Source organism: Paenibacillus urinalis (assembly GCF_028747985.1).
Classification (GTDB): Bacteria; Bacillota; Bacilli; order Paenibacillales; family Paenibacillaceae; genus Paenibacillus; species Paenibacillus urinalis.
This window is the reverse complement of record NZ_CP118108.1, coordinates 4,090,115-4,147,785: the sequence shown is the minus strand read 5'-3', so window position 1 is coordinate 4,147,785 and position 57,671 is coordinate 4,090,115. Positions and strand designations below refer to the sequence as shown.

The window sequence follows — 57,671 nt, the reverse complement described above, 5'->3', positions numbered from 1 at the left end:
GAAATAGGTTGCCTTTTACTGCATATCTATGTAAATTAATAATGTATTCGCTTTAATTTCCAAATTAAGGGGGAGGGGAATGATAAAATATCCGAGCTCCAAAGGAAAGTATTATCGTAAAACGCTGCTTGTCATTCTGTTCGCTGCAAGTATTCCCGGTCTCCTCGCGAGTCTCGGTATTTACGGGTTTGCGGTAGGGGCTATCAAGAACGACATGACAGAGCTGCACCGCAAGCAAATGGAGGAGCGGGCAGCCAGCATGGATGATCTGCTGGGATATTTGGAGCAGAGCGTAGCTAATTGGACCTTGGAATCAAGCTTTGGCGAAGATCTCAAGAAGGTGGATTTTTCTCTTCCCGCAAACAGTAATGAGCTGCGGAATATAAGTCAGGTGCTTCATATCATCCACGGATCACATCCTTTAATTTCGCAAGTTCAATTATATATTCAGCAAGAGAATGAGCCCTATTTGTTTAATCCACAGCTTACATACCTGCATGAGCCTAAACTGCAGCAAGAATATGAGAACTTATTAGCCCGCCCTGAGCGATTTGTGTGGAGCACACAGCCTACCATATTTCGGGGGGCATCTCAGGAGGGGCCTGCCAAGAAGGAGCCGGTCATTATGCTGTCGCACAAAATAAGTGGGACAGACGGTGCATCATTTGGCGTGCTCATGGTGTCACTTGTACCAGAGAAGCTGCTTGATCAACTGATGGCACTGACTCCATACAATGAGGGCAGCGTATTTCTGCTGGATGAGAATATGAAGCCGATGGTGTCCAGCAATGAGGGAGTTGAGGCAGAGGTATTCGAACGCAGTCTGCGAGAGGATATTTTAAAGACAGGACAGCCGAGTGGGAGCAGTATAAAGGAGTGGAGAGGCGTCACCTATTCAGTGTCCTATAATACGTTTGATCGTCTAGGGGAGCAGTGGACCTATGTTGCTGCAGCGCCAATGTCAGTGATTACATCTTCAGTGGAGCTCATTTCCACCATTATTTTTACAATCAGCCTGCTGATGCTGCTCACAGCTCTGTTTCTCTCCTGGATTGCTTCACGCCATATATACTCTCCTGTCGAACAATTTGTCACACTGCTCAGAGGTAATAAGCAGCTTGAGCACCATGCTTATGATATGGATGAATTCAAGCTGTTTGAGCAGGAATGGCAGGAAATTTCGCTCGAGAGCAAAGCACTTCAGCTTCGACTGGAGGAGGAGCTGCCCAGAATTAAGGAGAGCTTCTTGCTTCAGCTCGTACAAGGGCATTTGCAAGCCTATTCTGAGAAGGATATTCGCGAGCGGATGAAGCATTACGGATGGAATGTGTCTGACCGCAAATTCACTTTCATTATCATGCAGCTGACCGGTCAGGCAGGCACCCCTTCTCGATTTGATATCGGCGAAGAAGGGCTGGCTGCCTTTGCTGCAGCAAACATTATTGAAGATACCGCTAGAGATCACTTGCCTCAGTATAGTGTTCTAAGTTTCCATAATCTGATGATTGGTGTGCTCGTTATTCAACCTTTAGAGGAGGTTCAACAAAACGACCTTCAGAGCTTTGCCGAAGCGCTGACAGCTGCAGTGAGTGGAACTCTTAGACTTGCAGTTACTGTGACGATCAGTCAACCGACAACGCTTGTGCGATCACTTCCGAATCTATTCATTGAGGTGAATCAGGCCGCTTCTTTACGGCTGTTCAGAGATGAGAATCAGATTATTGACATGAACCAGGAGTATGTTCATTGGGATGAACATACCGAATCAGGGAAGAGCACCAATTATCCATTTGCACTGGACCGTGAAATGAGCGAGGCGATGCGTATGGGTGAACAAGAGAAGATGGAGCTCTTGGTTGATGAGTTTTTGGGAGAAGTATCGGCAGGACATGAGAAGGAATATTGGGTACAGCAATGTGTTCTTCAGCTGTATGGCAGCATGCAGTATGTCATCCTGCAGACAGGAATCCAGCCTCACCAATTGTTCAAAGGAAAGAACATGTATGAGCAGCTGTCCATGATTCGGGAGCCCCGCATACTCTCGCAGTGGTTGAAGGAGTCCGTCATCCATCCGTATATGGAGCACCTCAAGAAACGGACCAATATTCAGATGAAACGAATGGTCGAAGAGACGATCCGATATGTTCATCTGCATTATATGCATGATTTATCACTGGACAGCTGTGCCCATAACGTGGGAACCACGCCCTACACGCTAAGCCGTTTGTTTAAGCAGGTCACTGGCGTCAATTTTGTTGATTATTTAACCGATTATCGCGTTGTCCAGGCTAAAAAGCTGCTGCGAACAACAGATTTAAAAATTAATGAAATCGCAGAGGGGGTCGGCTATAAGCACAGCTACTTCAATCGCATCTTCAAGAAATATGAAGGGATGACACCAAGTGAATACCGGGATGAGTGGAGAGCAGGCTGAGCCCGTTGAACCCGCTGAACCCGCTAGAACTCACGAAACGGCCGATCGCCTTCAAATAATTTCTTGAATTCCTTGGGTGCCATTCGAGTGACTTGTTTGAATTTACGATTGAAATGCGACACACTCGCGAAGCCGACCTGCTCTGATATATATATAATCTTGTGATTGGACTCGCGCAGCAGCTTCTCGGCTTCACGAATGCGGAGTGTATTGATGTATTCCTTGAATGTGAATCCCGTCGTTCGCTTAAACAGCCGGCTCAAATAAAATGTGCTGATGTGAAATTGCCCTGCAAGCTGCTCAAGTCCCAACTCCTCACGAAAATGCTTGTTGCAATACGCTATAATTTCGGCCATCCTTGCGTTCATGGAATCCTCCGGAACAGCGGGCTGGTCTGTTTGTGTTTTACGAGTGGAGAAGAGCAGGAACTGAACGAGCAGAGATTCTAAATACAGCTCTTGACCGAAGGAGTCCTGCTGATTAAATTCGTGATGCATTTGAAACATCAGCCGTTCAATATAGCTCTGGTCCCTGATACTGAATTGGACCTTGCGGTTATCCCGGTCGAACGGGGACAGCAGAATTTCCAGCTGATCATTAGAGAAGCGGCGTAAGAACCGGCTGCTGAAATAGAGCACCAGTCGTTCATGATCTGGTGACTGATGATCAGAATCAACGGTTTTATGAATTTCATTTTTACCTATGAATAGAAGACTTCCTTTATCAATTGAATAACGTTTGTTCTCAATGTAATAGTAGCGATGCCCCGACAGAAGATAATACACTTCGTAATAGTCATGATAATGATATTTTGGCATCATATAGCTTCCTTTGCGCTTGGCCGGATAAATAGCGAAATCCTTCACGTATCTCACCTCCAGATGTAAGCATTTTGAAGATGGTTATAGTATAGCGCTCCTTGTTCGAGATAGATAGAAATAAATCCATAAAATAAGAGCAAAAAAGATCAAGGTGATGAAACTTAAGGCAAGAAAAGGTTAGAACGGTACCGCGAGCCATGGTAAAACTGAGATAAGATCAAGAACGAATTGAAAGAACAGTGAACTGATGGATGAAGCTCCACACACGAATGGTCTGAATCGCAAAATGTAAACGCATTCTTCGATGCGAACTACCTTAGGAAGGAGACCTTGTACGTGATGACTGCAGAGATGAAGGACGGTAATAGAAGCAGTAAAAGCATGCTGGTCACGAGATATCCTTCTTCGTGGTGGAAGAGCAAATGGAGGGAAGCCCTGCCTTCCGGAAACGGGGTCATCGGGGCATCCGTGTATGGAGGTGTGCAGGATGAAACGATCCTGATCAACCACCTCGGTCTATGGCACGGCGGACAGATCGGCCTTCTTCCCGACGTCAGTCATACGCTTAAGGATACACGAAGACTGATGGATGAGGGACGGTTCCAGGAGGCCAGCTGGGTTCTTACCCGCGCGCTTAAGGAAAAAGGGTATAACAGTACACTGTCTGCTCCTCTTCCACTTGCGGATTTAAGACTCTCGATGACAGGTCAGGAGGCATTTCGGCATTATCGGCGCAGCTTGAATATGGAGACGGGAGAAGTGGCCGTATCCTGGCTGGATGGGGAGGTGGCATATGATAGGAGCTTGTTTGTGTCGCGTGCGGATCACATGATCGTATACAGGCTCAAATCTAGTGTTTCCAGCATAGATGCGTCCCTTACGTTCGATATCCATCCAAGTGATAATCCCTCTAGGGCTGAGCAACTGGAAGCTTTGAAAGAGACGACAGATTTGGCAGCACAGGGGGAGTTTATGTCTTTTGCCGCGAGGCATGAGAATGGAACGGATTACGGTGCAGTTCTGAGGGTACAGACAGACAGCGGCGGAGAGGTAAGGCAAGAGGGAGGAGGGCTGTGGGTCACGAATGCTCATGAGGTCCTTATTTTCGTAAAGGTATTTACAGAGGAAGCAAGGAGCAAGGCGTGGTCTCGTCTGAGAAAAGAATTGGCAGAAGTGAGTTCCTCTTACACAGAACTGCTCGAAGCGCATGTATTGCTTCACAAAGCCCTGTTTTCTTCCGCTTCCGTTGAGCTGATCAGCTCAGAAGAGTCTGAGAATTACGAGAACAGATCTACGGAAGAATTGCTTCTAACCGCTTATGACGGTAAGGCCTCTGTCTCTCTGCTTGAGAAATTGTGGGCTTACGGGAGGTATCTCTATATTTCTTCCACTGAAGAGAATGGTATGCCGATGCCTTTATATGGGTTATGGGGCGGAGATTACAGACTGATGTGGTGTCATTACATGGCTAATGAGAATGTGCAGATGATGAATTGGCATGCACCTGTTGGAGGTCTATCCTCTCTGATGAAGCCGTTGTTTCGTCATTATGATTCTCTACTCGAGATCTTTAAGGAGAATGCCCGTAAGCTATACGGTGCCAGAGGCATCTTCATTCCGGCAGGAACGACGCCGGGGATCGGAAGTCCGACCCAGATCGTTCCGGTCATCTTGAATTGGACCGGTGCAGCCGGGTGGCTGTCGAGGCATTATTATGAATATTACCTGTACACAGGAGATGAGCAGTTCCTGAGAGACGAGGCGCTGCCCTTCATGACGGAGGCTGCCTTATTCTATGAGGACTTTCTAACAGAAGACGAGGAAGGGCTGCTCCATATATATCCTTCGGTCTCACCCGAGAATACGCCGGGCAATTACATGCCTGATGCGGGAGAGTCACTGGATCATCCGATGCCGACGGCAATCAATGCTACCATGGACATTGCTATCATTAAAGAGCTGTTCACGAATCTTATCGAAGGCAGCCGAAGAACGGGAGGCAGTGAGGAGGATATTGTTCGCTGGGAGCAGATTCTGAAGCGTCTTCCTGTCTACAAACTGAATGAGGATGGAGCCCTGAAGGAATGGATTCATCCCGAATTTCATGACAGATACAATCACCGGCATCTGTCCCATATCTATCCTGTATTTCCGGGTCAGGAATTTGCGCGCGAGGAAAGTCCGGAACTGTTTCAAGGATTGGAGCAGGCTGTTCATATGCGAGTTCTTGGAGCACAGACCGGCTGGTCGCTGGCACATATGTCTGCGATCTATGCCAGGCTGGGAGACGGTGAGAAGGCGATAGATTCACTGGATATCTTGACCCGCTCTTGTCTCCTTACGAATCTCTTTACGGTTCATAATGACTGGAGAGATATGGGAGTTAGTATGAATAAAGCTCAGGCGCCGATTCAGCTCGATGCGAGCCTCGGGATTACGAATGCTATTCAAGAGATGCTGCTGTATGTATCCCCACGGATGGTGAAGCTGCTGCCGGCACTTTCTGACCGGCTGGAAGCTGGCTCTGTTCGAGGATTTCGATGTTGTACCGGAAGCATTTCAATGACTTGGAACAAAAGGACAAGGAGCTTTGCAGCAGAGCTTAAGGCAGAGCGGGCCACGGATATTACGATTGTTCTTCCAGACATCGCATCTAAATATCGACTAACCGGTGTAGACCTCAATATCCATGCCTCAACGATCTATTCCCACACTTATGACATTCAGATGGAGCCAGGCCAAGTGCTGTATATTGCAAATGAGGAGGGCTAATGGATGATTAGTCTATGGAAACGCCAAGTTTCAATGACATTGCTGACGGCTATGCTGGCAGTTATCGCAGTCCCCTATCAAGCATACGCACAGGATGAACCTCCGTCTGCTGTTCAAATAGCGGCAGACAGCGAAGCTCTCCCGGCTTTTCCGGGAGCTGAAGGAGGAGGCATGTACACTACCGGAGGACGAGGCGGCGATGTCGTGTATGTGACGAATCTGAATGACAGCGGTCCCGGTTCGTTAAGAGAAGCGGTCAGCCAGGGGAACCGGACGGTTGTATTCAAAGTGTCAGGAAATATAACGCTTGACTCTCCGCTTCGTATCCGAGGCGACAACATCACTATAGCAGGGCAGACCGCACCCGGTGACGGCATCAGTGTCAACAACCATTCGACTTATATCGAGGCAGATCATGTGATCATACGTTATATGCGCTTTAGAATGGGGGATCACACCGAATCAACCGGCGATGGCATGTCGGCCAGAAGGTATAGCAATATCATGATTGATCACTGCTCTGTCACATGGGGTGTTGACGAAGTGCTGTCTCCTTACGAGAACCAGAACACCACCGTGCAGTGGTCCATTATAGGTGAAGCTCTTCATATGTCCAGTCATTCGAAGGGAAGACATGGCTTCGGTGGTTTGTGGGGAGCGGGCATGCAAGCTATCATCATAACATTTTGCTCCATAACTCAAGCCGTAACCCTAGAGTAAAAGGAACGCTGGAAGACAATCAAAATTTCGATTTCAGCAACAACATCGTGTACAACTGGAATTACCTGAGCGGTTATGGCGGAGATCAAGCAGATATTAACATAGTGAACAACTACTACAAGTATGGACCGGATACGTTATTGGACAAACGGAGCATCATCCTCAGTCAGACCGGGGCGAATGGCAAGCTTCATGTATCAGGCAATGTGATTGACGGAGATCCGGCAGCGACTGAAGACAACTGGATTGCCGTGAATCCGGATACGGGCAAGGAGCTGGTATATGAACCTCTTCAAGTTACACCGGTTACTCTGCAATCTGCAGCAGAGGCTTATGAGCTGGTGCTGAATCAGGCCGGGGCAATTCTGCCGAAACGGGATTCTATCGATGCCAGACTTGTTAATGATGTGCGTAACCGGACAGGAAGACAAATCAACCATCCAGAGGAAGTGGGTGGATGGACTGAGCTTGCCAGCAAGGCGGCACCTGATGATACAGATCTGGACGGAATGCCGGATACGTGGGAGCTTGAGCAGGGCCTCAATCCGAATGATGCTGCGGACCGGAATGGCGACATCAATGATGATGGATATACCAATCTGGAGAACTATTTGAACAACATAGTGGGAAGCGGTTCCATCAATCCGGAGGTTGAGATCGTTTCACCGGAGATGAATGCCTTGAAGGGCCAGCCAGGGAAGATCATGATTAACGCCGAGGCATCTGATCCAGATGGAAGTATCGCCAAAGTCGAGTTTTATGCAAGCGGTGTTAAGCTTGGAGAAGATACATCCGCTCCTTATCAATGGAAATGGGATGACCTGCCGGAAGGCAGCTACTATATTACAGCTCGAGCGGTAGATAACAGCGGTACAAAGACGGACTCTGCTGCAGTCGTCGTCCATATTAATGCTAACGGTGAGCTTGGGGCTTGGAGCTCTGCCGATATCGGTGAGCCGGGCATAGCCGGTCATGCTGACTTGAGAAATGGTGTATTTACAGTGAAAGGAGGAGGGAATATTGATCCGCTCTTCGCCGGTAACAGCGGGAAGACGAATGAAGATCAGTCCTTTCAATACGTATATCAGCAGCTCGAAGGCGATGCAGAGTTCATTGCAAGACTGGATCAGTTGTCTGAGACGGCTCCTCATAATCGTTCAGGACTAATGATCCGCAGCAGCCTAAGTCCGGCAGCCAAAGAAGCGATGATCGGATTTTCGGTTAGAGGCGACCAGTATTGCTCCGTGTTCTACAGCAGACAAGACGAAGGGGGACAGATGGTACAGACCCCACCGATTCCATCGCTGAGCACTCCTTACTGGTTCAAGCTGGTTAAGGAAGGGAATACCATCACCGGCTATCACTCCGCTGACGGTGTAGCCTGGACGGAAGTGTCGTCTGTCACGATGGCAGGGCTGGATACCTTTTATATTGGTATGGCCGTTGACGCGGGAGATGAGAATAATCCGGTAGAGAATTATAATACTTCTCTGTTTTCCGAAGTGCAGCTGTTACAGCAGTAAGATTTAGGTTTCTCTTGATTCTAACATTTGAAGGGGGATCATTATGAACAGTCGCAAATTTTACTCCGTGATGTTGACGCTATGCTTAAGCTTGGTATGGATACTTAGTGCTTGCAGCTCGGGTGGAACCGGAAGTGCAGGCAATACAGGCGGAGGGGAAGAGCCTGGAGGAGCGGCGGCAACTCCTGTTGTGGATAACAAAGATGGAAAAGATACATTGTATGTGTATTCCAACAGCGGAGACTCTGTAGAGAGCTGGAACGAGCGCTTTGGAGATCTGCTGAAGGAGAAGTTTCCGGATTATACGATCGAATACATTCCGAAGACCAATGAGGTTGGTCTGAAGGAATTGATTACAGCGGGTCAGCGTATTGATATTTACTGGGAATCCATCGGCGGATTCTCGACATATCTAACGGACTTCGATCTTCAGTACGATATGACGGAGCTGATTGAACAGCATGAGATCGATATGAACCAATTTGAACCCACCATTGTCGATGCGATTAAGCAGATCTCCGGAGATCAAATATGGGGCGTACCTGTCTTTAACAACACGATGGTGCTGTACTACAACAAGGACTTGTTCGATAAATTTGGAGTCGATTATCCGGTTGACGGAATGACATGGGACGAAGCAGCGGAGCTGTCCAAGAAGCTGACACGTACCGAAGGGGATAAGTCCTATGTCGGCTTATCTTCCTCAGAGACCCATCTTCTTCTGATGAATCATTTATCCATCCCTTATGTCGACCCGGAAACGAAAAAGTCTACACTCGATCAGGATGAGCGTTGGAAAAACTTCTATGAGACCGTATTCGTTAAACCAGCGGATGTGCCCGGCTACCGCGAGTATATGCAGGCCCATGAGAACAAGCTGCCTTATCGTAAGGAATTCCTTGAAGCTCAGGAGCTTGCGATGTTCGGCTGGCTGTCTTCGATCACATCAGTATTTCCTGACGAGTTCTCAAAAATGAACTGGGATATGGTCGCGATGCCGACTTTTGCGGATGCACCTGGAATTGGTACACAGGCCTACCCTACCTACTTCAGTTTAACGAAGATGACGGAGAATAAAGATGCGGCAATGGAAGTCATTAAATATCTCGTCTCGGAAGAAGTACAGACGAAGCTCTCCAGAAACGGAATAATGCCGGTTCTGAATAATGACAGCATTATCGAGCAGTATGGAGCGGACAGCGTATACCAAGGCAAGAACTACGGTGCGGCGTTCTTCAATGAATTTGCGGAAATTCCTTATAAATCGGATCACGATCGCACGATTAATACACCATATGCCAAGGCAGCACCGAGAGTGGTGCTCGAAGGCGACTTCAATACGATCTTCAGAGAATACGCGGAGGAATCTAACCAGAAGATGACAGATGCCGGGGCAGAGTAGTTTATAAAGACTATGTATACCCTTGATTGAAGCAGCTAAAGGTATTATGAAATTGATTCAAAACGCCGCATCCGATAAGGATGCGGCTTCTTTATTGGTGGGTATGCATAACACGTGCTAGGCTTCTTCAATCTTGGGATGAAGACGTTCCTCCTAGCAGCATGAAATATCTAAAATTGGAGTGAACTAACTAGTGAATACGCTCTATCCTCTTACTTTTGTATAACTAAAGCAAGTGCTGCTATGTTATGGACGCTATGCAAAGGAATAGAAGCAGACGCATCGACACCTAATAGGGAACGCTTTCAATTAAGCTCTGGAAGGGAACTTTAATAAGTTCTCAATCTGAACAGCCTGCCCGGTTCTCATCGAAACGTTGCCCGCTATACCAGTGAGAATGGACATGGCTCCGTCCAGATGGGATGCGGAACGGTGGAATGGATCCTCCGGTGGTGTGCCGAACAAGTCTTCCAGCAGAATGGGGTCCGCTCCGCCATGACCACCGGCTTTATTTTCCAGCTGAACCTCATAAGCATCCTCCCACATCGGCTGAACGAGAATCTGTCTGAGCCTTGTTGCTCCTTCATCGGTCTGTTTGCCGCCGGAATTAACATATGATTTTTCACCAATCCGCATCTGAATGCGTCCTTTGGTTCCATTGAAGGATACCATATGGCCTTCCCATGGGGCATAAGCATGAAGGGAGTAATTGAGCATCGCGTTATTTTTGTATCTGACAAGCACGTTCATCGTGTCTTCAATCGAAATACCCTCCCCAAACACACTTTGATCCCGTTGGTAGCCGTCCTCGTGCTCAGCGTCCAGGTACAGTCCTTTTAATGAAGGAGATTTCTCAAGGTCCAGAGCAAAAGGATCCTCCTTGGCTGCCGGATTGCCGTATGCACGCTGATAGAAGGAGTTTACGCCTCTCTTTTCGGCATTTTCCTTTCCATAGAATAATAGATCTCCCATGGCAAAGACCGTCTTCGGTTCGGAGTTCAACCAGAAGTTAACCAGATCGAAGTGGTGTGTCGATTTGTGCACGAGCAGCCCGCCGCTGTTGCGTTTATCCCGGTGCCAGCGCCGGAAATAGTCCGCTCCGTGTCTCGTATCCAGCAGCCACTCAAAATTGACGTGCAGCACATCGCCGATGACCCCATCCCGAATCAATTCCCTTACCTTGGTCGCATGAGGAGAATAGCGGTAGTTAAAGGTCACGCGTACCTTCTGTCCGGTCCGTTCAACGGTGTCGATGATCTGCTGGCATTTATCCTCGTCCACGGTCATCGGTTTCTCGGTAATGACGTCACAGCCGAGCTCCATTGCCCGAATAATATAATGATGATGAGTACGGTCAATGGTCGTTACGATGACCACATCCGGTTTCTCCGTGCGAATCATTTCATCAAAATCAGCGGCTTTGTAGGTAGGAATGGGGCGATAATGCGGGAACTTCTCAGCGAGCCGGTTGTTCGCATAATTCATGCGGGTCTGATTCGAATCGCAAAAGGCGACCAGCTCAGCGCTGTCCTGATAACTGCCCACGATCGCTTCATAGAAGAAGGATGCCCGTCCTCCTGTACCGACATGTGCATAACGTTTTTTAACTGCCAATATCATCAGCCTCCTCTATAAACTACTGTCAGAATAGTACAAAAAAAGGTAAGCTTTCTACACAGTTGTTGCTAAATTGACCTATTCTTGATCAAATTTGTCCGACGATGATAAAAAGTTAATACCGGGTGCCAAACGAAAAAGCGATGTTTAAAAACATGGATGCGGTTCGTTCGTACAGGCACGAATGGGTGCATGCCTACATACATTAGTTAGACGACAAAGAATGTAGACTCTGAAGAATGTAGGAGGTGTCACCCGTGCCTGGTATTTTTACGGCCATTGCCCTATTTATTAAGGAATTGACACTGCTTGTCTCTTATGTGAAGAACAATGCATTTCCTCAGCCGTTATCAGAGGCAGACGAAGCCAAACATTTGAAGCTGATGGCAGAAGGCGATGCAAGATCGCGTAATCTTCTGATCGAACATAATCTGAGGCTGGTTGCCCATATTGTGAAGAAGTTCGATAACACCGGCGAGGATTTGGAGGATCTTATCTCCATCGGGACGATCGGGCTGATTAAAGCAATCGAAAGCTTTCAGCAGGGAAAAGGGACCAAGCTCGCAACATTTGCGGCCCGTTGTATAGAAAATGAAATACTGATGCATTTGAGGTCATTAAAAAAGACCCGTAAGGACGTATCACTCCACGATCCGATCGGAATGGATAAGGAGGGTAACGAAATTACGCTTATCGATATCCTCGGCACGGAAGCGGATGAGGTCATGGATAAGGTCCAGCTCAAGATTGAGAAGAGTAAAATCTATCAGAACCTCGACATTCTCGATGAACGGGAGAAGGAAGTTGTGGTCGGACGTTTCGGACTTGAAGCTGGCGGAGAAGAACGCACACAGCGTGAAATCGCGAAGGAGCTCGGCATCAGCCGGAGCTATGTATCCCGAATTGAGAAGCGCGCACTAATGAAGCTGTACCATGAGTTTTACAAGGCAAAGCAATGACAAACTTATCTATAAAGGCTACTCATTGGAGTAGTCTTTTTTGTGGAATCCAACTGCTATAATTGCCATTATTTTATATACTTTTGGTGCATGTAACGATTGGAGGTTGAAGGTTATATGAACAGTATTAAAGACTTAAGTAAGTTCATTAAACTAACCGGTGAAAGAGCAAAGTTGGATGCTAAAGCGAATAGCACTTATATCGTCTATAAAACGAGAGAAGGACATTTTGTCAAAGAGTATAGTAATGGCCAGATCGAACAATTGAAGGAACAGGATCTTCACCATGAGTGAATCTACTGCTACCATGTTTGTATTTGCAGGAAATAACGGCAGCGGGAAAAGTACGATCCGGAATCTAATGCGGTTCTGCTGGTGAAGTCATACTGGAGGCCGATTATGCAACAATAAAACAATACATATCACCCTTGCCGAAGTGGGTAGAAAATATTCTTCGCCTGCAAGAGAGGCATAGCGTACAAGAATAAACCAGATCTGATAGAGGCGACTCTTATGAGTTGCCTTTTTTCTATATAATATCTTAACAAACATACGGGGTGACCTATGATAGATCGCTTCAAAAGATTTATTTATACTTAATAGTTATAGCAAGTCATCCCATGCTAGAATATATGCTTGCAATTTTAGTATGTTATAATTTTCTGTACATCAAATATTAGGGAGAGACATCTATGATACCATTTCATCATGATCATGTAGGAAGTCTGTTGCGTCCTGCGAATTTAACAGAAGCTCGTGAACAGTATAAATCTGGCGCAATTACACTCGAACAGCTGTCAAAAGTAGAGAACGAAGAGATCATTCGGGTTATTGACAAGCAGAAGCAGAACGGTGTCCTGGGCGTTACAGACGGAGAATTCCGTAGAAGCTGGTGGCACTTTGATTTCTTGGGTGGGCTTGATGGTGTGGAGTATTATGAGAAAGATACGGGACTTAATTTTCATAAGATGGAGACGCGCAAGGAGGGTATTCGGGTCACTGGTAACATTGATTTTTCATCGCATCCGTTTATTGCGCATTTTCAATTCCTTAATGAGCATGCGGGGGAAGCGGTAGCGAAACAGACGATACCAAGTCCTAATATGCTGGTTTATCGTGTAGACCAGAATGAAGAGATTTATCCGGATCGCGAAGCTTTCCTCCAGGATACGATTGCCGCTTATCAAAAAGCGATTCAAGCGTTCTACGATGCTGGCTGCCGTTACTTACAATTAGATGATACTGCTTGGGCGGATCTCTTCTCGGAGGAAGGTCACGATAAGCTTCGTGCCAAGGGCCTCGATCCAGCTGAAGAGATGAAGATTATGCAGCGAATGATCAATGAATCCATTGCAAATAAACCTGAAGATCTAGTCATTACCATGCATATTTGCCGGGGTAACTATAAATCCAATTTCTTTGCAAGCGGCGGATACGATTATGCTTCGGAGACCATTTTTGGGGGCCTCAATGTAGACGGGTTATTCTTGGAGTTTGACGATGAGCGTTCCGGAGGTTTTGAACCTCTGAAATATGTAAATCGCCCAGGTTTAAAAATTGTACTGGGGCTAATTACGTCCAAATCAGGCGAACTGGAGGATAAAGAGAAGATCAAAGCACGTATCGCAGAAGCAGCAGCCTATGTGCCGCTCGAACAGCTCTGCTTGAGTCCGCAATGCGGCTTCTCTTCGACAGAGGAAGGAAATATTCTATCGGAAGAAGAGCAGTGGGCCAAGCTTCGCTTTGTTAAAGAAATTGCGGATGAGATTTGGACATAAATCTATTTATATACGGCTTGGATCGTGAGAGGGAGCGAATTTTGCTCCCTTTATTTTTGTGATAACAGCTGACGGTTTGATGAGATTGGACTCAGGAGTGTTAAATTACATAATCAATATTTAAATGAGGATAATATTGGGTGTACGTATGCGAACGTATGTGCTATAATGATTTCCATATTTCCCTTATGTAAGTTGCTCCTTCTTGTTCACACCTGGGGATATATCACAACTACAGATTGGGCAGAGAAAGGAAGTACAGGAATTATGATGGGTAGAACCCATATTATCGTCGGGACAGGTGTCTCGCTCTCACTCTTGCATATGGGAGGAATCAGTCTGTCCATCCCTGCGGCGGTCGTTGCGCTGATCAGTTCGGTGCTGCCTGACATTGATGAACCGAATTCACTGCTGGTGACTCGGGTCCTTCCGAACTGGCTTCTTCGGATCGTACAGGTCACTCTTATTGCTGCGGCAGCAGTCATGGGCATTTACGGGATGGAGAATTATCCGTGGAATTTAATTCTTGCAGCATTAATCGCGATTGTATCCTTTATGCCATCTCGATCACTCAGACAGTGGGTTATGTTTTTTATCGGACTAGGGCTCATTGTTTACGGAGGGAGCTTTCATCCATGGAATTTGCTCGTTGGAAGTCTGCTCATACTGATTACGTTTTTACCTCATCGCGGATTAACTCATACGCTATATGGCGTAGGCGTCTGGACGTTTCTTCTCTATGGATCGACGCAAGCTTACGGCGATGCGGTTTGGATGGCCGGCGGCCTGTCCTATTTGCTTCATTTGATTGCAGATAGTTTAACGAATCGTGGCATCAAGCCGCTTCCTCCATTCAAGTGGAAGATTAAGTTTAAATTGATGAGTACAGGAACGAAGCAGGGGGCTTGGGTCGAAATTTTCTTCATCGGTGTTACATTTATTCTTGCTTGGATCGCATTCTCTCCCCTGTTCATTTAATGTCTCCACAAGAATCATCAATATGCACGATCTTTTACATAAAAAGAGGTGTCTTATCCGGCAGCTTGCAGCCCGGTCAGGACACCTCTTTTCTATGCTTGCTCCATCCTATTCATCCGAATTGGATTCACAATCAGGAATTCTCGATAATCGTATTCAGTGTTGTACGGTCAAGACCTTTCACCAGCTTGATGAGCAGCTCCTTGGCAGCATCATAATCATCCGTGTGAAGAATGGAAGATGAGGTGTGGATATATCTTGCACACACACCAATCACGGTCGATGGTACCCCGATACCACTCAAGTGCACCTGACCTGCATCCGTTCCCCCTGGTGAAATAAAATACTGATATTTAATCTTATGCGTCTCGGCTGTATCCTGTACGTATTCTACAACGCCGCGATGTGTAAGCATGCCGGGATCGAGGATACGGAGCAAGGCCCCATGGCCAATGTGTCCAAAAGCATTCTTATCTCCGGTCATATCATTGGCAGCACTGCAATCAAGAGCAAAGAAAATATCCGGCTGAATCAAATTCGCCGAAGTGCGTGCACCACGCAGTCCGAGCTCCTCCTGAACGGTTGCGCCAGAATACAAGATATTCGGCAGCTTCTCCTTATGCAGTGCTTCCAGCAGCTCGATTGCAAGTCCTACACCATACCGGTTATCCCAGGCTTTAGCCATAATTTTCTTGGGATTCTTGAGTGGTGTAAACTCGCAGATCGGTACAATTTGCATACCTGGCTTGATGCCCCATGATTCGGCCTCCGCACGGTTGTCTGCACCGATATCGAGATACATGGAGTCCAGCTCTACAGGCTTAGCACGATCAGCTGGAGACAGCAGATGGGTCGGGGTTGAGCCTACAACACCTGTGATCGGGCCGTCTGGAGTAATAATTTGCAGACGCTGTGATAGAACAGCCTGGCTCCACCAGCCGCCAATCGGGCGGAATTTAACCATACCTGCTTCTGTGATGCCAGAAGTCATAAATCCGACCTCGTCAAAATGACCAGCCACCATGACCCGCGGGCCCTGCTCGTCGCCGCGAAGTACACCAAACAAGCTGCCAAGCCGATCCTGTACGAATTCTTCCGTGTATTGGGACATCAGGCCTTTGGCATATGCACGAAGCTCTCTCTCAAATCCTGGAGCCGAAGGGAATTCGGTGAGCGTCTTAAACAATTCTTTGGTTTTATTCTCCATCTTCATCTCTCCTTCTGATTGTAAGTACTTCTTTATGTACCACTGTTCAATTACTCTATTATGAACGGACTATCTTCGGTTGTCTATCCAATAAGAATGAGGATTTATGAAGCGGACTCACATGACAAGTGCCTAGTGCATATACTGAAGTGCATAGCTTTGTGAAACCATAAAATTCAGCCGACTTATGAAGGGAGTATGCGATCGATATGGACCCTCATGTACGTAAAGGATTAATTATGCTCGGCGTTTTGTTTATTTTAACTGTCTTTTTGCTTTTTTATAAATAATGCCTGATCGACCCTTTTTACAACAAAATAAATTCAATCCCCCATGCTCTATTGCACATAAAGCCTGCAAGAAAGGATGATTTACCATTCATAACATTTGCGGGCTTTAACCATAATTAAATTATCCTCGGTAAACAGTGTGAAAGACCCGAGTGAAATTTAAGACGGTAAGAGGGGGTGTCAACGATTCCAGATCAATCGCAGTCTCCATCGCAAGATACTAGCTCAAATACGCCATCGCTATCCCTTGATACGAAGGAATATAAGAAAATTGCCAAAAAACATGAACCGCCGAGAGCAGTACTTAAGAATTGTATCAAGGCTTTTTTTGTAGGCGGGTTCATCTGCTTCATAGGTCAGTGTGTTCAGCAGGCTTTTGTTGCCGGATTCGATATGAGCTCGAAAGAAGCATCGAGCCCGACCGTGGCGGTTATGATTCTAATCTCCATTATTTTAACCTGCCTCGGTGTATACGATAAGATCGCGCAATTTGCTGGAGCGGGTACCGCGGTCCCTGTTACAGGCTTTGCGAACTCCATGTGTTCGGCTGCACTGGAGCATCGGGCTGAAGGTCTTGTGCTCGGGGTAGGCGCCAACATGTTCAAGCTCGCTGGCTCAGTCATCGTGTTTGGTGTCGTTGCTGCATTTATTATTGGTATAATCTACGCTTGCCTTGGATTCGGAGGATACCATCTATGAGAAGAGTCGGAGGACAAACCTGGGAATTTGAGAACAAGCCGCGCATCATCGGTACATCCAGCGTGGTGGGACCTGAAGAAGGGGAAGGACCGCTGGCCGAGGATTTTGATTACATCTATGACAACCTGCAGATTGGCGAAAAAACATGGGAAAAAGCGGAGCGTCGGCTGTTTGAGCAGGCTGCTCAAATTGCGATCGCTAACGCAAACATATCGAAAAACGAACTGCAATATTTTGTGGGTGGTGATTTGATGAACCAAATCATCAGCAGTTCATTTTCTGCGCGGCAACTGGGTGTTCCATACTTAGGCTTATTCGGCGCTTGCTCAACGTCCATGGAAAGCCTTGCGCTGGCTTCCTTAATTGTCGATTCGGGAGGCGGAGATTACGTTCTGGCTGGCACTTCAAGCCACAATTGTACGGTTGAGAAGCAGTTCCGTTTTCCAACGGAATATGGGGCTCAGAAGCCGCCTACAGCGCAAAATACAGTAACAGGCTCCGGCTGCGCCATTATAAGCAAGACGGGCAGCGGACCTGTCGTTCGCCGTGCAACCATTGGACGAGTTATGGATCTGGGCATCAAGGACCCTTATAACATGGGAGCAGCGATGGCGCCTGCAGCAGCCGACACGCTCATATCTCATTTTCGGGATACGGGACTGGAGCCTGGATATTATGACTTGATCGTGACGGGAGACCTCGCCTCGGTTGGACTGCCTATAGCTAAGCAGCTGCTTCAAAAGGAAGGAATACCGATGGAGCAGACAGAGTTCAACGACTGCGGACTCATGATTTATGATATCAACACTCAGAAGTATGTATTTGCCGGAGGCAGCGGCTGCGGCTGTTCTGCAACAGTAACGTACGGACATTTAATCAAAAGAATTAAAAAAGGGGAATTAAATAAAGTATTGGTTGTAGCAACAGGCGCTTTATTATCTCCTTTGTCTTATCAGCAGGGCGAAACGATCCCTTGTATCGCTCATGCCGTAGCTATTGAGAGAGAGGAGGAATAAGACATGCAGTTTCTATGGGCTTTTCTTATTGGCGGACTGATCTGTGTGATCGGACAACTCATGTTCGATGTACTCAAGCTGACTCCAGCACACACGATGAGCACACTGGTCGTAACAGGCGCAGTTATGGATGCGGTGGGCTGGTATGATCCTTTAGTGAAGTTCGCCGGCGCCGGCGCTTCGATACCGATTACGAGCTTTGGCAACTCGCTTGTTCATGGAGCGCTGACCGAGCTGGAGCGGGATGGATGGCTTGGTGTCATCACAGGGGTGTTCAATCTTACCAGTGCAGGTATATCATCGGCTATTATATTCTCCTTTCTGGCTGCCTTGTTTTTTAAGCCGAAGGGCTGAGGTTAATAAAATGGGTTTCGTTATAAAGCTAAGATGAGGCAGAGAAAGAATGCCTCATCTTTTTTTGTTGCTTAACAAGGATGAGTAAGTTACACTATCGAAGCTCGAGAGTCGTGTTTAAACCCCATAGTTTCAAATCTAGCAATTTCAATATGAAAAAAGGTAGAGCAAACATTGTACTTTGCCTACTCACTTCATGTACAATAAAAGGAAAATATACTGCCTATTAGGAGGTACATACGTACATGCCCGTAAGTAAGGAATCGATGCAGATCATATCCGAAGTAAAATCGAATCTCGAATCTACTATATTAGGCAAATCTTTTGAAATACAATTACTGCTCACAGCACTGCTGGCTGGAGGGCATGTTCTTATAGAAGACGTTCCCGGGACGGGGAAAACTCAGCTGATCAAGGCGTTAGCCCGCTCCATGCAGGGAGAATACCGCAGAATTCAATGTAATCCTGACATCCTGCCGAGTGATATTACAGGTGTATCCGTGTTCCATCCGAGGGATGAGCGTTTTTATTTCAGACCTGGTCCGGTCATGACCAATATTCTGCTCGCCGATGAGATTAACCGTGCCACCACAAAGACGCAATCCGCCCTGCTTGAAGTCATGGAGGAGCGAAGCGTCACGGTCGATGGAGACACGTATGAGCTTCCTAAACCGTTTATGATGTGCGCAACACAGAACCCAATTGATTTTGAAGGAACTTATATGCTCCCAGAGGCTCAGCTGGACCGGTTTATGCTCAAGATCAGCCTTGGCTATCCTGATGCCGCAACAGAGAAGCATTTATTGAGACAGCATCAGCAAGGACAACCGGCAGATAAGCTTAGACCCGTTACCCACATGGATCAAATTGCCGAAGTCCAGCAAGAAATTCGAAATGTTTATATGGACGAGGCTGTAACCGATTATCTGCTTGGAATTGTGCGCAGCACAAGAGAGCATGCTTCCGTTCTGCTCGGGGCTAGTCCTCGTGCTTCCATTGCATTCATGAATGCGGTCAAAGCGTATGCCTTCTTGAACGGCAGAGACTACGTCATTCCAGATGACGTTAAAGTTCTTGCTCCGTACGTCATCTCGCACCGGGTTGTGCTGAAGCCTGAAGCAAGACTGGATCGAATGAGCCAGGAAGAAATTCTTGCCCAAATTATTGAACAGAAGCATGTTCCTGTATCGTTGGAGCGCTGAATATTATGCTGAAGTCAGTTCGCTATCGCACAGGTCGATATACGAAATCTAAAGCGTGGATTGTGCTCTTCGTCTGGATCATATGTTTATTTTATGTATTGTTTCAAGGAGGCAAGACCTCCATTATGCTGTTTAGCATGGTCACCTTGCTTAGCATCTACTTGCTGATTGGCCAATTCGGAGGCGCCAGAAGAGCTGTGGGAACACGGCAATTAACCTCGAGCGGAGAACATACAGAGCTGCTGCATGCAGGAGATCAGGTGCACGTTCAGCTTGGCCTTCAAATTCCAGGGCTGCTGCCGTTACCTTACGTTATCGTGAGGGAAGTGCTCAAGCGTCATAACGGAGAATCCTGGTCATTTGAAGAAAGTCTTGTTCCGAATATGCGGGGCAGCGGGAAATTGGTCTTTCTTACCCCTCCGCTTGAGCGGGGCAAATACAAGTTTATGGAGACAGAATGTATTAGCGAAGATATTTTCGGTCTTATTGAGCATAAAGGGACATTTAACGCCTACGGAAGCTTCAGAGTACTTCCAAGAACCGTATTTATTCCGTATTGGCAGCTCTACGATCAAAATTCTCGGCTGTCAGGTCCACAGGCTGCTCTCACACGGTCCCGCAGAGAAACCACGCAAATTAATGGAGTTCGAGACTATGTCTATGGAGACCGGTTATCTCGCATACACTGGAATGCGACAGCCAAGACGGGACAATGGAAATCCAAAGAGTTTGAGCATGAGTCGCTGCCGAAGACGATTCTGGTCTTGGATGCGACTGAGGAGGGCTACAAGAGCTCGGAGCAATTTGAACTTGCCGTCTCTACTGCTGCCTCGCTCCTTGAATATGGCAATCGTGAGCGTCTGAGCATGGGGCTGTGTACCATCAGCGAGGAGACCAAGCTGTTCCTGCCTACGGACAGTCAGAATGAGCGCCAGAAGATGGTTCAGCATCTTGTTGATCTGGATTATACAGGCACAAGTGATCTTCTCTCCAGCATTCAGGATTCCATTCGCTCCTTTCCGCAAGGCGCGTTTTTTGTACTCATCTCGCCACTGGATAATGCAAATGTTCTGGAATCACTTCGATATGCCGGTACACGCGGAATGACTGCATCTCATATTCGTATCGAGCAGCGTGCGAGCCAGGGGCATAAGAGTGAATGGCTGACACTTCTTCGTGGACGCGGGATCAAAGGATATGCGGTGTCTGATCTGCAAGAGCTGCCTTCAGCGATGGGAGGTGGAGGTCTATGAGAACATGGGCTGGCAAAGTTGTAGGGTCTTGGTACAATGCATTCGCCCTGTTGTGGATCGTCATGATCGGAATGCAATGGGTAGCTTATACGGAGCCGATCTGGTTTCAAGAAACGACCAGCTTGGTCGCTTTGACGCTGATTGGCATTAGTCTGGTAGAAATTATTTTTCCAATCAAGCAGGCGTACCGTTTTGTCATTAAAGCAATCGTTCTGTTATTCATTTTATATTATGTGCTCTCATCCTACTCCATTTTTAGCCCTGACGAAGAGTCGAGCTGGCTTATTGAATTTGTGCTTGCGACCAATCCTTATATCTGGTTTTCTGTAAGCACTTGGGTGATGCTGGAATGTATTATTCGGTTAGCAGTGAATGCCAAGCGAATTCTTGTATTTGTAGGACTTAACATTCTTGCAATGGGTATCCTGGATTCTTTTACAGTCGCTGTTCTGTGGGAAGAGGTGGCATGGATCGTGTTTGCCGCCATGGGCTGGCTTGTATGCCTTCATCTGCGCAGGTTCCAGCTTAAGTTTCCACAGGGATGGAAAAGGCTCAGACGGAATCCGCTCAAAGTCATCGCTAACGTGGTCGTCATCTTTGCACTGATTATTGTAGCGGGAGTAAATATGCCTGAAGTTCCGCCAGTTCTAACGGATCCTTATACAGCGTGGGTGAACTACCGAGGGGATGTTATTCCTGCGAGCAGCACGCCTGGAGGAGAAGGCGGACTCAATTCTGCCTCAGAATCCGGATACAGCAGGCAGGATAACAGCCTGGGCGGGGGCTTCAATTATGATTACTCTCCTGTAATGACAATTACTACGACAGAGCGAAGCTACTGGCGCGGAGAGACTCGGGATGAGTACTCGGGTACGGGATGGGAAGAGCCATCGACTTCAAGAAGACAGTTTGATGAAGTAGAATCGGGTAATGATTTAGAGAACGGAGATAGGGGCTCTATACAGACCAGGGAGGTAACCCAGACCGTCAGTATGCTGAATGATGATGTCTATCCCGTGCTTTTTGGAGCTTATGCCATTCGTCAGGTTCAGGCAATTAATGGTGAGACGGAATTTAATCAGCTGGATTGGAAGAGCGGCCAAGCTGAGCTTCACTGGGATTCTAATCCTAGAGAATTAAGCTACCCTTCGACTTATACCATTGTATCGGAGGTTCCTCTCGTTCCTGTTGAAAGACTGATTGGAGAGACTCACGAAGATCTGTACAGCAGCTCTGTGAACGATAACTACCTGCAGGTTCCGAATAACTTCCCTGACCGGGTAGTGAATCTCGCTGAGGAAATTACGGCTGAAGCCGAAACTCCGTATGAAAAAGTCGGTTTACTGCAAGAATATTTAACAACGAATTTCTCATACACAAACAATCCCAATTTATCGCTGAAACAAAGTACAGATTTTGTTGACAGCTTTCTGTTCGAAATACAGGAAGGCTACTGCGATTACTTCTCAACAGCTCTCGTAATGATGGCACGCTCTCTGGACATTCCGGCAAGATGGGTAAAAGGCTATGCTCCGGGTCAAGCAGCCTTTGGAGAGGACATGGCGTTGTCGCAGGCAACAGGCAACACACCAACCCTGTCTTATACCGTGACCAATGCGGATGCCCATTCCTGGGCAGAAGTGTACTTCGGAGAGGAATATGGCTGGATTCCGGTTGAAGCCACTCCGGGGTTCAATATGCCGCTGCTGACGGAACAGTCAGAGCCGGATCTTGCAGAGACACCGGAGGTTGAAGAAGAAGAGCAGGAGGAAGAACTCGCAGAGCCTGTGCAGAATACAGAAAGCTCTGACTTTACGGTAAGTCCGATTGTGATTTGGGCGGCCGGAGCAGTACTTGCCGCTTGGGCTGGTTACATGCTATGGCGCAATCGTTTTTCTCTCCATTTCTATTTACTAAGGCTACGAATAGGCAAACCGCTGACTCCAGACCAGAAGGTAGTCATTGAGACTGAACGATGGATACGTTCATTTAGGCGCAAGGGATTCAAGCGGTCCGAGCATGAGACGCTGAGAGAATCGGTACAAAGATGGGAGTCTGAAGCCCCGCAAGTCGCAGGTGAGCTTCATTCCTTATTGAAGCAATTCGAGATGGCAAGGTACAGCCCAAGCCATGTTGAAGAGAATGAATGGCAGGACGTCCAGCGGATTGCCGGACAAATGAAAAAAAGGCTGAGAACGGCACGGGCGTAAGCGCCCCGTGCCCGTTTGCCTTTTTACTAACCGTAAAGATTATGTTATAGTTTGTCGTATGAAAAAACGAGGTGAACATGTTGTTTGAAATGTTGATGCCCAAGCTGCGGGTTGACACGGTATTTGATATTGATTTGGCTGCGCTCTATGAGCAGGGCTACAGAGGGATTATAACGGATCTCGACAACACACTTGTCGGAGCAAAGGCTCCTGAAGCAACGCCTGAGCTGATCGCTTGGTTTGAGAAGGTCAGAGATGCCGGCTTCAAGCTGGTCATCGTGTCGAATAACAAACTGACCCGTGTATCCACTTTTGCAACACCCCATAAGATTGAATACGTTCACGAGGCCAGAAAGCCTTCCAATATACCTTTTCGCAAAGCAATGAAAATGATGAATTTGGCTGAGGATCAAACGGTCGTTGTCGGTGACCAAATGCTGACGGACGTGTTCGGTGGAAATCGTCTGGGACTGTATACTGTCCTCGTGCTTCCGATCGCAATAGCGGATGAAGGATGGATGACGAAATTTAATAGACGGGTTGAGCGGATTGCACTGTCTCGCCTGCGCAGGAAAGGTTTATGGCTTGAGGAGGAAAAGAAAAAATGAATCATACGCATGACGGCCTGGGGAGATGCAGTGGATGTGGAATCGCACTGCAAACTGAACACCCTGAATTGCCGGGATATACTCCAATGAAAGCGCTGGATCGTGATCCTGTAATCTGCCAGCGTTGTTTTCGTATAAAAAATTACAGCGAAGCTTCTTCCGTGACCGTTGATCAGGATGAATTTTTGAAGCTTCTCAGCAAGATCGGCGACAAGGATGCGCTCGTCATTCATATTGTAGATTTGTTCGATTTTGAAGGAAGCTTGATCTCGGCATTACAGCGTTTTGTAGGGAATAATCCTGTGCTTCTCGCGGTGAACAAAACAGATTTGCTGCCCAAAGTGACCAATTGGAACAAGGTACGCAACTGGGTGCAGCAGCAAGCCAAGGCTCAAGGGCTTCGTACCGTGGATGTCGTACTCTGCAGTGCGAAACAGAATCAGGGGTTTGATTACTTGCTAGAAGCAGTGAATATGCATCGTGCAGATCGGGATGTATATGTTGTGGGAGCGACGAATGTAGGGAAGTCGACACTGATCAATCGATTGATTCGTGATTACAGTGATCTAGAGCAGGAGCTTACAACATCCAGATACCCTGGCACGACACTTGATATGGTGCATATTCCACTCGATGATGGGGCTTCCATTATTGACACGCCGGGAATCGTATATCCTTGGCGCTACAGTGAGCTTGTATCCCGTAAAGATCTGCAGGCGATCATGCCGGACAAACCGCTTAAACCGAGTGTATACCAATTGAACAGCGGCCAGTCCCTGTTTATTGGTGGACTTGCAAGGTTTGATTTTATTGAAGGAGAGCATCAATCCTTCACTCTGTACACGAATAATACACTTAAGATTCATCGGACGAAGCTTGAAAAAGCGGACGAGCTGTTTGAGAATCATGCAGGTGAATTGTTATCACCTCCAACACGTGAAGGTCTTGAGGAATTGCCGGAGTGGACGAGACATGACATCCGTATTTCCAAAGGCAGCCGCAGTGATGTGTTCATCTCTGGTCTCGGCTGGATTAAAGTGAATGGGCAGACGGGTGCACTTGTCGCCGTTCATGCGCCTCGCGGAGTTCGTGTAATGGTTCGGCCATCCTTGATCTAATCGAGCTGCAGCCTGGAGCTGTGTGCCTTAAGAGTTTCATGGGAGGAAGGAATAAACTATGAACTTGACGACAGAGCTTGCCCGCCCCGTCAGCGGGTATTATCTTCTCGGTGTAATCGGAAACCCCATTGCTCATAGCAAATCTCCTGTGATGCATAACACTGCACTACAGGAAGCTGGGGTGCAGGGGGCCTATGTTCCTTTGCATGTGGAGCCTGAGCATCTTCAGGCCGCTGTAATGGGAATGAAGGCGATGAATTTCCGCGGATTCAATGTGACGATTCCGCATAAAGTGGATATCCTATCCTATATGGACGAACTGGATGAGAGTGCCCGGTTCATCGGTGCTGTAAACACAGTGGTAATCGAGCAGGGGCGGCTCATCGGGTATAATACAGACGGTGTCGGCTATGTGCGTTCCTTGAAGGAGGAAGCAGTTTCTACGATTGAAGGCAAGCATGTGGTTGTCATTGGGGCTGGCGGAGCCGCACGCGGAATCGTTTATGCTCTTCTATTGGAACGGCCTCAGTCTCTGACCATTCTCAATCGCACAGCGGAGAAGGCGGAAGAGCTGGCCAAGGATTTTAAGGTGCTCGGCAATGTTAATGGGTATAGTATAGATAGCGCGGAACAGGTATTGGCACAGGCCGATATCTTAATCAACACAACATCAGTAGGTATGCATCCTCATACGGATCAAACGCCGGTCAGCATCCAGCATATCCCTGAAGGGATCGTCGTCAGTGATCTCATCTATAACCCGCTGGAAACCAAACTGCTGACAGACAGCAAGCACAAAAACTGCATTACTCACGGTGGTCTCGGTATGTTTGTATATCAAGGTGCTATTGCGTTTGAGCACTGGCTGCACGTTCAGGCACCTGTAGAAGCGATGCGCAGGGCAGTTCTCGCCAGCTTTACCTCGTGAGTTGATGATAACGAAATGAAAGTTTAAGGAGCAAATATAATGACGTTAACTGGAAAACAAAAAAGATATCTTCGTTCACAGGCCCACCACTTGGATCCTGTTTTTCAAATCGGCAAAGGCGGTACCAATGAGCATCTGTTCCGTCATATTGAAGAAGCGATTGAGAAGCGCGAGCTGATGAAGATCTCCATTCTTAATAACAATCTGGATGACAAGCACGAAATTGCAGAAGAGCTGGCAGAACGTACGGGCAGCGAAATTGTGCAGATTATCGGTAACACGATTACACTGTACAAAGAATCGCGTGATAACAAGCAAATCGTACTTCCGTAACGCATACGAAGACAGTGAGTACAGTACAAAAAGGAGTTCACTGCATGAAAGTTGGAATTATGGGCGGAACATTTGATCCGATTCATATGGGACATTTGATGGCAGCGGAGGCGGTCAAGGATGCGTATAAGCTGGATGAAATCTGGTTCATGCCATCTCATATTCCGCCGCATAAGCATGCCGCAGGTGCTACCGGAGAGCAGAGACTCGAGATGACGAATCTTGCGACTGAAGAGTACGAGGATTATCGAGTGCTTGATGTCGAAATCGAACGCGGGGGCGTATCCTATACCATAGATACCATGGAGATCATTCGAAGACAGCATCCTGACATCGAACTGTATTTTATTATTGGAGCGGATATGGTCAATTATTTGTCACGATGGGAACGAATCGAAGATCTGACGAGGCTGGTCACATTTATAGGAGTAGGCCGCCCGGGCTTTGAGCTGCATCTCGATGATTTGCCTGATTTCTTACAGGAGCATGTGCTTCATGCCGACATGCCGCAGGTCGAAATTTCATCAACAGGGATTAGACGCAGGCTGGCGAAGGGAAGATCGGTTCGGTTTATGGTACCCAAAGCGGTGCTTGATTATATTACAAGGAGCGGATTGTATGCAGCAGAGCCGAGATGATCTGATTAAGGCCGTATCTGAGCAAATGCCGCCACAGCGCTGGAAACATACACAAGGAGTCATGGAAACAGCGGTAATATTGGCAGAACGCTTTGGTGCTGATCCCCGTAAAGCCGATCTGGCTGCCATTCTGCACGATGTTGCAAAGTACTGGCCGGTTAATGAAATGGAGAAGGTTATTCGGGACAATGGACTGAATCAGGACCTTCTTCTGCACGACAAACAGCTGTGGCACTCTGAGGTCGGAGCTTTTGTTGCCGAGCGGGACTATGGGGTGACGGATTCAGAGGTGCTGAATGCGATCAAATGGCATACCTCTGGAAGAGTCAACATGTCTCTCTTGGATAAGGTGGTGTGTCTGGCGGATTATATAGAGCCTGGGCGTGATTTTCCGGGGGTGCATAATATTCGCGAATTGGCGGAGCATAGCCTTGAGGAAGCACTTCTCGCTGGCTTTGACGGCACCATAACACATCTGATTTCATTAAAAAAAGTGATTTACCCTTTAACCTTATTTACGCGTAATGATCTTATTGCTCAATTAAAAGTATCACAAAATTTTACGAATCCAATTGGAGGTTGATCCATGACAGTATCATCTAACGAATTGCTTCAAATGGCGATGGATGCGGCAGACGATAAGAAAGCAATGAACATTGTTGCTCTGGACCTTAGAGGTATTTCTTTGGTCGCTGATTACTTTGTCATTTGTCACGGTAACTCAGATACCCAGGTTCAGGCGATCGCGACAGAAGTTCGTAAACGTGCGCAAGAAAAGAACGTAAAAATTAACGGAATCGAAGGCATGAACTCCGCCCGCTGGGTTTTGATGGACCTTGGGGATGTCGTTGTTCATGTATTCCATCGCGATGAACGCGAGTATTATAATATTGAAAGACTTTGGTCTGATGCCAAAGTGGTGAATACGGTATGAGTTTAATTGCAGGCACGGTCGTTACCCTCCCGGTCGCTCGGGAAGTGTCGCCGTATGGGTATTTTTTGACAACGGGCAGCGAGGATGTACTGCTGCATTATACAGAGCTGACACGCGAGATTAAGGTAGATGAGCAGCTGGAAGTATTTATTTTTTACGATACAGAGGATCGCCTGGCGGCTACGATGAAGAAGCCTTTCCTAACCTTAGGTGAGATGGCAAAGCTGGTGGTGGCAGACGTTCATCCAAGACTAGGATGTTTTCTCGAAATGGGGCTGGGCCGCCAATTGCTGCTGCCGATCCGCGAATTGCCGGAAATGAAAGAACTTCATCCTCAGGTTGGCGATGAGGTTTTTGTTATGATGGAGCATGACAAGCAGGGCCGGCTTCGGGCCAAATTGGCCGGGGAGCGCGAGCTTGCACCACTGGCCTTTCATGCGCCGACGAGCTGGATGAATGAGTGGGTTGAAGCTACAGTGTACAAGCCGCTGCAGATGGGTACCTTTGTCCTGGTGCATGGCGGTGTGCTTGGCTTCGGCGCAATCGGGATGATTCATTCTTCTGAGCGAAGCCGTCTATTGAGACTGGGTGAAACGGTGAGAGCACGGGTTACGCTGGTGCGAGAGGATGGCCGGGTGAACCTGGGAATGGCTCCGCGTAAAGAGATTGGAAGAACCGAGGATTCGGACCGAATTCTAGCCTTTCTGAAGGAGCGCCCAAATGGAGCGATGCCTTATTCCGATCAGACTCCACCGGACATCATTAAGACCAAATTCGGCATCAGCAAGTCTGCATTTAAGCGTGCGATTGGGAAGCTGATGAAGGACGGACTCGTGACGCAAAAAGAGAACTGGACTTACCTTGCAGGTCACGAGGATAAGCCAGCTGAATAAACGGTGTTCCTGCCTGAGTAGCATTGATAGGTTTGTCTGTTCAGTTTCATGCACTTGATTTTGCATGATTCGAGTGAAGCGAAGCTTTCACACTAAATCATGTACGGGTGTTTATGGGTGCTCCTGCTTTTATGTTTAGAGGCAGGAGCACCCACCCTTTTTGCCCCGTCTTGGGTGCAAAAAGGTTTTTTAATAAGCGAGCCTGATTTCGGCAGATGCGGAATAAGGGAGTTTAATTCCTCTGTGAACAAGCAAACGACTATTTGAAAAAATGAGTTCACGTGGTAGTGAGCTTTTTGGATGAAGAACGACTTTTGACGAAGTCAACCGGAGAGATTCAGCCAAAAAGCGAACGCAGCGCGACCTTATCATCTTTCAAATTTTTTCTTGCTCCACTTACAGAATTAATGTCCCTCATAAGTAATCAGCTGAGCTCATCTCGATTATTAACCTTAACTTTTTACACTAAGTTTTCATATGAAAGTGGTGTCAAACATGTCCTATCGGAAATTTGCCTATGTATACGACGAACTTATGGAAGATATGCCCTATCCGGATTGGCTGCGGTTTGCTAGAACAGCTTGGGAGAAGCATGGCATACCAAAAAGCATTGTCGAGCTCGGCTGCGGCACCGGTTCGATTACGATCCCGCTCGTTAAATCGGGCTTTGAAGTGACAGGCATCGATCTATCTGCAGATATGCTGTCTGTTGCCCGGCAGAAGCTGGACGAGTCACCGCAAGGGAACCGCTTTTTCCGAGAAGGTACCATTCGCTGGGTTCAGCAGGATATGCGGGATTGGGAGCTGCCGGAGCAGGCAGACACGGTCCTCTCTTTTTGTGACAGTATAAATTATTTGCTCAAAGAAGAAGATATCGTAAGGACCTTCCAAAAAACCTATGCCGGCCTTAAGCCGGGCGGAGTATTCCTGTTTGATGTACACCATCCGAATACGTTTGTTCGTTATGATGAGGAGCAGCCCTTTGTGCTTGATGAAAAATCAATTTCTTACATATGGACCTGTGACTTCCATCGTCCCACGTATGAGATTGAGCACCATCTCAGCATTTTTACACGAGCCGAAGAGAGTGGACGGGATATGTACCGTCGATTCGAGGAGATTCATAATCAAAGGGCGTATGATCCGGTGTGGATGCAGCTGGAGCTGCACAAGGCAGGCTTCTCAGATGTACAGATTTATGCTGATTTTGAATGGAAGCCTGCAGGGGAAGACGCTTCGCGGTTATTTTTCGTTGCAGTTAAGCCTCTATGATAAATTCGGAGTACTAGATGATTGAGCGAGGGTTCCTTCAATAGGAGCCCTCGTATTTTTGTCTTAAGCTGCCTTGATGTGCTAGGAAACGGAGGGAGTACCTTGTTTGAACTGCTGATTACAATGACGGAGCGTATTGGTATCATCGTAACGATTGCGTTTATCGTATCCCGGCTGCGTTTTTTTCGGACCATGCTGAGCTTGGACAAGCTGACTTCCGTTCAACAGGTGCAAGCGGTGCTGGTGTTTGGTGTACTGGGTATCATCGGAACCTATACCGGACTTACCGTACATCCTGATTCATTGGCCCTCAACAAATGGATGCTTGAGGTATCTCAGGAGGAAGCCATCGCTAATTCCAGAGTCGTTGGCATCGTGATGGCTGGTCTCTTTGGTGGATGGAAGATTGGGCTAGGTGCCGGTTTGGTTGCCGGCCTGCACCGTTTTACCTTGGGAGGCTTTACTGGCCTTGCGTGCGGGCTTGCCACGATATTGGCTGGAATACTGGCAGGGGTATTTCGTAAGACAGGAGGACAGATCCGGTTCTCGAAAGCACTCATCCTAGGAGCGGTCGCTGAATCCCTGCAAATGCTAATTATTCTGCTGCTGGCAAGACCTTTTGAGCAGGCACTCAGCCTAGTAGGGTATATCGGTCTTCCGATGATCGTTGCGAATGGAATCGGGTGTGCCCTCTTTTTACTTATTATCCGCTCTGTCGTTAACGAGGAGCAGAAGGCAGCTGCTCAGCAGGCACAGACTTCACTCCGTATTGCCCGTCAGACGCTCGGATATATGCGGCAGGGAATGAAGCTCAGATCAGCTGAAGCGGTATGCCGAATTCTGTTCAGTGAGGTTAAGGCCAGTGCTATCGCTATGACCGATCAGCATGTTATTCTGGCCCATATTGGAATCGGAGACGATCATCATGTGGCAGGACGGCCGCTGCAGACGGAGGTGACCCGGCATGTGATTGAGCAGGGAGAAATGCTCATTGTAGACAACGAGGAGATTCATTGTCAGAAGCAGGGCTGTCCGCTCGGTGCAGCAGTCATAGGTCCGTTAAAACAGGGGGGCCAGACAGTGGGAACCCTGAAATTTTATTTTCGCAGCAAAAAGGATATAACCCATGTAACAACGGAGCTCATGTCTGGACTCACCATGCTGCTAAGCTACCAGCTGGAAGCTGCCCAGCTGGCTGAAGCCAAAGAGCTCGCACGGGAGGCTGAAATTAAGACACTGCAGGCACAGATTCATCCTCATTTCCTGTTCAACACGATGAACACGATTTTGTCATTAACGAGAATAGACGTGGACAAGGCTCGCAAGCTGCTTCGTAGCTTATCAGATTATATCCGCAAGAATCTGACAGCAGCCACCGCGGAACAATCGACGCTACTAGAAGAACTTCAGCATCTTCGCTCCTATTTAAATATCGAAGAAATAAGGTTTGAGGATAAGCTTACAGTTCATTATGATGTCAAGGAGTCCGCCCTGCAGGCCATGGTTCCGCCACTTACTTTGCAGCCGCTTGTGGAAAATTGTATCCGCCACGGCTTCCGTAACAGGACAGCACAGTGTGTTATCCACATCGAAATCACCGATGATCCCGTGACGGGTGTATCGGTGCTGATCAGAGATAATGGAGAAGGAATGAGAGAGGAACGGCTTAGTCAGCTTGGCACACAGAAGATAGAATCCTCAACAGGTACCGGGCTTGCAGTATATAACGTATCCCGTCGATTGACTCTGATGTATGGTATCGGAGCTTCGCTAGAGATTAAGAGCAGTGAGCAAGCAGGCACGGAAGTGAAGTTCCTCATTCCACCAGCATCTGCAAGCGGGAGATCAGACCAATGAAAGGCAGGGATCTTACCTAATGACAGAGAGAATCAGAACTTTAATTGTGGACGATGAACGGTATAGCCGGGAAGAGCTTGCGTATCTATTGGCGCAATATTCCTCAGTTGAGCTAGTAGGAGAAGCAGAGTCGGGGGAGCAGGCGGTCATGAAGGCAATTCAACTGCAGCCTGATGTGGTATTTCTAGATGTTGAAATGCCCATTATGAACGGACTGCAGGCCGCGGAAGCCATGATGAAGATGAAGAGCCCGCCAAAGATGGTGTTCGCAACGGCTTATCCTCAGTTCGGAGTGGATGCATTTCAAGTCGAAGCGCTCGATTATCTGCTCAAGCCGATTGACGAAGAACGCATGGCTGAGACCGTCAAGAGATTGGAGAGAGCAATTCTTAGTCCACATCAGGAGTCATCATCTCCTGCGCAAATGAAGTCTAGTGGGAAGCTGTCCATCGAGGAAGAAGGAGAGATTCACTTTATTGACCCGGATGACATCATTTATCTATCTCGTGAAGAGCCTTATACAAAGATTGTTACTGTCCATCAAGTGCATCAAGTTAAAACGCCGCTGAAGCACTTGGAGGCAAAGCTCAGGCTCTACCCGTTCTTTCGTATTCACAAGAGCTATATGGTTCACATGAAATATGTAAAAAGGCTGGTTCCGTGGTTCAATGGGGCATATCAGCTTGAACTGAAAGGAAGCAGTGAGCTGCTTGCCGTAAGCCGAAATTATGCAAAATCGTTCCGCGAAGCGATGGAATTATAACAGAGCCGGGATCTTCATTCATTGCATTTCATCACATGTCTGATGCACTTCATAGCAGATTTAATGCGTCTTGTCTCAAGATTACGACATGTTAATCGTAAATTGCCCCTTCGCTTGCTCATTTAATTATAATGAATGTAAGCGATTTCATAAGGAGGCGGTAATTTTGATTACATTTATCATATCAATCTTGCTGTTGGTACTCGGTTACTTCACGTATGGAAAATATATTGAAAAGATGTTCGGGGTTAAAGATTCACGTTCGACCCCTGCTTATGTAAATCAGGACGGTGTAGACTATCTGCCGATGAGCACAAGCAAGAACTCGTTGATTCAGCTGCTCAATATTGCAGGTGTCGGCCCGATTTTTGGCCCGATTATGGGAGCGTTATACGGACCAGTTGCTTTTTTATGGATCGTATTCGGCTGTATTTTTGCCGGAGCGGTACATGACTATTTAACGGGTATGATCTCCATTCGCAACCGCGGAGCCCACCTGCCTGAGCTTGCGGGTAAGTTCCTTGGAAAAGTAATGAAGCATGTTGTAAACGCATTCGCTATTTTGCTGCTGATCTTGGTAGGAACGGTGTTCGTCACTTCTCCAGCGAGCCTGATTCATAACCTGATAGAAGGACGAATCAGCATGGGAATTATACTCATCGCTATTTTCGTTTACTACATTCTGGCTACATTGCTGCCGATTGATAAGATTATCGGTCGTTTCTATCCAATCTTTGGTGCACTGCTCTTGATATCTTCAGTGGGTGTCGGAGCTATGCTGATCTTTAAGCAAGCCCCAATTCCTGAGCTGACGCTGACGAACCTCCACCCGGATAATCTGCCGATCTTCCCACTGTTATTCCTGACGATTACATGTGGTGCCTTGTCAGGCTTTCATGCGACGCAGACACCGATTATCTCACGGACAACACAGCGTGAAGGGCAAGGGCGCAAAATTTTCTATGGTATGATGATCGCAGAGGGGATTATTGCCATGGTATGGGCTGCAGCAGCGATGAGCCTGTTCCAAGGTCCGGTTGGCTTAAATGAGCTGCTTGCAGAAGGAGGCACCGGGTTAGTTGTAAGTGAGGTAGCGAAGGTGACCCTTGGTGCATATGTGGGTACGCTTGCTGTGCTTGGTGTTATTGTCCTGCCGATTACTTCAGGCGATACAGCGTTCCGAAGTGCACGAATGATCATTGCAGACTATATCAAGCTGCCGCAGCTGAGCATTAAGAGACGTCTGATCATTGCTGTTCCGCTCTTCGTTATTTCGATCGTACTGACTCAGATTGACTTTAACATCCTGTGGAGATATTTCTCTTGGGCGAATCAAGCAACGGGTGTCATTGCCTTGTTTGTCGGAGCGATGTATCTGTATGTCGCACGGAAAAACTTCTGGGTAGCCCTCATTCCGGGAGCTCTAATGCTGTACACAACCATGGTTTATATCCTGAATGCAGAGATTGGCTTCCGTATGAGCATGGATGCTTCGTATATAGCAGGAGGAGTCATTAGTGTTGTATTGGTTGTTGTCTTTTTCAGAGCTGCACAAAAAGCACGCGCCAATGAGCTTCCTCTGGACGTCGACGTATCAGATTACAACCGGGCAGCCTGAGCTTGAATGAGCAGGTAGATTATATGTTCTAATAAGAGGCACCGCTGCAGTGCGGATCATCTTGAGATGACGGGCTGCGGGGGTGCTCTTTATATTTCACATCTTTTTTAACCACATATCAATTAAATTCATTTACTCCATAGAACTGGACAACTAATTGGGATATAATGGGTAGGAAATCAAGAGAGGGCAGGTGTAACGTCGATGAAATTTAGTGAATATCGTTATGAAAGACCGGATGTAGCTCAGTTTGAACAAGAGTTTGGCAGTCTGCTTACCGTATTTCGCGAGGCGAAGAATGCGGACGATCAGGCCAAAGCGATGAATGAGCTTAACAAGCTCAGAGGAGCCGTCGCCACACAGCTTACACTTGTCTCTATTCGTCATTCCGTGGATACCAACGATGAGTTCTACAAGGCTGAGAAAGATTTCTCCGATGAGACAACACCACTGTTCCAGAAATACATAACTGAGTACTATGATGCCCTAGCCCATTCCGAATTTCGTCCAGAGCTCGAAGCCCGTTTCGGGAAGCAGCTGTTCCAGCTCGCCGAGCTCGAGATCAAGACGTTCAGCCCTGACATCATTAGCGATCTGCAGCTTGAGAATAAGCTGACAACGGAATACTCCAAGCTGATTGCATCAGCCAAGATTGAGTTTGAAGGTGAGGAGCGTACACTATCCCAGCTCATCCCATTTGGCGAATCAACGGATCGCTCCATGCGCAAACGGGCGGAGGAAGCACGTACTGCCTTTATGAGCGAGCATGAGGAAACACTGGACCGCATCTATGATGATCTGGTTAAGGTAAGAACAAGCATGGCGATCAAGCTGGGCTTTAACAATTTTGTAGAGATGGGCTATGCCCGCATGAGTCGTATTGGCTATAACGCCGAAATGGTTGAGAAATTCCGCGCTCAGGTGCTGGAGCATATCGTACCGGTAGCCTCCAAGCTCAAGGAGCGTCAGCGTAATCGGATTGGCGTAGACGAGCTCTACTACTACGACGAGAATGTAGTCTTCCCTACTGGGAATGCAACGCCTAAGGGGGACCCGGAATGGATTGTCCAGAACGGGAAGAAGATGTACGATGAGCTGTCACCAGAGATGAGTGAGTTCTTCAACTTTATGCTTGATAATGAGCTGATGGATCTGGTCAGCAAAAAAGGAAAGCGCAGCGGTGGATACTGCACGTTCATCTCAGACTACAAAGCTCCGTTTATCTTCTCGAACTTTAACGGAACATCCGGAGATATTGACGTACTGACCCACGAGGCAGGCCACGCTTTTCAAGTGTATCAGAGCCGTGACCTTGGCGTTCCTGAGTATATGTTCCCGACACATGAAGCTGCCGAGATTCATTCGATGAGCATGGAATTTTTCACTTGGCCGTGGATGGAGCTATTCTTCGAGCATGAAGTGGATAAATACCGTTTCGAGCATCTCGCAAGCGGTCTTATCTTTATTCCTTACGGCGTATCGGTAGATGAATTCCAGCATTTTGTCTATGCGAATCCAGAAGCGACTCCAGCAGAACGGAAGCAGGCATGGCGTGAGATCGAACGGAAGTATCTGCCGCACCGCAATTACGAGAACAACAGTTATCTGGAGCAAGGCGGCTTCTGGCATAAGCAGGGCCACATATTCGGCTCTCCGTTTTACTATATTGATTACACCCTTGCTCAAATCTGTGCATTCCAGTTCTGGAAGCGTTCGAGAGAAGATTATGCTGCGGCATGGGCCGATTATTTGAATCTCTGTCGTCAGGGAGGAAGCAAATCCTTTACGGAGCTGGTGGCCATCGCGGGCCTGATCTCTCCATTTGAAGAAGGCTGTGTCACCTCGGTGATCGGAACGATTGAAGAATGGCTCGACAGCGTGGATGATACGGCACTGTAAGTCGGACAATGATACTGACCATTAAAAGCGAGATTGAAATCAAGCTCCAAAACGTCAATATTTGACTTTATCCTTGTCAATCTTGTATAATGATCCCGATTATTACTGAATTTTCGATGAAGAGGAATAGTAATAGCGCCTGTGTATTTCAGAGAGCCAGCGGATGGTGCAAGCTGGTTGCCGGAGCACTATGAACTCGCCTTGGAGATATGAGGTTAAGCTATTTGTACAGCATTTGGTAAGCCTCATCGGTTCACCGCCGTTACAGGGTGCTTAAGGGAGTGGACGACGAAGCACGTTTGTCCGCTAACTAGGGTGGTACCACGGGAATTACAACCTCTCGTCCCTAGCGATGACACGCTATGGGATGCGGAGGTTTTTTTTGATTATAGAATTCATTTCGTTGCAAGCCGCATGGCTGGCTGAACCATTCTGTAATCGCGAGGAAGAGTCTGTCAGGACCATAACGATTGACGCTCTTCTTATTGGTTATGATGACGAGGAGGATGTACATTGAGTCAGAAAGAACAGCCGAAGCACGGCTATAATCCCCAGGCAATTGAGCCGAAATGGCAGCAATACTGGGATCAGAACAAGACATTTAAGACAGAGGAAAATCCGGACAAACCGAAGTTCTATGCCCTGGATATGTTCCCTTATCCTTCAGGTGCAGGACTGCACGTAGGACATCCAGAGGGCTATACGGCAACTGATATCGTGTCCCGATACAAGAGAATGCGCGGCTACAACGTGCTTCATCCTATGGGCTGGGATGCCTTTGGACTTCCTGCAGAGCAGCATGCCATTGATACAGGACAGCATCCACGGGATATTACCGTGAAGAATGTTAATAACTTCCGTCGTCAGATCAAATCACTCGGCTTCTCTTATGACTGGGATCGTGAGATCAGCACGACCGATCCTGATTACTACAAATGGACGCAGTGGATCTTCATCCAGCTGTACAATCGAGGTCTGGCCTATGTATCCGAAGTGCCGGTAAACTGGTGTGAAGAGCTGGGAACGGTGCTTGCTAACGAAGAAGTCATCGACGGCAAGAGTGAGCGCGGCGGATTCCCGGTTGTGCGCAAGCCGATGCGTCAATGGGTGCTGAAAATTACGGAATATGCCGATCGTTTGCTTGATGACCTCGACGAACTGGACTGGGCAGAGAGCATTAAGGATATGCAGCGGAACTGGATCGGAAGATCCAAAGGTGCGGAGGTGACCTTCCCTCTCGAAGGTCATAATGCAGGGGTTACGGTATTTACAACCCGCCCAGACACCCTGTTCGGTGCAAGCTATGCGGTACTTGCTCCAGAGCATGAACTGGTAGCAGACATCACAACAGCTGAACAGCGTGAAGCCGTTGAAGCATACATTGAGAAGGCTTCACGGAAGAGTGATCTCGAGCGTACCGATCTTGCGAAGGAGAAGACAGGTGTGTTCACAGGGGCTTATGTCATCAATCCTGTAAACGGGGCGAAGCTGCCTGTATGGATTGCAGACTATGTACTGGCTGGTTATGGTACAGGTGCGATTATGGCCGTTCCGGGTCATGACAGCCGTGACTGGGAATTCGCCAAGGAATTCGGCCTTGATATTATCGAGGTGGTATCCGGCGGTGATGTAACACAAGAAGCGTACACAGGTGACGGAGCCCACGTGAATTCCGGCTTCCTCGATGGTCTGCATAACGAAGAAGCGATCGCAGCTGCGATCTCATGGCTTGAAGAGAACGGCAAGGGTCAAGGCAAAGTGACCTACCGTCTGCGGGACTGGCTGTTCAGCCGTCAGCGTTATTGGGGAGAGCCGATTCCGATTCTGCATCTGGAAGACGGAACGATGAAGACTGTGCCTGAGGATCAGCTGCCGCTGGTACTGCCTGATGTAGAGCAAATCAAGCCTTCCGGCACAGGTGAATCTCCGCTTGCTAACGTAACGGAGTGGATTAATACTGTTGATCCGGAGACGGGCATGAAGGCTCGCCGTGAGACGAATACGATGCCGCAATGGGCGGGAAGCTGCTGGTATTACCTGCGCTTTATTGATCCTCACAATGACAAGGAGCTTGTCTCGAAGGAGAAGCAGCGCGAATGGCTGCCGGTAGACTTGTATATCGGTGGAGCGGAGCATGCAGTGCTTCACCTTCTGTACGCTCGTTTCTGGCACAAAGTGCTGTATGATCTGGGCGTAGTGGAGACGAAGGAACCATTCCACAAGCTGGTGAACCAGGGTATGATTCTTGGAACCAATAACGAGAAGATGAGTAAATCCCGCGGTAATGTCATTAATCCAGATGATATCGTTGATAACTTTGGTGCGGATACACTGCGTATTTATGAGATGTTTATGGGACCGCTCGAAGCGACCAAGCCTTGGAACGAGAATGGCGTTGAAGGCGCACACCGCTTCCTGGCTCGCGTATGGCGCCTGTTTATCAACGAGGATGGCACTCTGAACGAGAAGATCAGCGATCAAGGCACCGAGGAATTCAAGCGTACATGGCATAAGACGATTAAGAAAGTAACCGACGATCTGGAGCACCTGCGCTTCAATACTGCGATCAGTCAGCTTATGATCTTCATCAATGAAGCATACAAGGCAGAGCGTCTTCCGCGCGAAGCAATGGAGAACTTTGTTCAGCTCTTGTCACCGCTTGCTCCGCACATTGCAGAAGAGCTGTGGTCCCGCCTTGGTCATGAAGAGAGCGTGACTTATGTTGCTTGGCCGGGCTACGATGAATCACTCACAGTAGATAAGGAAGTCGAGATCGTTATTCAGATCAATGGTAAGATTGTACAGCGTGCACACGTGGCAGCTGACCTCGATGCCAAAGGACTTGAAGCCCATAGTTTAGAGCTGCCTGCCATTAAAGAAGCACTTTCTGGCAAAACAATCCGTAAAGTGATTGCTGTACCAGGCAAGCTTGTTAATATTGTTGCCGGTTAATTTCACCCGCTCCGAATTCGGCATCCAGCTGTTCCAGGTCTTCTTCGTATTTTGCATGCGTCACCTGGATCAATTGGTCGAATACGCCAGCTAGGTTGGAATCCAGTAAATTTAGTGCCTTGGCGGTAATACCGCCAGGGACGGCAACACGTTTTTGGAGCTGTGACGGTGTCATGGCTCCTTCTGTTAACAGCTTACCTGTTCCAAGGAGCATTTCACTGGCCAGGCAAGTGGCTTCCTCATGATCAATTCCGGTATGCTGCACGGCTGCCTGGATCCATTGCTCCAGAAAAAAAGCGATGAATGCGGGTCCGCAGCTGGTAAGATCAGAGCTGATCCGGGTAAAAGTTTCTTCTACCTGGACCGGTCTGCTGATATAGGAGAACAGCTGCTCGACCCGTTTTTTATCTTCATCCTTCATTCGATTTCCATGAATACATAGAGATGCCCCGCTTCCTCTCAAATGAGTGATGCTAGGGATGATTTTCGTAATTTTACAAGGCAGTACGGACTCCAAATGCCGGATTTGAACCGGGCTCGTAATCGAAATAAGAATATGCTCCGGTTTGATGAAGGGCTTGATATCCTGAGCAACTTCTTTAAATTCATGCGGCTTTACGCATAAGAAAATGAAGTTTGCTTTCATGACGGTTTCCTGATTGGTTTCAGCGGCTTTCAGACCCGGATAGATGGATGAAAGCTTTAGAACTTTGGCATGTGTCCGATTGCTTGCCACGATTTGTCTAGCGTCAAGTGCTCCGGAAGCAAGGAAGGCGTTAATGAGTAAACTTCCCATGCTGCCGGTTCCGATAAATCCAACCTTCAACATCTTGAGGTTCCCCCTTTCTTGCTTTACGGTACTTACGCAGGCTTACGTTCTTCTTAGTGTATGCACCAGGTCTTGGACTACATGACGACAAATTTTACATCAATGTCACAATAGTTTAGGAGGTTTTATGAGGTGAAGAGAGGAACCATTGCCATAGCCTTGACAGCTCTGTCTGCAAGCGCGCTCATATTGTTTGGAGGATCTGGTGATTCGGGCACGGAAGAATGGACCGAAATCAGTGACAGAGTTGCCCTATCTGTAAATGAAGGGAATGCAAATACGGAGGATAGAGCTGGGTCAGCTGAGGGCAAGGAGACGAAGGCTGATGGGAGTACGGAGACAGAAGCTTCATTGGGTATTGGTGAGCAAACTGTAGATGGGCAGTCTGTAAGTGAAAGTACTCCTTCTGCCAAGGCACACGTAACTTCAAGCGAGGTGGAAGAGGCAGTCAGTGATAAGGCAGTGGATCCCTTACCAGAGATGATGGAGGCTGACCGTGTTGCAGGGGAGGATCTAAGCTCTTCACAAGCGGTACAAAATACAGAGCCGGCCGCTGACACTATAGCGTCAGCAGAGTCAGCAGGGGTAAATTCTGCTGCTGAAGGCAAGGTAGCTGTTAACACAGCTGCGCTGGCAGAGCTGATGGAGCTTCCTGGTATAGGTGAGAAGAAAGCACAGGCGATCATCGATTATCGTGCTGAGCATGGCCCTTTTCAGAAACTGAGTGATTTGACGAATGTGAAAGGAATCGGCATGAAGATGCTGGAGAAAATGTCTCCCTATCTATATATTAATTAATATAATCAATTTCATAATACCTTTGGCTGCTATTTGGCTGCTTTAATCAAGAGTATATATAGATCAAAATGGTTTTACTTGTCTATATATAGTTCCAAATTCACCTTTTTTATGTTTATGAAATTGATTCAGTAACAGCGTAATCAATGTCTAAGGAGTAGTGAGGAACGATGTGTGCAGACATAAGAAAAGACTGGGATACTTACTTCATGGATATCGCTTATATGGTATCTACCCGTTCAAGATGCCCCCGCCGACATGTAGGAGCCGTACTCGTACAGGGAAAAAAGCTGCTCGGTACAGCTTATAATGGAGCACCCATGGGTGTACCGGATTGTTCAGAGGCTGGGTGTATGATCTCCGAGGAATACGAACTTACGAACCAGGATGGCAAGGAGGTTATGGTGAAGAAGCAGCGCTGTGTCCGCACCATTCATGCCGAGCAGAATCTGCTCTTGTTCACGGACCGAGCCGATCGGGAGGGCTCCTCTGTATATGTGACGGATGAGCCCTGCTGGACTTGTGCAAATATGCTGGCCAACAGCGGGATTACAGAAATTGTATTTCATAGACCTTATCCGAAGGATACGAGCAAGGTTCGCCAGATGATGGAGCATAAAGGGATTACATTCCGTTCGCTCAGCGGGTATGAGCCACCAAGAGAAACACTGATGACCGTATCGGATTAATGGCTCGAAAGTGAGCCTTAACAATTATAATGAAGAGGAAGAACCTCGAAGGCAGCCAGGGGAATGTGGCTTGTATTCGGGGTTCTTTTTTTGTGCTGCAGGAAGGAGGGTCCATTGAAGGGGAGACCGCTGGCCTTATTTTGTGCTTGCTGGATTGTAGGAAGCAGTGCAGCTCATCTATATGATGGGCTAAGACTATATGCCATTGTACTTGGTGTTATCCTGTTTCTCGGTATTTTGTTCTACTTCACAGAAATTAGAGGAATGCTGCTTACAGTTTTAATGACGAGCATCGTGCTGTCCTGTACTTATTATGAATGGAATGATCTGAAGAACGTAACTGAGCTTCCCGCCTACATGGAACAGGCTGAGGGTGAGGTACCTGGAATGACGGTTGAGCTTCAAGGTACAATTGCATCCAAAGTCGAGGTGGATGGAGACAGAGTGCAGTTTGTGCTGCTTGCGCATAAGGCAAGAGAGATTGGAGCTCTAGATCCGAATTTGCAAAGCTCTGCCGAGACGGGCACAGATGAGGGAGCAGAAGTAATAACGGATGGGGAAGGAGCATATGGAGGAAGGAATAAAGGATCAGTTAAAAAAGAAAATGATGTGCCCACAGAAGCTGCTCCTATACTAAATGAGAAAATTCAGGTGCAGATCAGGCTGCTTGAAGAGCAGGAGCAAACCATCGCAGACGCATGGCAGCGAGGAGATACACTCACAATGACCGGCACGCTGGAAGCTCCAGGAGAGGCCCGTAATTATGGCAGCTTTGATTACAGAACGTATCTGCATACGCAACAAATTCACTGGCTTGTGAAAGCCAAAGGAATAGACAGTATAGAGCATGACCTGCTGGACACTCTCTTTGATAGACATGTCATATTACGATGGAGCGACGCAGCGCGAGAAGAACTTGGAGGCAGGATGGAGGCGATGTTCGAGGAGCCGCATGCCGGTTATATGAAAGGGCTTGTTATCGGGATTGGGGATGAAATAGACCCGGATACCTACGGTGAATTCTCGCAGCTGGGACTTACGCACATTCTCGCCATCTCAGGAATGCATGTCGCCATTTATGTCTCTGCACTGCTGTTTGTACTGTCCAAATGCAGACTTAGTAAGGAGACAGCACTGACGATCACCTTATTTTTAGTGCCTGTCTATGTGCTTATATCCGGTTCTTCACCTTCTGTCGTCCGGGCCGGAATCATGTCGATGATTGGATTGTATATGGCAAGAAGAGGTCTCATGAAGGATGGTCTGAACATTCTCTGTCTAACCGCTCTTATTATGCTGCTGGTGGAGCCTTACATGCTGGTGAATGTGAGCTTCCAGCTGTCGTTTCTGGTAACAGCAGGTCTCATGATCTTCGTTCCACTGCTTACTCCGCATTTTGCCAAGTGGCCGAAGATCTTGTCCGGCACGGCGGTTGTAACCATCGCTGCACAGCTGCTGTCTTTTCCAATGACAGTCTATTATTTTAATCAGTTTTCGTTATTATCGTTTGGAGCTAATTTTCTGCTCGTAGGGTTTATCAGCTTCCTTGTACTGCCGTTAGGCACTCTTGCTCTGGCTCTCGTCTACTTGTGGGAGCCCGCGACGAAGCCGATTGTATGGATTACGGAATGGCTGAATAGTCTGACCTTCGATTTTGTCGCATGGCTGAACACCTTTGAGCAATTTGTTCTCATATGGGCAACCCCTCATTTTATGGCGGTAGCAGCTTATTACTTGGTACTATATATTATTTTCTTATTACTTAAAAAATGGAGAATCAGCAGACAGCCGTTAACGCCACGTGATGAGGATACAATTCCGCTAACGGCAGATCACATGATTCATTCAAGAGGGCAGCAGGCTGTTGGCATCATGCCAAGAAAACCAGGTGCATTCTTCCTTCGCGGCGAAACCCGGCTTCAAGGAGCGATTGATGCGCTGCAAATTTCATCAGCCTGGCCCGAGCTGGAGAGCGTGTTTGGACCACAAGGGGCAGGGTATTATGCTCGTGCTCCCTTTCATTTTTTTCACAAGGTGCTGTTGGCAGGTCTGTGTGTAATATTGTCTGCTGGGCTGTTCATTTCTTACCAAGGACCTTACCGAGCCTCCGAGGGGATTGTAGCTGTTCTTGACGTTGGGCAGGGAGACAGTATTCTCATCTCAACGCCGGCGGGCAAGCATATATTGGTGGATGGTGGAGGAACAATCCAGTTTGGAGAGCAGGAGGACTGGAAGCAGCGCCGAGATCCCTATGAGGTGGGGGAGTCACTGCTTGTACCGCTGCTGAAAAAAAGAGGGATCCAGCAGCTGGATGCAGTGATCCTAAGCCATGGCGACCATGATCATGCAGGGGGACTACAGGCCGTGCTAGAGGATATTCCCGTTTCAACATTTATGTTCAATGGACGGATGACAGATAAAGACGCCTTTCATGAGCTGCTGCAGACAGCACTAGATAAAGGAGTTCGTCTATATGAAGCATATGATGGAATGGTATACGAGCCGGACAAGGATACGAGGCTTACCTTTATGGCTCCAGAAGCTCCCCCTGAGGAGATACATTCTGAGACAGATGACAAGAAGCCTTTGCCTGTATCAGAGGAACAGAATCATGATTCGGTTGTATTCAAGCTGGATATGGAGCATCGCTCCTTCCTATTTACTGGAGATATTGATGCAGCGGCAGAGCTGGACATATTGGATCGGCTGCGAAGACAGAGTGAACCTGGCAGTCATGAGGATACGGCTCACAAGAGGGATGCCGGAGAACATTCTATTGCTTCGTCAGAAGGTGATATGGAGGCAAAGGCACAAACGAAGCAGCAACCGCCGCCGCCGCCGCAGCTTGTGAGTCAGGTGGACGTGCTGAAAGTAGCACATCATGGGAGCAAGACCTCCACGACTGAGGAATGGCTTGCCTATTGGCAGCCGCAGCTATCTGTCATTTCTGCCGGAGTCAACAATACGTATGGGCATCCACATCCTACGGTTACAGACAGACTGGATCAATACGGCTCAGAAATTTACCGCACAGATACGATGGGAGAGGTTCAGATCCGGGTAAGAGATGGAGTGATGGAAATACGGAGTAAGCTTGGGGAAGATTGAGCCCGAGAACGTGTCATCGTGTGAAGTAATCAGTCTGAATATAATCAAAAAACGGTAATGTAATATTAGGCAAACCGTCTGCTCTTTTCAAAAATGGTCTATTTTGCTAACATAAAATAAAAAAAGCAAAGGAATTGTGAGGAAATGTCTTCCCCTACACTAGAAACAAGAGCATATCAGGAATTGCGCCGCCGAATCATATTTGCAGAGTATATGCCAGGAACCCTGCTCTCCGAGAACGACCTTGCGGAACAGCTGAGTATGAGCCGAACGCCTATTAGAGCTGCGATTTCATTATTGGTCACAGAAGGCTTTGTCGAATCTTACCGCGGACGCGGCGTGTTGGTTAAGGAAATCAGCTTCCGCGAGTATACCGAGATTCTGGAAGTCCTGATCTCTCTGCAGCTGTATGTCATTAACGCGGTAGAAAGACGTAATTTGAAATTCGATCTTCAGGAGCTGCAGAAGCACTTGGAACGGCAGCAGCAGGCTAAGGATTCTAGTGATATCCCAGGCTACTATGTGAGCTACCTGGATTTTGTGGAAACGATGATTTACACAATCCGTAATCAGCATATGCTGGGTGTTCTCGAACAAACCAAAGGGAAATTTTTATACCGAATGATCTCCTATCGCAAGCAGTTTCCTCATCATCAGCCTTACAAATCTCTGGAATCGAATCAAAAGGCGTATGAAGCCCTTGTAAAAGGTGATTTAGATGCAGCAAGATCCGAAATTACGGGGATCTATACAGCCACGTACGAAACGTTAATAATGAATGGAATTATATAATCGTCCACAGCGAGCCCATAAGCAGGCTCGTTTTTTTATCGCTATTTTTTAACAATAGTGGTGTATTACGTTAACACACAACTTACATACAACCTGCATACTTATGTTGAGTCGAAATATGAGAGGAGAGAATCAATAATGATTACTCAAGTGAACAGCAAGCGTAATGAAGTGTTTGTGGATGAGAGCCGAATAGAGACAAGCAAGCGCCCTTGGTTTGGACAGCTGCCGGAAGCTCTGCCAGCCCAGTATTCTTTTGCAGTGATGGGCGACCGCTGCGGGATGATGACCCCGGGTGTATTCGAGCAAGGACTTGAGCTTCTCAAAGATCTAAATCCGGAGTTTGTCTTGTTTGTGGGTGACCTGGTCGAGGGCTACTGGAAGGACGCGGACAAGGCGCGCGAGGAATGGGAATACATAGATGCCCAGATCGAGGCAACCGGCTTACCCTTCTTCCAAACGATCGGAAATCATGATTTCGGCACGCAGGCTATGGTTGATGTATGGCGTGAACGTAAGGGGCATGAATACTATGCTTTCCGTGCAGGGGACCAGCTGTTTCTTACCTTGAATACCGAAGATCCGTTTGAAGAAATGCCGGACGAAATGATTGAGCTTATCAAGCGTTCAACGGAAAAAGTGCATGCGGACCCTGAGCATACGATGGAATATATGAAGGAATTTTACGAGGAGATCACAAAAGAACTTACGCCTGAGCAGCTGCAGAGCATGGGTAAGGTAGGCATTGGCATTAGTGCTGAGCAGCTCGCCTTTTTCGAAAAGGTATTAGAGGACAACAAGGACGTGAAGCATACCTTCGTCAGCATGCATAAGCCAGGCTGGAAAGCAGACAGCGCAGAATTTGCACGTCTTGAAGCGATACTGCAAGACCGGGAATACACGGTGTTTGCCGGACATTTTCACACACTGGAGTATACCGCTGATGCGAACCGCACGTATATTCAGCTGGGACGCACCGGAGCAGGTGCCCATGGAATCGGACGGGCTGACGACAATCTTATACTGTGGGTTACAGTGAACGAGGACCGCGTTTCATATAGAGTCATCCATTTGGATGGTGTTACCGATGTCATGGCGTACCCGCCTCAGCTGCATCATCAGGATTAATCACGAGTTCATCTATAAACCTTAGAGGGAGTGGAGAAAGTTCCATGCTGCAGAAAAAAATGTGGACAGCGGGGCTGTTGTCGTTAACGATTCTGGCAACGGCTGCGTGCGGAAATTCAGCTTCGAGCGGAGATTCGGCGGGAGCTGCAACTGGAGCGGACAGCGCACAGGGTGCAAGGGAAAAAACGAAGATTACATTTTACAGCTACAACTTGGCAACCGCATCACAAAAGGATGGAACCCAGAAGCTGATCGACGAATTTGAAGCAGCCAATCCGGATATTGATGTAGAAGGCATTCCTGTACCTTCGCCAGACATTAATGCCAAGGTCCAGGCCGATATTGCAGCCGGTTCTTCCCCGGACATAGCCCAGCTTACTTTTGACGGTCTTGATTATTTTGCAAACAATTTCGGAGTAAAGCCGCTTGAGGACATTGTTCCGGCGGACGAGCTTGAGGAGACATTCGAAGGATTCTCGCCTAATGGTCTGAAGCTCGGACAGCTGGACGGCAAGACCTACGGTCTTCCTTTTACATTTAGTACTCCTGTTTTATTCTATAATGCCAAATTGTTTGAAGAGGCAGGACTTGATCCGGAGCAGCCGCCGGCTACATGGGCGGAAGTGAAGGAATATGCAGCCAAAATTGCCGAAGCTACAGACGCATCCGGTGTCCATATCGGTGGATCGATCGGGAACGATTGGATCGTGCAGGCCTTGATTGGAAGCAACGGTGGAAAAGTACTCTCCGATGACCGTACCACTCTGCACTTTGATAGTCCGGAAGCGATTGGCGCCGTTGAAATGTGGCAGGACATAACTACGAGCGGCGCCGGCAGCAAGCTGAACGACAGTGAGGTCATGGAGGCATTCAGCCAGGGACAGGTCGGTATGTTACTGTTCACGAGTGCACTGCAGAGTGCATTTCTCTCGGCAGCGGAAGCTGGAGGCTGGGAGCTCAAGGCGGCAGCTATGCCTTCCTTCGAGAACAAGCCGACGACTCCGGTCAATTCGGGCAGTGCATTATTTATATTATCTGACGATGAAGCCAAGCAGCAGGCTGCCTGGAAATTCCTCAAATTTGTGACTAGTGAGCGCGGCTATACCATTATTACTTCCGAGATCGGCTATCTGCCTCTTCGTCCGTCCATTGTTGAGGATGAGGAGTACTTAAAAGGCTGGGTGGAAGAGAATCCGCTCATCAAGCCTAATTTGGAGCAGCTGGATCGCCTTGCACCATGGGTGTCTTATCCAGGAGCGAATTGGTATCAGATCGAGACGATCCTGCTGGAGGCTGTGCAGAAATCTATCCAATCCAGTGATGACGTCACCACCATAATGAAAGAAGCGCAGACGCGGGCTCAATCGCTTATGCCATAAATTCTGATGCAGAAGACAGAAGGAGTTCGCTCCTTCTGTCTTCAACAAAATCAGGGTCACTCGAAAGGAGAACCAGCATTGTGAATTATGATACGACGACTTCATCCGAACTGCCGGGTATAAACTCAGTGCCCAAACCGCGGGACAAGCAGCGCAAGAAGCTCGCCATCCGCTTAAGAGGAATTAAGCCTTATCTGTATCTGCTGCCGGTCCTTCTGTCCCTGGGCTTTTGGATATATAGGCCGCTCATCGAGACCTTCCAGCTCAGCTTCTATCAGTGGAATCTGCTCCCTACCTCACCAAAGGAGTATGTGGGCTGGGACAATTTCAAAAATCTTTTTACACTGCCGGAAATGGGAGCGGCGCTGACCAACACGCTCATCTATACCATTGGTGTTGTACCGTTTTCCTTGATTGTACCTTTGTTTATCGCGATTTTTACCGAAAATATCAGCAAGCGCTCGCGTAACGTGTACCGGGCTCTCATCTTCCTACCCATGATTATGGCTCCTGTTGCCGTATCCTCTATTTGGCGATGGATTATGCATCCGACCAATGGCATCCTGAACCGCACGCTGCAGTATTTTGGACTCGAAGAACCGATCCACTTTTTCACCGATGAGCGGTGGGCTATCTATTCTATCATTTTTATTACTGGCTGGAAGCTTATCGGGTTCAGCACGCTTATCTTCTCTGCTGCCTTAACCGGCATTAATAAGGAATATTATGAAGCTGCCAAAATAGATCGTGCCAGCCGCTGGCAGATGATTCGTCATATTACGCTGCCACTTCTATCACCCTCCATTCTGTTCATGGGCATGCTCAGCATCTTGTTTGCCTCCGAGTGGAGCTTCTCTTATGTCAATGTGCTCACCCAAGGCGGGCCGCTTGACTCTACGACGAATATCTATTATTTACTGTGGCAATACGGCTTCCAGACATTTGCGGTAGGCTGGAGCTCTGCAGCCGCTGTCGTGCTCTTCATCGGTTTCGGGCTGATTGCACTCGGATTCATGAAGCTGAGTAAGAAGCTGACGTTCTTTGACGACTAGGAGGGAAATCATGAGTCTGAAAAAATGGACCTTTACCGCTTTTTTTAAGCATGCACTTCTCATCGCGCTCTGTTTCTTATCCGTATTTCCTTTGTACTGGATGATCAATACATCACTCAAGCCCGAAGGAGAAGTGTTCTCTTCCGCACTATGGCCGACCCATTGGACACTGGACAATTATGTACAGGCTTGGAGCTCCATTCCGATGATGCGGATGATCAGTAATTCCCTGCTGGTAGCGATCGCGCAGACGGTGGCTCAGGTGTTTACCAGCATTCTTGCTGCTTATGCGTTTACCCGATGGAGTTTTCGCGGGAGTAATCTGATATACGGGTTGATCGCACTGACCTGGCTTGTTCCGTTTCAAGTCATTATGATTCCAAACTATGTGGTCATCAGTGAGATGGGCTGGAGAGATACATTGATGGGACTCATTGTACCGAATGTCGCTTCCGCTTTTGCGGTGATGCAGCTCTACAATGCCTTCAAAGCATTCCCCAAAACGCTGATAGAAGCCGCTCGTCTCGACGGAGCATCGGATTGGTCTGTGCTATGGAGAACGATATTCCCGAATTTAAAAGCCTCCATTGCTTCGATCAGCATCCTGCTGTTTATTACCGCATGGAATGATTATTTCTGGCCGCTGCTGGTGACAAACAAAATGGAAAACTCAACGATGCAGAAGGGGCTGCAGATGTTCATGTCTTCTGATGCAAACATGTGGGGGCCGCTGATGGCGGCAACGACGATTGCGAGCCTGCCGGTGCTTATCATTTATCTGGTGCTGCAAAGACAGATTATTGATTCGTTTGTAAAGGGCGGGTTGAGATAGAGGAGCTAGTCGTTAGTCTCGTAAATGCTGAGGGCGGGAGAAGTCCAAGCATTTTGCCGGCTGCTTATATAATATAGAAGAGAGGGAGTGACTTTCACAAGAAAAAAGGGTGAGTGGACCTTGAGCGTACAGGATCTGAAAAAGAATTATGATCTTATCGTAAGTTTAGGTATTTCCTGTGCCCCTGCGATTCAGTTGAGACGGCACAATCTAAGGAGAATATCCTTGCCGCTCGACTGGATGATATCCACGAGGCTGTCCGATGTGAACAGACTATTGCAGCATCGATATCAAGGCTTTATGGAGATGAATAATCTGCAAGTGCTGGAAGATACCCATATTATGCTGGAGGACGGAAATCCGGTATTCCATGATCGGGGAGGGCTCGTGGAGTCCTACATGATCAAGGATACTTTGTACAACATCATTTCAGTTCATGATTTTCCCCTTGTTCCTGGTCAACATTGGTCAGTGCTCTATCCGGAATATAAAGAGAAGCTGCAAAGGCGAATTCAGCGCTTCTATGATAAACTGGCAGGCAGCTCCTCCACTTTGTTTATCCGATGGTCCGCGAGCTATGAGGAGACTTTTCATTTACGTGCGATTTTGTCCCAGCTGACCTTAAGTGAGTTTCGCATATTGGTGTTGAATCCGGTAGAGGGACAGTATGGCATAAGTGATGCCGGTTGGAATTTGGATCGGGTCTGTTCCCTGAACGTTCCTCCCGACATGAATGCCCTGGCGACCTGGGATGAACTTCTTGCAGGAATGACGATTAGTGAAGGCTAAAGGGGAGAACATAACAGGTTGCCGGAACCGATTTTTTGCCAATCAGTACATTAGATTTTGGTATAATTTGAATAGCTTTATTTTCACGACGAATGGATGACGTTTGTTTTCTGTTCGTTTTTTTATGGGGAGAACGAGCTGTCTATTAGACGGAGTAAAGGAGAGTTACATATCGCAGCAATCAGAGACTGTATAGAAGCGGGAACACGAGTGGAATTTACTATAAAAAGGCGGATACCAGGTGAGCTGGAGGGATCGCAGCTTCACTTTAAGTATTTTCGGGAGCATCAGCTTAAATATGAGCTTGATCGACTCGGTTGGACTAATATGACCATACGAAATTATATCGAAGTAACCTCTGGGTTTCCTTTAGAGATTTTAAATGGTTTACGATTAAACCAAATGTATGCATCGTTCGAGAGGGATCTCTATCAGCTGAGCTGGCAGGAAACCCCTTCTGAAGGAGTTTACTTGTTAAATTTCTATGGTGCGAAGCAGTACTTCTGTATTCATGCAACTGCAGATGAGATCAGGAGCTTTGGGTATGATCTTCAGCTGGAGTGGGAAGAAGCCCCATTAGCATAGGTTATAACAATTTCAAGAAGACAACATGATTTTAGAAAAAAAAGCTGGTCTCTTATGAGACCAGCCTATGAATTAGTATCGAGTTTGAGCTCCGCTTTTTTTCATCCCGATCAGCCATCCGACAATACCCAGCACTAAAATGCCAGCAAGCACTACGATTTGCTGTGATGGGCTGAAGTTAAAATACGAGGTGAGTGTGTTCTGGACTGCGCGTCCCCCGATGATGGTCAGGTAGGTCACAAGCCAGCCGCAAGCGGCGCCCAAGAGTGTCCAGTTCAGAACACGATCCGACAAGGTTGATTGGATCAAAATATACCCCGCTATGATCGCAATAACAGGCAGGTAATTGAATACTTGCGATGGAGAAAGTGTCATCAGCAGCGAGTAGAGCCATAAGCCGGCTGCACCTCCAAACCATATTCCACGTATATTTATCTTGTTATAAATGATCACAAACAAAATAAAGATAACAAGCGTAACTGCCGGAAATAAATAAATACCGGCAAGTACTGCCGATAGACCTGGGAAGCTGCCAGGACCTGCATCAGGCAACGAGCTGTAATAGAATACGTCCATTAATTGATATACACATAAATAGAGTGCGAGAGCAGTAACAATACTTCCAAGTAACGAGTAAATAACCTTCATGCTGAATATCCTCCGCAATTTCCTTTTATACATTTTAGTTAGACGCGCTTATCTTAAATAGGTTTCTTTCTCCTATCCATTGAATTCAAGCAATAGATATATTATATGTATCCCGTTCTGACCTGCATAAACATATTTTTCCTCATGAATAGGTAAATAAAGGAGCTGACAATCTCCTCCATGTCTTTAGACGCTCTTTCATGAGCAGGATGTTCACGAATGCTTGGGAATGAAGGTTCTTCATTTTCTTCGTGAAGTGTAAATATACCCAGCATGATCCCGAACCTTGGAACTAACGGCTTCAGCAAACAGTCTAAATGAATGAACTAGTTAAATTTGGATGACGATGTTCCAGAATTTTGATATTGTAGAGGAAGCTTTTACTTTAAAAACCTAGTATTTTCTATATAAGGATTAGCATGACTTACCCTTATGAGTCCGTAATTTGGGGTTTATGCAGCTTTCTCTATATACATAAATTCCGTATCAGCCCATTAAATGAGCATTAATCACGCATGTATGCAACAAATGGAGCATAACTTGCGTCTGTAAAGATACAAGGAGAGGGGGATCCTTTGTGGTAGAGCAGGGACTCATCAGAGCCGCTCAATCAGGCGATCGCGACGCTCTAATTACCCTATTGCGAGAAATCGAACAGCACGTCTACAAAACGGCATACTACATTTTAAATAATGAGCAGGATGCACTAGACGCTGCCCAAGAAGCGCTCATTCGCATTTACACCAAGATTGATTCGTACGAAGAAAAAGCACAGTTCAAAACCTGGGTGCAGCGTATAGTTACTAATATTTGTATAGATAAATTTAGAAGAACCAAACCGACCGTTTCCATTGATGAGCATGAAATGATATTTGAAGACAGGCAGGATGTCGAGCATGAGGTGATGCTGACTTATGTAACGAAGGATGTCCAGTCCGCGATTAATCAGCTATCTGAGCATCACAGGGCCGTGATCGTATTAAGGTATTTGCAGGACCTCTCTTATAACGAGATTGCAGATTGTCTCGATCTGCCGTTAAATACGGTGAAATCCTATTTATTCAGAGCCAGACAGCAGCTGCAAAATCTATTACAGGAGTACCAGAAAGGTGGTGTAACGTAGATGAAATGCCAAGAGGTGGTGGAAAGTATGCACCGATATATCGATAATGATCTGAACGATCAGGAAAAAGAGCAGCTTTTTGCGCATATGAAGACTTGTCCGAGCTGTTCCGAGAAATTTCAAATATTAAAAGCATTGTCGCGGGATTTAGAAGCATTACCTGATGTAGCCCCGCCATTCAGCTTGGTAGATCGAATTATGCCGCAGCTTGATGCAATAGATCGTGCGAAGAAGGAACAGGGAAGTGCTCTTCAAGAGATGAAGAAGGAGCCTGAGCTGACCGTATTACCCGGCCGTCCTTCAACCAAGGCTTCAAAAGGATGGATGAAATCCTATGTAGGCCGTATGATCATGGGTACTGCAGCAGCAGCGGTTATTCTCGGTGTTGCTGTATATAATTATGAACCGCAGCAATTGAATCAGGCCGAAGTGGACTCTCATCTGATGAGTGAAACGGAACAGCAATCCGATTCTACTAGCGGCAGCGGGGGTGTCGCTCCTCAGTCGGAAGAGGCAGATGCAAGCCTGAAGCTGAAGGAATCCGGTACGGAGACCGAGGCAGCAGGGACGGAGACGGGAGAGGCTCAATCTGATCAGGCGGATACAGCTAGAGCAGAAGAAGTGCCATCACCATCCAATTCAGGAGACAATTATGCTCAAGACTCTGAAACCGCTGTTCCTAATACTGACAAGGAAGCTGCTCCAAGCAAAGCGGAAGATCCATCTTCTCCTACCCCTGGCTCAGGTAAAGGATCTGGCAATAGTAATGGGGGAAGTCAATCCGAATCGCCGTCAAAGTCGACTACGAATCACAAACCGTCCCCAAGCTCAAGCAGCGCACCATCGGCAGAGCCTAGCACAAGCGGCCAAACGGGCAATGCACAGGATGGAGACAATAATGCTAAAGGGCAAAGCGATACAAGTGGGCAAAACTCAGCTGGAGAGCAGAACTCCACGGATACTGGAACTTTCAGTATCCAGTCGAATTCTTCATCCGAAATGAGCAGTGCATCAGGAGTAAGCGAACCTTCAAGCAGTGGAGATGAATCCGAGATTCAGAGCCAGGGCTTCAGAAGCATCGATCTTCCAGGCCTGGTTATGACGATTTCTCCTAATTGGCTCTCGCCTGACGGTAAGTACCTCGTTGAAGTCACAGATACGAAGTTAAACGTATATCAGCTGGATGGAGCAAATAAGGAAGAGAAGAAGCTATTGCAAGCCATTGAGTTAAAGGGAACCTGGGTTAAAGGAAACTGGTCTGAAGATAGTTTGACGTACAGTTATGAACTAGAGATTGAAGGGAAAACGACACAGCACAGCTATGCTGTACCTGTGAAGTCGGACAGCAGCACGACAGCTCCATCATCAACGCAAAATAGCAGCACACCAAGCTCCAGTAAAAATACGGAGAACGCTGAACCCAAGAAATAAGACTTGGCCCACACCATTTAAGCAGCATCTGAATAAGTATATGATGATCCATCGTTTCTGATGAGTCGATTAAGTTAGGGAAGGCGTCGTATGACCGCCGGCCGAATGGTTTCTAGAGCCAGTCTTCGGATATCCGGTGTTTATATAGATGCTTGAACAATAGGGACCTGCCGCCTGTTTAGGACAGACGGCAAGGTCCCTTTGTTGTCTTCCTTTTTTTCTGTTAGGATAGTAGGGATGGAGGTGTGTTCGTGAGTGAGTGATGTAAAGGCAGCAGCAAAAGCAATTCGAGGCGGCAGTCCCGCTAGTGTCTATCTGCTGTATGGAACAGAGAAATACCAAATGAAGCAGTTTGCAGATTTAATGAAGGAGCAGCTCATTGAAGAAGCTCATCGTGATTTTGCGATAGCAACATATGACACAGCCGATACACCTATTGAACAAGTGATTGAGGAAGCGGAGACGGTTCCTTTTTTGGTGCCTCGGAAGCTGATCTTTATTCGGGATCATCAGCTGTTTACAGCAGGCAAAGACAACTCCAAGATGGAGCATCGAATGGAGTCACTGACGTCTTATTTGGACAATCCGGCTGAATACAGCATACTTATATTTATGGTCCAGGGTGAGAAGCTGGATGAGCGCAAGAAAATCGTAAAAACGATGAAAAGCAAAGCGACGGTATTATCCTTTGGAGCACTCCAGGGGGATGAACTGATTGGCTGGATTATTAAAAAGGCGGAGTCTCAGAAAGTAGTTATAGAGAAGCCAGCAGCCGATGCGCTTGTTTCTAGAGCAGGGACGAGCCTGCAGACCTTATCTGCTGAAGTAGACAAGCTGTGTCTCTATGCGGGTTCAGGAGGAACGGTTACAGTCTCTGACGTGGAGGCCATGGTAGCGAGAAATACCGAACAGAATATATTCGCCATGATTGAGGAAATCGCTCGATTAAGGCTGAGCAATGCACTTGAAATCTTCTACGAATTATTGAAGCAGAAGGAAGAGCCAATCAAGATTATGGCGCTGATCGCCAGACAATTCCGCATTATACTGCAGGTGAAAGAGCTGGCTTCCCAGAGCTATTCTCAGCAGCAAATTGCAAGTACGCTGGGGCTCCATCCCTATGCGGTCAAGATCGCTGGTGAGCAGTCGAAGAAGTTCCAGGCGGACCGGCTGCGCGTCATTCTGAAGCATCTGGCAGAGCTTGATTATCAGATGAAGACAGGAGCTATTGATAAGGTGCTTGGACTTGAATTGTTTCTGCTGAAGTTAGGGGCCTGATCTGGTAGATTCATCTCCATAATTTGGATATAATAGGATCGATAGGTGTAATGTCTTTTGCCTATACGCTTGTTATGGAATGAGGGCGAACGATGTCAATGGTGATATCACCGTATATTTATTTGGATGGACAGTGTGCTGAAGCAATTCCTTTTTACGAGAAGGTTCTGCAGGCGAAGAATCTGGGTGTTCAGACGTATGGTGAGCTTCCGAATTCAACTGAACCCATGCCGGAGCATTTGAAGAACCGGGTATTGCATGGAGCGCTGGAAATGGACGGGAACAAAATTTTGTTCTCTGATTCCATGTATGGACAGCCCTTTACTTTAGGCGATCAGGTTACCATTGCCATTACGACTACCGAGCTGGATCGGTTGAAGGGCATCTACGAGGGACTTGCTGACGGAGGGAAAGTGCTGATGGAACTTCAGTCTACCTTCTTCAGTCCTCTGTACGGCATGGTTCGTGACAAGTACGGAATTACGTGGCAGCTCAGCGGCGAGGCTTAACTTAACTTGACATTCACATGAAAAAAAGAAACTAAAAAATCCTGATCAGCCGGGCTGGTCAGGATTTTTGCTTAGTCATTATAAGAAACGCAGTCTTATGCGTTAGCAGTAAGAGCGTTCAATTTTTTAGCCAAGCGGGATTTTTTACGGGCTGCAGCATTTTTATGAACAAGACCTTTAGATACAGCTTTGTCCAATTTTTTGGAAGCAGCTTGAATCGCAGCTTTAGCTGTTTCAACTTCGTTCGTAGTCAGCGCTTGGTCAGCAGCTTTAACAGCTGTACGCAGTGCAGACTTCTGGGAAGCGTTCAGCGCACGACGTTTATCGTTAGTTTTAACGCGTTTCACAGCGGATTTGATGTTTGGCATTACATTCACCTCCTGTTAAGGCAATACTTATGAAATACAAAACGTTTCACAACTTAAAATATTCTAGCACGAGCACCCTCAAAAAGCAACAATAACATATGTGATGTTCTTGTGAAAATAGAGGATCAACTGGCAATTTTGCATAAAAAAGATCTTGTTCGGCGCACACTACGATAAACTTGTTACTTACTGAGGGAGGAACTACACAGCATGACACTAGATCTGCAAAAGTATGGCGTACGCACCGATCTTGCTATCGAAGCCCGCGAGCTTGCCGGAGTACAAGAGATGTCTGGCATCCAGGAGGACGTGGAGCAGTTAGGTGATGTCAAAGTAACTCGGCTTGATGTATTAAATGAACAAGGAGCACAGCGCTTGGGACGGATTATGGGACATTATGTAACTCTTGAAGTGCCCAAGCTCCGGAATGGAGACACGACTCTGCAAGAGCAGGTTACTGCCGTATTTACCAAAGAGATGGAAGATTTCATCGCGAAGATTGGCATTAACAAGCAATCGAAGGTATTTATCGTCGGACTAGGAAACTGGAATGTGACACCCGATTCTCTGGGACCCATTGTTGTAGAAAATACGCTCGTTACACGGCAATACTTCGAGCTGATGCCAGATCAGGTATCCCCTGGTTACCGCGAAGTCAGCGCCATAGCACCAGGTGTTCTAGGCCTTACAGGTATTGAATCCAGTGAGACGATCCAGGGAATTGTAGAGCTGACCAAGCCGGACCTGATCATCGCCATCGATTCGCTCGCCTCCCGTTCGCTTGAAAGGGTGAACACGACTATACAGGTTGCGGACATCGGCATTCATCCGGGCTCGGGTATCGGGAACAAGCGCAAAGGGATTACGAAGGAAATTATGGGCGTGCCTTGTATTGCCATCGGTGTGCCAACGGTGTGCTACGCCTCAACGATTGTTAATACCACCTTTGAACTCATGCAGGCTCACTTCAACAAGCAAACAGATGCAGGCAGCCAGATTCTCGGGGTGCTGAATGAGATCAGTGAGCAGGAAAGACTCGGTCTCGTAAAAGAAGTGCTTGATCCGCTTGGACATGATTTGATTGTGACCCCAAAGGAAATTGACGAATTTATCGAAGATATCGCAAATATTATCGCAAGCGGCCTGAATGCCGCCTTGCATGACGCTGTGAAGCTGGAGAATGTAGCGTCCTATACACATTAAGCAGCGTCATACACAGCTAGATACTTGGCAAAGTGCTGACAGCAAAGCTAAAGCTCCATCTGAACAAGAAGGCCGAATCTAT

The 57,671-nt window shown here is 47.4% G+C and carries 50 protein-coding genes, 1 pseudogene and 1 other annotated feature; of the genes and pseudogenes, 45 read left to right on the top strand and 6 right to left on the bottom strand.

Going from position 1 to position 57,671, the window contains the following annotated elements; all coding sequences use genetic code 11:
• Positions 1–79 precede the first annotated feature (79 nt).
• Positions 80–2,434, top strand: a complete 2,355-nt coding sequence (locus tag PUW25_RS19170; protein ID WP_274337386.1) for an AraC family transcriptional regulator — start codon at positions 80–82, stop codon at positions 2,432–2,434.
• 23 nt (positions 2,435–2,457) lie between these two features.
• On the opposite strand, the gene PUW25_RS19165 is transcribed toward PUW25_RS19170, so the two are convergent.
• Positions 2,458–3,300 carry an AraC family transcriptional regulator gene (locus PUW25_RS19165; RefSeq protein ID WP_047913199.1) on the bottom strand — a complete coding sequence of 281 codons (843 nt, stop codon included), beginning with the start codon at positions 3,298–3,300 and terminating at the stop codon, positions 2,458–2,460.
• A gap of 294 nt (positions 3,301–3,594) precedes the next feature.
• On the opposite strand from PUW25_RS19165, the gene PUW25_RS19160 reads away from it, so the two are divergent.
• From PUW25_RS19160 to PUW25_RS19145, 4 genes are read left to right on the top strand one after another with little or no spacing between them, the layout of a single operon-like run.
• A complete protein-coding gene (locus tag PUW25_RS19160) occupies positions 3,595–6,027 on the top strand; it encodes a glycosyl hydrolase family 95 catalytic domain-containing protein (RefSeq protein ID WP_274338232.1) in 2,433 nt (810 codons plus the stop codon).
• 3 nt (positions 6,028–6,030) lie between these two features.
• On the top strand, positions 6,031–6,747 hold the full coding sequence (locus PUW25_RS19155) for a hypothetical protein (RefSeq protein WP_274337385.1): 717 nt from the start codon (positions 6,031–6,033) through the stop codon (positions 6,745–6,747).
• The gene (locus PUW25_RS19150; RefSeq protein ID WP_274337384.1) at positions 6,678–8,270 is read left to right on the top strand and encodes an Ig-like domain-containing protein; all 1,593 of its coding nucleotides are present in this window, start codon (positions 6,678–6,680) and stop codon (positions 8,268–8,270) included. Before PUW25_RS19155 ends, PUW25_RS19150 begins: the two co-directional genes overlap by 70 nt.
• A gap of 43 nt (positions 8,271–8,313) precedes the next feature.
• On the top strand, positions 8,314–9,672 hold the full coding sequence (locus PUW25_RS19145; protein ID WP_047913198.1) for an ABC transporter substrate-binding protein: 1,359 nt from the start codon (positions 8,314–8,316) through the stop codon (positions 9,670–9,672).
• A 309-nt stretch (positions 9,673–9,981) separates the two neighbouring features.
• On the opposite strand, the gene PUW25_RS19140 is transcribed toward PUW25_RS19145, so the two are convergent.
• Positions 9,982–11,292 carry a Gfo/Idh/MocA family oxidoreductase gene (locus tag PUW25_RS19140; protein ID WP_205054808.1) on the bottom strand — a complete coding sequence of 437 codons (1,311 nt, stop codon included), beginning with the start codon at positions 11,290–11,292 and terminating at the stop codon, positions 9,982–9,984.
• Positions 11,293–11,546: 254 nt separating this feature from the next.
• Between PUW25_RS19140 and sigK the strand changes: the two genes are divergently transcribed.
• The 4 genes from sigK to PUW25_RS19120 all read left to right on the top strand — a co-directional run bounded on the left by sigK (position 11,547) and on the right by PUW25_RS19120 (position 15,004).
• Entirely contained in the window at positions 11,547–12,248 is a 702-nt protein-coding gene (sigK, locus tag PUW25_RS19135; protein WP_047913196.1) for an RNA polymerase sporulation sigma factor SigK, read from the top strand.
• A 117-nt stretch (positions 12,249–12,365) separates the two neighbouring features.
• The gene (locus PUW25_RS19130) at positions 12,366–12,542 is read left to right on the top strand and encodes a hypothetical protein (RefSeq protein WP_205052565.1); all 177 of its coding nucleotides are present in this window, start codon (positions 12,366–12,368) and stop codon (positions 12,540–12,542) included.
• A 398-nt stretch (positions 12,543–12,940) separates the two neighbouring features.
• A complete protein-coding gene (locus PUW25_RS19125; protein ID WP_205052566.1) occupies positions 12,941–14,026 on the top strand; it encodes a 5-methyltetrahydropteroyltriglutamate--homocysteine S-methyltransferase in 1,086 nt (361 codons plus the stop codon).
• 267 nt (positions 14,027–14,293) lie between these two features.
• A complete protein-coding gene (locus PUW25_RS19120) occupies positions 14,294–15,004 on the top strand; it encodes a metal-dependent hydrolase (protein WP_205052567.1) in 711 nt (236 codons plus the stop codon).
• A gap of 133 nt (positions 15,005–15,137) precedes the next feature.
• Here the strand turns inward: PUW25_RS19120 and PUW25_RS19115 are convergent, their stop codons facing one another.
• On the bottom strand, positions 15,138–16,211 hold the full coding sequence (locus tag PUW25_RS19115; protein WP_205052568.1) for a M42 family metallopeptidase: 1,074 nt from the start codon (positions 16,209–16,211) through the stop codon (positions 15,138–15,140).
• 476 nt (positions 16,212–16,687) lie between these two features.
• Between PUW25_RS19115 and spoVAC the strand changes: the two genes are divergently transcribed.
• The 21 genes from spoVAC (at position 16,688) to leuS (ending at position 39,048) form a co-directional block, all read left to right on the top strand.
• Entirely contained in the window at positions 16,688–17,200 is a 513-nt protein-coding gene (gene spoVAC, locus PUW25_RS19110; protein WP_047911202.1) for a stage V sporulation protein AC, read from the top strand.
• Positions 17,197–18,216 (top strand): stage V sporulation protein AD, encoded by a 1,020-nt coding sequence (spoVAD, locus tag PUW25_RS19105; protein ID WP_205052569.1) that lies wholly within the window; start codon positions 17,197–17,199, stop codon positions 18,214–18,216. The genes spoVAC and spoVAD overlap by 4 nt, the downstream gene beginning before the upstream one ends.
• A gap of 3 nt (positions 18,217–18,219) precedes the next feature.
• Entirely contained in the window at positions 18,220–18,570 is a 351-nt protein-coding gene (gene spoVAE, locus PUW25_RS19100; RefSeq protein ID WP_047910767.1) for a stage V sporulation protein AE, read from the top strand.
• A 245-nt stretch (positions 18,571–18,815) separates the two neighbouring features.
• Positions 18,816–19,772 (top strand): AAA family ATPase, encoded by a 957-nt coding sequence (locus tag PUW25_RS19095; RefSeq protein WP_274338428.1) that lies wholly within the window; start codon positions 18,816–18,818, stop codon positions 19,770–19,772.
• A gap of 5 nt (positions 19,773–19,777) precedes the next feature.
• On the top strand, positions 19,778–21,025 hold the full coding sequence (locus PUW25_RS19090; protein ID WP_274337383.1) for a DUF58 domain-containing protein: 1,248 nt from the start codon (positions 19,778–19,780) through the stop codon (positions 21,023–21,025).
• Positions 21,022–23,235 (top strand): DUF4129 domain-containing transglutaminase family protein, encoded by a 2,214-nt coding sequence (locus tag PUW25_RS19085; RefSeq protein WP_047910769.1) that lies wholly within the window; start codon positions 21,022–21,024, stop codon positions 23,233–23,235. The genes PUW25_RS19090 and PUW25_RS19085 overlap by 4 nt, the downstream gene beginning before the upstream one ends.
• Before the next feature lie 80 nt (positions 23,236–23,315).
• A complete protein-coding gene (locus PUW25_RS19080) occupies positions 23,316–23,843 on the top strand; it encodes a YqeG family HAD IIIA-type phosphatase (protein WP_047911204.1) in 528 nt (175 codons plus the stop codon).
• Positions 23,840–24,961, top strand: coding sequence for a ribosome biogenesis GTPase YqeH (yqeH, locus tag PUW25_RS19075; protein ID WP_047910770.1), 1,122 nt, complete (start codon positions 23,840–23,842; stop codon positions 24,959–24,961). The genes PUW25_RS19080 and yqeH overlap by 4 nt, the downstream gene beginning before the upstream one ends.
• Positions 24,962–25,019: 58 nt before the next feature.
• Positions 25,020–25,889: a shikimate dehydrogenase gene (aroE, locus tag PUW25_RS19070; RefSeq protein ID WP_205052571.1), complete on the top strand. Its 870-nt coding sequence runs from the start codon at positions 25,020–25,022 to the stop codon at positions 25,887–25,889.
• Positions 25,890–25,928: 39 nt separating this feature from the next.
• Positions 25,929–26,222 (top strand): ribosome assembly RNA-binding protein YhbY, encoded by a 294-nt coding sequence (gene yhbY / locus PUW25_RS19065; protein WP_047910772.1) that lies wholly within the window; start codon positions 25,929–25,931, stop codon positions 26,220–26,222.
• A gap of 44 nt (positions 26,223–26,266) precedes the next feature.
• Positions 26,267–26,860, top strand: a complete 594-nt coding sequence (gene nadD / locus PUW25_RS19060) for a nicotinate-nucleotide adenylyltransferase (RefSeq protein WP_047910773.1) — start codon at positions 26,267–26,269, stop codon at positions 26,858–26,860.
• Positions 26,841–27,443, top strand: a complete 603-nt coding sequence (gene yqeK, locus PUW25_RS19055; RefSeq protein ID WP_205052572.1) for a bis(5'-nucleosyl)-tetraphosphatase (symmetrical) YqeK — start codon at positions 26,841–26,843, stop codon at positions 27,441–27,443. The genes nadD and yqeK overlap by 20 nt, the downstream gene beginning before the upstream one ends.
• A gap of 3 nt (positions 27,444–27,446) precedes the next feature.
• On the top strand, positions 27,447–27,794 hold the full coding sequence (gene rsfS, locus PUW25_RS19050) for a ribosome silencing factor (RefSeq protein ID WP_047910775.1): 348 nt from the start codon (positions 27,447–27,449) through the stop codon (positions 27,792–27,794).
• On the top strand, positions 27,791–28,687 hold the full coding sequence (locus PUW25_RS19045; protein WP_205052573.1) for a CvfB family protein: 897 nt from the start codon (positions 27,791–27,793) through the stop codon (positions 28,685–28,687). Before rsfS ends, PUW25_RS19045 begins: the two co-directional genes overlap by 4 nt.
• A gap of 495 nt (positions 28,688–29,182) precedes the next feature.
• Positions 29,183–29,959, top strand: coding sequence for a class I SAM-dependent DNA methyltransferase (locus PUW25_RS19040; RefSeq protein WP_205052574.1), 777 nt, complete (start codon positions 29,183–29,185; stop codon positions 29,957–29,959).
• Positions 29,960–30,061: 102 nt separating this feature from the next.
• The gene (locus tag PUW25_RS19035) at positions 30,062–31,816 is read left to right on the top strand and encodes a LytS/YhcK type 5TM receptor domain-containing protein (RefSeq protein WP_047910778.1); all 1,755 of its coding nucleotides are present in this window, start codon (positions 30,062–30,064) and stop codon (positions 31,814–31,816) included.
• Between the two features lie 19 nt (positions 31,817–31,835).
• The gene (locus PUW25_RS19030; RefSeq protein ID WP_047910779.1) at positions 31,836–32,579 is read left to right on the top strand and encodes a LytR/AlgR family response regulator transcription factor; all 744 of its coding nucleotides are present in this window, start codon (positions 31,836–31,838) and stop codon (positions 32,577–32,579) included.
• A 166-nt stretch (positions 32,580–32,745) separates the two neighbouring features.
• A complete protein-coding gene (locus PUW25_RS19025) occupies positions 32,746–34,197 on the top strand; it encodes a carbon starvation CstA family protein (protein ID WP_047910780.1) in 1,452 nt (483 codons plus the stop codon).
• 204 nt (positions 34,198–34,401) lie between these two features.
• Positions 34,402–36,096 carry a M3 family oligoendopeptidase gene (locus PUW25_RS19020; RefSeq protein WP_047910781.1) on the top strand — a complete coding sequence of 565 codons (1,695 nt, stop codon included), beginning with the start codon at positions 34,402–34,404 and terminating at the stop codon, positions 36,094–36,096.
• A 107-nt stretch (positions 36,097–36,203) separates the two neighbouring features.
• Positions 36,204–36,447 (top strand) — a binding site (T-box leader).
• A gap of 31 nt (positions 36,448–36,478) precedes the next feature.
• Positions 36,479–36,613 (top strand): hypothetical protein, encoded by a 135-nt coding sequence (locus PUW25_RS19015; RefSeq protein ID WP_274337381.1) that lies wholly within the window; start codon positions 36,479–36,481, stop codon positions 36,611–36,613.
• Complete coding sequence (gene leuS, locus PUW25_RS19010) at positions 36,610–39,048, top strand: leucine--tRNA ligase (RefSeq protein ID WP_047910782.1); 2,439 nt, start codon at positions 36,610–36,612, stop codon at positions 39,046–39,048. Before PUW25_RS19015 ends, leuS begins: the two co-directional genes overlap by 4 nt.
• Here the strand turns inward: leuS and comER are convergent.
• Positions 39,029–39,892, bottom strand: a pseudogene (comER, locus tag PUW25_RS19005) (late competence protein ComER); the annotation flags it as partial. The gene leuS and the pseudogene comER sit on opposite strands and share 20 nt — an antisense overlap.
• Positions 39,893–40,009: 117 nt before the next feature.
• On the opposite strand from comER, the gene PUW25_RS19000 reads away from it, so the two are divergent.
• From PUW25_RS19000 to PUW25_RS18955, 10 genes are all read left to right on the top strand, one after another.
• Complete coding sequence (locus PUW25_RS19000; RefSeq protein ID WP_052511794.1) at positions 40,010–40,675, top strand: ComEA family DNA-binding protein; 666 nt, start codon at positions 40,010–40,012, stop codon at positions 40,673–40,675.
• A gap of 170 nt (positions 40,676–40,845) precedes the next feature.
• Positions 40,846–41,364, top strand: coding sequence for a deoxycytidylate deaminase (locus tag PUW25_RS18995; RefSeq protein WP_047910783.1), 519 nt, complete (start codon positions 40,846–40,848; stop codon positions 41,362–41,364).
• A gap of 114 nt (positions 41,365–41,478) precedes the next feature.
• On the top strand, positions 41,479–44,472 hold the full coding sequence (locus PUW25_RS18990) for a ComEC/Rec2 family competence protein (RefSeq protein ID WP_052511796.1): 2,994 nt from the start codon (positions 41,479–41,481) through the stop codon (positions 44,470–44,472).
• Between the two features lie 144 nt (positions 44,473–44,616).
• The gene (locus tag PUW25_RS18985; protein ID WP_052511798.1) at positions 44,617–45,264 is read left to right on the top strand and encodes a GntR family transcriptional regulator; all 648 of its coding nucleotides are present in this window, start codon (positions 44,617–44,619) and stop codon (positions 45,262–45,264) included.
• A 138-nt stretch (positions 45,265–45,402) separates the two neighbouring features.
• The gene (locus PUW25_RS18980) at positions 45,403–46,392 is read left to right on the top strand and encodes a metallophosphoesterase family protein (RefSeq protein WP_047910784.1); all 990 of its coding nucleotides are present in this window, start codon (positions 45,403–45,405) and stop codon (positions 46,390–46,392) included.
• Between the two features lie 44 nt (positions 46,393–46,436).
• Positions 46,437–47,771 (top strand): ABC transporter substrate-binding protein, encoded by a 1,335-nt coding sequence (locus tag PUW25_RS18975; protein ID WP_274337379.1) that lies wholly within the window; start codon positions 46,437–46,439, stop codon positions 47,769–47,771.
• A gap of 80 nt (positions 47,772–47,851) precedes the next feature.
• Entirely contained in the window at positions 47,852–48,823 is a 972-nt protein-coding gene (locus PUW25_RS18970; protein WP_202964130.1) for a carbohydrate ABC transporter permease, read from the top strand.
• Positions 48,824–48,833: 10 nt separating this feature from the next.
• Positions 48,834–49,655: a carbohydrate ABC transporter permease gene (locus tag PUW25_RS18965; RefSeq protein ID WP_274337378.1), complete on the top strand. Its 822-nt coding sequence runs from the start codon at positions 48,834–48,836 to the stop codon at positions 49,653–49,655.
• 120 nt (positions 49,656–49,775) lie between these two features.
• Positions 49,776–50,444: a DUF1796 family putative cysteine peptidase gene (locus PUW25_RS18960; protein WP_274337377.1), complete on the top strand. Its 669-nt coding sequence runs from the start codon at positions 49,776–49,778 to the stop codon at positions 50,442–50,444.
• 210 nt (positions 50,445–50,654) lie between these two features.
• The gene (locus PUW25_RS18955) at positions 50,655–51,029 is read left to right on the top strand and encodes a hypothetical protein (RefSeq protein ID WP_274337376.1); all 375 of its coding nucleotides are present in this window, start codon (positions 50,655–50,657) and stop codon (positions 51,027–51,029) included.
• Between the two features lie 72 nt (positions 51,030–51,101).
• Here the strand turns inward: PUW25_RS18955 and PUW25_RS18950 are convergent, their stop codons facing one another.
• Positions 51,102–51,677, bottom strand: a complete 576-nt coding sequence (locus PUW25_RS18950) for a hypothetical protein (RefSeq protein ID WP_274337375.1) — start codon at positions 51,675–51,677, stop codon at positions 51,102–51,104.
• Positions 51,678–52,254: 577 nt separating this feature from the next.
• Here PUW25_RS18950 and PUW25_RS18945 point away from each other — a divergent pair.
• From PUW25_RS18945 to PUW25_RS18930, 4 genes are all read left to right on the top strand, one after another.
• The gene (locus PUW25_RS18945) at positions 52,255–52,800 is read left to right on the top strand and encodes an RNA polymerase sigma factor (RefSeq protein ID WP_047910790.1); all 546 of its coding nucleotides are present in this window, start codon (positions 52,255–52,257) and stop codon (positions 52,798–52,800) included.
• Positions 52,801–54,231: an anti-sigma factor gene (locus PUW25_RS18940; protein ID WP_274337374.1), complete on the top strand. Its 1,431-nt coding sequence runs from the start codon at positions 52,801–52,803 to the stop codon at positions 54,229–54,231.
• Positions 54,232–54,486: 255 nt separating this feature from the next.
• On the top strand, positions 54,487–55,509 hold the full coding sequence (gene holA / locus PUW25_RS18935; protein ID WP_047910792.1) for a DNA polymerase III subunit delta: 1,023 nt from the start codon (positions 54,487–54,489) through the stop codon (positions 55,507–55,509).
• Between the two features lie 92 nt (positions 55,510–55,601).
• Entirely contained in the window at positions 55,602–56,018 is a 417-nt protein-coding gene (locus PUW25_RS18930) for a VOC family protein (RefSeq protein ID WP_047910793.1), read from the top strand.
• A 95-nt stretch (positions 56,019–56,113) separates the two neighbouring features.
• Here the strand turns inward: PUW25_RS18930 and rpsT are convergent, their stop codons facing one another.
• Positions 56,114–56,386 (bottom strand): 30S ribosomal protein S20, encoded by a 273-nt coding sequence (rpsT, locus tag PUW25_RS18925; protein ID WP_047910794.1) that lies wholly within the window; start codon positions 56,384–56,386, stop codon positions 56,114–56,116.
• A 210-nt stretch (positions 56,387–56,596) separates the two neighbouring features.
• On the opposite strand from rpsT, the gene gpr reads away from it, so the two are divergent.
• Positions 56,597–57,589, top strand: a complete 993-nt coding sequence (gene gpr, locus PUW25_RS18920) for a GPR endopeptidase (protein ID WP_047910795.1) — start codon at positions 56,597–56,599, stop codon at positions 57,587–57,589.
• Positions 57,590–57,671: the final 82 nt, after the last annotated feature.

What these genes read in the sequence shown, in the direction of transcription:
- PUW25_RS19140 (WP_205054808.1), bottom strand. Translation starts at nt 11,292, where the DNA reads ATGATATTGGCAGTTAAAAAACGTTATGCACATGTCGGTACAGGAGGA.
- PUW25_RS19020 (WP_047910781.1), top strand. Translation starts at nt 34,402, where the DNA reads ATGAAATTTAGTGAATATCGTTATGAAAGACCGGATGTAGCTCAGTTT.
- PUW25_RS18995 (WP_047910783.1), top strand. Translation starts at nt 40,846, where the DNA reads ATGTGTGCAGACATAAGAAAAGACTGGGATACTTACTTCATGGATATC.
- PUW25_RS18985 (WP_052511798.1), top strand. Translation starts at nt 44,617, where the DNA reads ATGTCTTCCCCTACACTAGAAACAAGAGCATATCAGGAATTGCGCCGC.
- spoVAE (WP_047910767.1), top strand. Translation starts at nt 18,220, where the DNA reads ATGCAGTTTCTATGGGCTTTTCTTATTGGCGGACTGATCTGTGTGATC.
- rpsT (WP_047910794.1), bottom strand. Translation starts at nt 56,386, where the DNA reads ATGCCAAACATCAAATCCGCTGTGAAACGCGTTAAAACTAACGATAAA.
- PUW25_RS18980 (WP_047910784.1), top strand. Translation starts at nt 45,403, where the DNA reads ATGATTACTCAAGTGAACAGCAAGCGTAATGAAGTGTTTGTGGATGAG.
- PUW25_RS19030 (WP_047910779.1), top strand. Translation starts at nt 31,836, where the DNA reads ATGACAGAGAGAATCAGAACTTTAATTGTGGACGATGAACGGTATAGC.
- PUW25_RS18950 (WP_274337375.1), bottom strand. Translation starts at nt 51,677, where the DNA reads ATGAAGGTTATTTACTCGTTACTTGGAAGTATTGTTACTGCTCTCGCA.
- PUW25_RS19095 (WP_274338428.1), top strand. Translation starts at nt 18,816, where the DNA reads ATGCCCGTAAGTAAGGAATCGATGCAGATCATATCCGAAGTAAAATCG.
- nadD (WP_047910773.1), top strand. Translation starts at nt 26,267, where the DNA reads ATGAAAGTTGGAATTATGGGCGGAACATTTGATCCGATTCATATGGGA.
- yhbY (WP_047910772.1), top strand. Translation starts at nt 25,929, where the DNA reads ATGACGTTAACTGGAAAACAAAAAAGATATCTTCGTTCACAGGCCCAC.
- PUW25_RS19045 (WP_205052573.1), top strand. Translation starts at nt 27,791, where the DNA reads ATGAGTTTAATTGCAGGCACGGTCGTTACCCTCCCGGTCGCTCGGGAA.
- PUW25_RS19040 (WP_205052574.1), top strand. Translation starts at nt 29,183, where the DNA reads ATGTCCTATCGGAAATTTGCCTATGTATACGACGAACTTATGGAAGAT.
- rsfS (WP_047910775.1), top strand. Translation starts at nt 27,447, where the DNA reads ATGACAGTATCATCTAACGAATTGCTTCAAATGGCGATGGATGCGGCA.
- yqeK (WP_205052572.1), top strand. Translation starts at nt 26,841, where the DNA reads ATGCAGCAGAGCCGAGATGATCTGATTAAGGCCGTATCTGAGCAAATG.
- PUW25_RS19170 (WP_274337386.1), top strand. Translation starts at nt 80, where the DNA reads ATGATAAAATATCCGAGCTCCAAAGGAAAGTATTATCGTAAAACGCTG.
- PUW25_RS18940 (WP_274337374.1), top strand. Translation starts at nt 52,801, where the DNA reads ATGAAATGCCAAGAGGTGGTGGAAAGTATGCACCGATATATCGATAAT.
- PUW25_RS18930 (WP_047910793.1), top strand. Translation starts at nt 55,602, where the DNA reads ATGTCAATGGTGATATCACCGTATATTTATTTGGATGGACAGTGTGCT.
- PUW25_RS19120 (WP_205052567.1), top strand. Translation starts at nt 14,294, where the DNA reads ATGATGGGTAGAACCCATATTATCGTCGGGACAGGTGTCTCGCTCTCA.
- PUW25_RS19160 (WP_274338232.1), top strand. Translation starts at nt 3,595, where the DNA reads ATGACTGCAGAGATGAAGGACGGTAATAGAAGCAGTAAAAGCATGCTG.
- aroE (WP_205052571.1), top strand. Translation starts at nt 25,020, where the DNA reads ATGAACTTGACGACAGAGCTTGCCCGCCCCGTCAGCGGGTATTATCTT.
- PUW25_RS19090 (WP_274337383.1), top strand. Translation starts at nt 19,778, where the DNA reads ATGCTGAAGTCAGTTCGCTATCGCACAGGTCGATATACGAAATCTAAA.
- gpr (WP_047910795.1), top strand. Translation starts at nt 56,597, where the DNA reads ATGACACTAGATCTGCAAAAGTATGGCGTACGCACCGATCTTGCTATC.
- PUW25_RS18975 (WP_274337379.1), top strand. Translation starts at nt 46,437, where the DNA reads ATGCTGCAGAAAAAAATGTGGACAGCGGGGCTGTTGTCGTTAACGATT.
- PUW25_RS19115 (WP_205052568.1), bottom strand. Translation starts at nt 16,211, where the DNA reads ATGGAGAATAAAACCAAAGAATTGTTTAAGACGCTCACCGAATTCCCT.
- yqeH (WP_047910770.1), top strand. Translation starts at nt 23,840, where the DNA reads ATGAATCATACGCATGACGGCCTGGGGAGATGCAGTGGATGTGGAATC.
- PUW25_RS19130 (WP_205052565.1), top strand. Translation starts at nt 12,366, where the DNA reads ATGAACAGTATTAAAGACTTAAGTAAGTTCATTAAACTAACCGGTGAA.
- PUW25_RS19145 (WP_047913198.1), top strand. Translation starts at nt 8,314, where the DNA reads ATGAACAGTCGCAAATTTTACTCCGTGATGTTGACGCTATGCTTAAGC.
- PUW25_RS19125 (WP_205052566.1), top strand. Translation starts at nt 12,941, where the DNA reads ATGATACCATTTCATCATGATCATGTAGGAAGTCTGTTGCGTCCTGCG.
- PUW25_RS19155 (WP_274337385.1), top strand. Translation starts at nt 6,031, where the DNA reads ATGATTAGTCTATGGAAACGCCAAGTTTCAATGACATTGCTGACGGCT.
- spoVAD (WP_205052569.1), top strand. Translation starts at nt 17,197, where the DNA reads ATGAGAAGAGTCGGAGGACAAACCTGGGAATTTGAGAACAAGCCGCGC.
- PUW25_RS18965 (WP_274337378.1), top strand. Translation starts at nt 48,834, where the DNA reads ATGAGTCTGAAAAAATGGACCTTTACCGCTTTTTTTAAGCATGCACTT.
- PUW25_RS19085 (WP_047910769.1), top strand. Translation starts at nt 21,022, where the DNA reads ATGAGAACATGGGCTGGCAAAGTTGTAGGGTCTTGGTACAATGCATTC.